Raw genomic sequence first — 57,671 nt, forward strand, 5'->3', positions numbered from 1 at the left:
GATGCCGCTGGCACCGTTGAGCAAATTGAACGGCAGGCGGGCGGGCAACTGCTGCGGCTCCTGGGTGGAGCCGTCGTAATTGGGCACGAAATCCACCGTGCCTTCGTCGATTTCGTCCAGCAACAGGCTGGTGATGCGCGCCAGGCGGGCCTCGGTGTAGCGCATGGCGGCGGCACCATCGCCGTCGCGGCTGCCGAAGTTGCCCTGGCCGTCGATCAGCGGGTAGCGCTGGCTGAAGTCCTGCGCCATGCGCACCAGGGCGTCGTAGGCCGCCTGGTCGCCGTGCGGGTGGAAGCGGCCCAGCACATCGCCGACCACGCGGGCACACTTGACCGGTTTGGCCCCGGTGGCCCCGTTGGCACCACCAAAGCCCAAACCCATGCGCGACATGGAATACAAAATGCGCCGCTGCACCGGCTTCTGCCCGTCGGTCACGTCGGGAATGGCGCGGCCCTTGACCACGCTCAGGGCGTATTCCAGGTAGGCGCGCTGGGCGTAGCTGGCCAGGCTCAGGCCGTCGTCGTCCATCGCGGGTTCAGGGGTGTCGTCCGGCGGCAGCAAGGGCGGATCTTCTGGCAAATCCAGTTCGGGTTGGTCGGTCATGGAGGGTAGAGAAAAAGAAAGACAGCGGCATGCAAGGCCGCAAGAGCGAAAAACCTCAGGGCAAACCGGCCACCGATGGCAGATTGCCCCGGCCCGCGGCACCGCCCGAAAGCTCCATACGGATACGCGAAGGCAGGCGGCGCTGTTCGGCCAAGGCTGCGGGTGGCTTGAGTCCGTTGTAGAGCTGGAGCACGGTTTTCACGTAGGCCTGGGTTTCCTTGTAGTTGGGAATGCGGTTGCCCGCCCTTTGCACCGCGCCCTCGCCTGCGTTGTACGAGGCCACCGCCAGGTCCAGCTGGCCGGGAAACATGCGGATCAGGTCGCTGAGGTAGCGTGCGCCAATACGGATGTTGGTTTTGGGGTCAAACAGCTTTTGCTCGATGCTGAGCTTGGCATCGCCCACCAGGCCATAGCGCTCGGCGGTGGCAGGCATGATCTGCATCAGCCCTACAGCGCCCTTGGGCGACACGGCGGTGCTGTTGAAGCCCGACTCGGCCACGATCAGCGCCTGCAACAACTCATAGTCCACGCTGAGCTTGCTGGAAGCCTCGCGCAGATGCTGTTTGACGAGCTTGTAGCTGGGCGAAATATCAAAAAAAGCCAACAGCTTGGGCGGCGCGGAGGGCACCTCCGCCGCCCCATCCACGCTGGCCGCCTTCAGGCCCTGGGTGGTGTCAAAGCTCTCGTTGCCCTTGTAGAACAGCTCGTAGCGGTCGTCCGTGCGCTCGGTGGCAAAGTGCGCCACGCCCTGCGGGTCGATATAGCCCCACACGTCTGCCAGGGCTACATGCTGCACTATTAATAGCAGAAAACCTATACAGGTTGAGCGGTAAAGGCCTTTTTTATTCATAAATTGATAAGACGTTGAGATTAAACGTCGAGTTCGACCGTATCGCCATGCAACTCCATGAGCTCGCGCCGCGATGCGGCTTCGCCCTTGCCCATGAGTTTGGTGATTAGGCTTTCGGTCTGGGCGAAGTTAACACTGCCCAACTGTACCGGCAAGAGGCGGCGGGTGTCGGGGTTGAGGGTGGTGTCCCACAACTGCTCGGCATTCATCTCGCCCAGGCCCTTGAAACGGCTGATGCTCCAGGCCCCTTCGCGCACGCCTTCCTTGCGCAATTTGTCCAGGATGGCGCTGCGTTCGCCTTCGTCCAGCGCGTAGGCTTTGGAGGCCGGCTTTTTGCCGCGGGCCGGCGCATCCACCCGGTACAGCGGTGGGCGGGCTACAAACACGTGGCCGGTTTCGATCAGTTTGGGGAAATGCCGGAAGAACAGCGTCAGCAGCAGCACCTGGATGTGGGAGCCGTCCACGTCCGCGTCGCTGAGGATGCAGATCTTGCCGTAGCGCAGGCCGCTGAGGTCGGGCGTGTCGTTGGGGCCGTGCGGGTCTACGCCGATGGCCACCGAGATGTCGTGGATTTCGGTGTTGGCGAACAGCCGGTCGCGCTCCACCTCCCAGGTGTTGAGTACCTTGCCGCGCAGGGGCAGTATGGCCTGGCTTTCCTTGTCGCGGCCCATTTTGGCGCTGCCCCCGGCGGAATCGCCCTCGACCAGAAACACCTCGTTTTGCGCCAGGTCCTTGCTTTCGCAGTCGGTGAGCTTACCGGGCAGGACGGCCACGCCGGAGCCCTTGCGTTTTTCGACCTTTTGCCCGGCCTTTTGGCGGTACTGGGCGGCCTTGATGGCCAGTTCGGCCAGCTTCTTGCCGTAGTCCACGTGCTGGTTCAGCCACAGCTCCAGAGTAGGCCGCACAAAGCTGGACACCAGGCGCACCGCGTCACGCGAGTTCAGGCGTTCCTTGATCTGGCCCTGGAACTGCGGGTCCAGCACCTTGGCGCTGAGCACAAAGCTGGCGCGGGCAAATACGTCTTCAGGCAGCAGCTTGACGCCCTTGGGCAGCAGGGAATGCAGCTCGATGAAACTTTTCACCGCCGTGAACAGACCGTCGCGCAGGCCGGATTCGTGGGTGCCGCCGACGCTGGTGGGGATCAGGTTGACGTAGCTCTCGCGCATGGGCGCGCCGTCTTCGGTAAAGGCCACGCACCACTGCGCGCCCTCGCCTTCGGCAAAGGTGTCGTGGCCGCTGTCGGCAAAGCCTTCGCCTTCAAACAGCGGAATCACCGGTTCGCCGTTCAGGGTTTGGGTCAGGTAGTCGCGCAGGCCGCCTTTGTAGGCCCAGGTCTGCACATCCTTGGTTTTCTCGATGGTCAGCGTGACCGTGACACCCGGCATGAGCACGGCTTTGCTGCGCAGCAGATGGGTCAGCTCGGCCATGGGCAGGGCGGCGGATTCGAAATATTTGGGGTCGGGCCAGACGCGCACGCTGGTGCCAGATTTGCGGTCGCCCGCCTCGGCCTTGCGCACCAGCAGGGGCTGCACCACGTCGCCCGCGGCAAACACCAGGTGGGCTACCGAACCCTCGCGGTACGAGGTGGCCTCCAGCCGCAGCGCCAGGGCGTTGGTCACGCTCACGCCCACGCCGTGCAGGCCGCCCGAGAAGCTGTAGGCCCCGCCTTTGCCCTTGTCGAACTTGCCGCCCGCATGCAGGCGGGTAAACACCAGCTCGATCACCGGGGCGTTTTCTTCCGGGTGCATGCCAAACGGGATGCCGCGGCCATCGTCTTCAATACCCACCGAGCCGTCGGCAAACAGCGTGACACGGATCTTCTTGCCGTGGCCCGCCAGCGCCTCGTCGGCCGCGTTGTCCAGCACTTCCTGGATGACGTGCAGGGGGTTGTCGGTGCGGGTGTACATGCCCGGTCGCTGCTTGACGGGCTCCAGGCCCTTGAGGACTCGGATTGAGCTTTCGGAATAGGCGGGGACAGCGGGGATTGCAGGATTTTGGGTGGCCATATTTTTTAGATTGTAGAGCACTGGATGCAACCACAGTTACGCCCAAGGTTTCGGCCAAACTGGGTACAGTCGTAGGATGAATGCACAGAAAAATCCTCTTTCACTCACCCAATTACTCATTTGTGGCGGTGCCATCGTCACCCTGTCCATGGGCATCCGCCACGGCTTTGGCCTGTGGTTGCAGCCCGTCACCCAGGCCCAGGGCTGGACCCGCGAAACCTTTGCCTTTGCCATCGCCATCCAGAACCTGACCTGGGGCATCAGCGGCGTGTTTGCAGGCATGCTGGCCGACAAGCTGGGTGCTTTCAAGGTGATGCTGGTGGGGTCCTTGTTGTACGCGCTGGGCCTGGTCGGCATGGCGCACGCGTCCACACCGCTGCTGTTCACACTGAGCGCGGGCGTTCTGCTGGGGATGGCCCAGGCGGGCACCACCTATGCCGTGGTGTACGGGGTGATCGGGCGCAACGTGGCCGCCAACAAGCGCTCCTGGGCCATGGGCATCGCGGCGGCGGCGGGTTCGTTTGGGCAGTTTTTGATGGTGCCCACCGAGGGGCTGCTGATCAGCCAGCTGGGTTGGCAGCAGGCATTGGTGGTGCTGGGCGGTGCGGCCTTGCTCATCATGCCCCTGGCCTGGGGCCTGCGCGAGCCCGGCTTTGGCGGCACCCACGCGGTGCCGCGCGACCAGACGATTGGCGAGGCGCTCAAGGAGGCCTTCAAATACCCCAGCTTCCAGTTGCTGATGGCGGGCTATTTTGTGTGCGGCTTCCAGGTGGTGTTCATCGGCGTGCACATGCCCAGCTATCTGCGCGACAAGGGCTTGTCGCCCCAGGTGGCCAGCTATGCGCTGGCGCTGATCGGTCTGTTCAACGTGTTTGGCACCTATGCGGCGGGAACGCTGGGTCAGCGCATGCAGAAGAAGACCATTCTGTCGTTCATCTACTTTGCGCGTGCGGTGGCCATCAGCATCTTCTTGCTGGCGCCGCTGTCGCCCGCCAGCGTCTACGTCTTTGCCGCCGTGATGGGCGTGCTGTGGCTGTCCACCGTGCCGCCGACCAACGCCGCGCTGGCGCAGATCTTTGGCATCCAACACATGTCGATGCTCAGCGGCTTTGTGTTTTTGAGCCACCAGATCGGCTCCTTCATGGGCGTGTGGCTAGGCGGCTTCCTGTACGACCGCAACGGCAACTACGACATGGTCTGGTACATCGCCATCGCCCTGGGCGTGTTTGCCGGGCTGGTGAACCTGCCGGTGAAAGAAGCCCCCATCCGCCGCGCCGGTGCGCTGGCGCAGGGGGCCTGACACCATGGCCAAGCCCCTGGTCTGGTGGTGCATCGCCCTGGCCGCGCTGGCCGGGGTGTTTGCGCTCTACACCCGCCCCGAGTTCCTGGTGGCGCTGGCCAACCAGCTCTGGGCCTGTTTCTGAATGAAATGGGCCTCTTGCGCTTATAGAACAAGCGCAAGCAGCTAGCAAATAAATAGCAAATCGTTTTTTCCAGCGGGCAAATCGCTTGACACACCCTCGTTAGAATGGCGATTTTCCCGTTTGAGACTGCGGATATGACACCCATTACTGGCAGCATCGTGGCACTGGTGACACCGATGCTTGAAGACGGCAGCGTGGACTACCCCACCCTGCGCAAACTGATCGACTGGCATGTTGCAGAGGGGACGGACTGCATCGGCGTGGTCGGCACCACCGGCGAATCGCCCACGGTCACCGTGGAAGAGCACTGCGAGATCATCCGCGTGTCGGTCGAGCAGGCCAAGGGCCGGGTGCCGATCATGGCGGGGTGTGGTGCCAATTCCACCGCAGAGGCCATCGAACTCACCCGCTTCGCCAAAAAGGTCGGTGCCGACTGCCATCTGCAGGTCGTGCCCTACTACAACAAGCCCACCCAGGAAGGCCAGTACCAGCACTTCAAGGCCATCGCCGAAGCGGTGGACCTGCCCATGGTGCTGTACAACGTGCCCGGCCGCTCGGTCGCCGATATGCAGCACGACACCGTCTTGCGCCTGGCCCAGGTGCCAGGCATTGTCGGCATCAAGGAAGCCACCGGCAACATCGAACGCGCCCAGTGGCTGATCCGCGACGTGCCCCAGGGCTTTGCCGTGTATTCGGGCGACGACCCCACCGCCGTGGCACTGATGCTGTGCGGTGGCCAGGGCAACATCAGCGTGACGGCCAACGTGGCGCCGCGGTTGATGCACGAACTGTGCGTGGCCGCCATGGCAGGGGACACCCGCCGCGCCATGGAGATCCAGCGCCTGCTCATGCCGGTGCACAAAAACCTGTTCGTCGAAGCCAACCCCATCCCCGTGAAATGGGCCATGGCCGAACTCGGCCTGTGCGGCCCTACGCTGCGCCTGCCCATGACGCCGTTGTCGGCCCCATTCCACACCACCGTCAAAGATGCCTTGCGCAGCGGCGGCTTGCTGTAAACCCCTTTAGGAACGCTACGTGAACCATATTGCCAAAGCCGGATTGAAAGTTGGAGTGTTGGGCCTGAGCCTGGCGCTGGGTGCCTGCTCGGTGCTGCAAAGCGAAAAAATCGACTACAAAAGCGCGGGTACCGTAGGCCCGGGCCTGGACGTGCCACCCGACCTGTCGCAGCTCAACCGCGACTCCCGTTACGTGGTGCCCGGTGCTGCCGTGACCGCCAGCAACTACAAAGTCGGCCAGGTGGCCGCTGCCGCCCCCACCGCCGCCACCTCGCTGGGCGACATCCGCGTCGAACGTGCAGGCACGCAGCGCTGGCTGGTGGTCAACCGCCCTGCCGACAAGCTGTGGGGGTCGGTGCGCGACTTCTGGCAGCAAAACGGTTTTCTGCTGACCGAAGACAACGCCGGCCTGGGCATCATGGAAACCGACTGGGCCGAAAACCGCGCCAAGCTGCCACAGGACATCATCCGCAGCACCATCGGCAAGGTGTTCGAGTCGCTGTACTCCACCGGTGAGCGCGACAAATACCGCACCCGCCTGGAGCGCACCGCCACCGGTGGCACCGAGATCTACATCAGCCACCGCGGCATGGTCGAGGTCTACACCAGCCAGGCCAAAGACCAGACCATCTGGCAGCCCCGGCCCACCGACCCCGAGCTGGAAGTCGAGTTCCTGCGCCGCCTGATGCTGAAACTGGGCGCCAACGACGCGCAGGTCAAGACCGCCCTGGAGCCCGAAATCGCCAAGGCCAACGCCCGCATCGCCACCATCAATAACCAGCCGGTCGTGCAACTGGACGACGGCTTTGACCGCGCCTGGCGCCGTGTCGGCCTGACCTTGGACCGCACCGGCTTCACCGTGGAAGACCGGGACCGCAGCAAAGGCACCTACTTCGTGCGCTACGTGCCCCCCAATGCCACCAAGATCCAGCCCGGCTTCTTCACCAAATTGTTCAGCAAGGACAATGGTTCCGCACCGCTGCAGTACCGCATCGCCGTGGTCACCGAAGGCACGGCCACCACCGTGTCGGTGCTGAACGCCGCCGGTGCACCGGAAGTGTCTGACAACGCCAAGAAGATCGTCCAGATCATTGCGGACGACCTGAAATAAGCACCTTACGTTTCAAAAGCCTGGGCAGCGGCAGTGCCGGCAACGGCACCATCGTCGAAGCCCGTAGCGGTGCCCATACGACCCGCGTGCTGGTGGACTGCGGCTTTGGCCAAAGGCAACTCGACCAGCGGCTGGCGCTGGCGGGCCTGCAGGCCGGGCAGATCGACGCGATCTTCATCACCCACGAGCACGGCGACCACGTGGGCTGCGCGCCGCAGTGGGCCGTGCGCCACCGCATCCCCGTGTGGATGAGTCACGGCACCCATGCCGCCATCAACTCCCCCGACCTGGACGGCCTGCTGCGCATTGCCCGCGACACGGAAACCATTGACCTGGGCAACCTGCAGCTCACGCCCTTCACCGTGCCGCACGATGCGCGCGAGCCCCTGCAACTGCGCTGCAGCCAGGGCGACGCACACCTGGGCGTCCTGACCGACCTGGGCCATGCCACGCCCCATGTGCTGGCGCAGCTGATGGGCTGCCAGGCCCTGCTGCTGGAATGCAACCACGACCCCGACCTGCTGGCCGCCTCGCGCTACCCGCCGTTTTTAAAGCAGCGCGTGGGCGGCCTCTACGGCCACCTGGCCAACCACGCCGCCGCCGAGATTGCCCAGGCCCTGTTCGCAGGCGGCCTGCGCCACATCATGGCCGCGCACCTGAGCGAACAGAACAACCGGCCCGAGCTGGCATTGGCCGCCCTGGCCGGGGCCGAAGGTTGCGCCAATGTCACACTGGGCGTGGCGCAGGCAGCTTTTGGCTGCGATTGGGTCACAGTCTGAGTGTTTACCCGGATTCGTCGGGTAAACTTGCGCCGTTCATTGGGGAGTAGCCGCCCACTCTTAGGTGGGGCTTGCGTCAACATACTTAGCCGTTCGGCTATGGTGCAAGCGGTTCGTTCTTGGCAAGACCTTTGACCATGCCACCTCGGTTTGGCCGGGAGGGGGTGTGGTCATCCGTCTCAGCTCTGGCCTAGAAAGAAACCCATGGAAGCCTTCCTCCTCTCCACAGGCATCGTCGCTCTCGCAGAAATCGGCGACAAGACCCAGTTGCTCGCCTTCATCCTGGCGGCCAAATTCAAAAAGCCTTGGCCCATCATTGCGGCCATCCTGGTCGCCACGGTGGCCAACCATGCATTTGCCGGTGCCATCGGCTCGTGGATCACCTCCCTGGTCGGCCCCGAAACCCTGCGCTGGATCCTCGGCATCTCGTTTATCGCCATGGCGGGCTGGACGCTGGTACCCGACAAGTTCGATGAAGAAGATGCCAAGCTGGCCCGCTTTGGCGTATTTGGCACCACACTGGTGGCTTTCTTTCTGGCCGAAATGGGCGACAAAACCCAGTTTGCCACCATCGCACTGGCAGCCAAGTACCACAACTTTGTGGCGGTGGTGTCCGGCACCACGCTGGGCATGATGCTGGCCAACGTGCCCGCCGTGCTGCTGGGCCACAAAATCGCCGAACGCATGCCGACCCGCATCGTCCACCGCATTGCAGCCGCCATTTTCCTGGTCATGGGCATATTGACCTTATTGGGCGTTGGCGCTGGTGTAGGCTTGTAAGATAGCTACATAATCAGGAGCATCCATGCGCAACCCGTTCCCCCCGGAAGACGAACACGACAGCGCCCAGCAAACGCTCCAGAAGGCCACGGCTGCCTCGAAGAGCACCTGGGTCAGCGTGGCGGTCAACATCTGTTTGAGCACGGTGCAGATCCTGGTGGGTGTATTTGCCAAGTCCCAGGGTCTGATCGCCGACGGGGTGCATTCGCTGTCCGACCTGGTGGCCGACTTTGCCGTGCTGCTGGCCAACCACCACAGCCGCAAGGATGCCGATACCGAGCACCCTTACGGCCACCAGCGCTTCGAGACCGGGGCCTCGCTGGCGCTGGGCCTGCTGTTGCTGGCGGTGGGCCTGGGCATGGTCTGGTCGGCGGTGGCCAAACTGGAGCAGCCCGACACCATCCCCAGCGTGCACCTGTCGGCGCTGTGGGTAGCGCTGGTGGCACTGGTGGCCAAGGAGTGCCTGTTTCGCTACATGCTGCGGGTGGCCACAGCGGTCAAGTCGGGCATGCTGGTGGCCAATGCCTGGCACGCCCGCTCGGACGCCGCCTCGTCCCTGGTGGTGGCTTGCGGCATCGTTGGCAACCTGCTGGGCTACCCGCTGCTGGACCCGATTGCGGCGCTGATCGTAGGCTGCATGGTGGGCAAGATGGGCTGGTCCTTCAGCTGGGATGCCCTGAACGACCTGATGGACCGGGGTGCCGACGAACAAGAGGTGGAGGCCATCCGGCGCACCATTGCCCAAACCCCCGGCGTGCTGGGCGTGCATGAACTGAAAACCCGCCGCATGGGCGACATGCTGGTGGCCGACGCGCACATTGTGGTGGCCGCCGACATTACCGTGGAAGCCGGGCACGGCATTGCGGTGGAAGCCCGCCGCCGGGTGCTGCAGCAACACCCGGTGCTGAACCTGATGACCCACGTGGACCCGGCAGACCGCCCCGACGGGGACCACACGGGCAGGCTGGCATAATTCAGCCTCTTTTACGCCTCTAGCGCATATTCTTAGAGCGCTGGCAGCTACTGTTTAAATAGCAAACACTCCAAGGAACACACATGGCTTTCACCACCACCGCCTCCGGCCTGCAGTTTGAAGACACCATCCAGGGCTCGGGCGATGTCGCCACCAAGGGCAAGAGCGTCACCGTGCACTACACCGGCTGGCTCTACAACGACGGCGTGCAAGGTGCCAAGTTCGACTCCAGCAAGGACCGCAAAGACCCCTTCGTGTTCTCGCTGGGCGCAGGCATGGTCATCAAGGGCTGGGACGAAGGCGTGGCCGGCATGCAAATCGGTGGTGCCCGCACCCTGATCATCCCCGCCGCACTGGGCTACGGCGCACGCGGTGCGGGCGGCGTGATCCCCCCTAACGCCACGCTGAAATTCGACGTGGAACTGCTGGCCATCAAGGGCTGAAACTTCCTTGGGCGGGGCTTCTGGCCCCGCCGTGCCAGCCCATTTTTTCTTCGCCGCCCCCTTGTAAAAGGCCGGGCAGGCACAAGTTTGCGTAACTGGTTCACTCCATTCACCCTCCAGAACATGTCTGACAACAACACCAATCCCGACCACCAGCCCCTGGACGGCATGGCCCCCTCCGAAGAGCAAGCCACCAGCGACGTGGAAGCGCTGGCCATGGCCCAGGCCGAGCTGGCCGCACTGAAGGCCAAGAGCGCCGATCTGGCCGACCAGTTCCTGCGCGCCAAGGCCGATGCCGAAAACGCCCGCCGCCGCGCCGAAGACGACATCGCCAAGGCCCGCAAGTTCAGCCTGGAAAGCTTTGCCGAAAGCCTGTTGCCCGTGGCCGACAGCCTGGAAGCCGGGCTGGCCATCAAGGACGGCACGCCTGCCCAGATCCGCGAAGGTGCCGAGGCCACCCTGCGCCAACTCAAAAGTGCGCTGGAACGCAACAAGGTCGTCGAGATCGCCCCCGCTGCCGGTACCAAGTTCGACCCGCACCAACACCAGGCCATCAGCGTGGTGCCTGCCGAGCAGGAAGCCAACACCGTGGTCAGCGTGCTGCAAAAGGGCTATTTGATCTCGGAGCGCGTGCTGCGCCCGGCCCTGGTCACCGTTACCGCACCTAAATAAACAAAAAACGGTAACCCCACTCTTGAAGTGGCAAAAGTGATCCGCACCTTGAACGCAACAGGGCTTTGATTGAAGCCCGCCCCCTTACACAAATCAAAGGACAAAATCATGGGAAGAATTATTGGCATTGACTTGGGCACCACCAACAGCTGCGTTTCCGTCATGGAAGGCAATGTGCCCCGCGTGATCGAAAACGCCGAAGGCGCCCGCACCACCCCCTCCATCGTGGCCTACCAGGAAGACGGCGAAGTGCTGGTCGGTGCATCCGCCAAGCGCCAGGCGGTCACCAACCCCAAGAACACGCTGTACGCCGTCAAGCGCCTGATCGGCCGCAAGTTCACCGAAAAAGAAGTCCAGAAAGACATCGATCTGATGCCTTACAAGATCGTGGCAGCCGACAACGGCGACGCCTGGGTCGAAGTGCGCGGCAACAAGATCTCGGCCCAGCAGGTCAGCGCCGACATTCTGCGCAAGATGAAGAAGACCGCCGAAGACTACCTGGGTGAAGCCGTCACCGAGGCCGTCATCACCGTGCCCGCCTACTTCAACGACGCACAGCGCCAAGCCACCAAGGACGCAGGCCGCATTGCCGGTCTGGACGTGAAGCGCATCATCAACGAACCCACCGCAGCTGCCCTGGCTTTTGGCCTGGACAAGCATGAAAAGGGCGACCGCAAGATTGCCGTGTATGACCTGGGCGGCGGTACCTTCGACATCTCCATCATCGAAATCGCCGATGTCGATGGCGAAAAGCAATTCGAAGTGCTGTCTACCAACGGCGACACCTTCCTGGGTGGCGAAGACTTTGACCAACGCATCATCGACTTCATCATTGCCGAGTTCAAGAAAGAGTCCGGCGTCGACCTGTCCAAGGACGTGCTGGCCCTGCAGCGCCTGAAGGAAGCCGCTGAAAAGGCCAAGATCGAACTGTCCAACAGCGCCTCGACCGACATCAACCTGCCCTACGTGACGGCCGATGCCTCTGGCCCCAAGCACCTGAACATCAAGCTCAGCCGCTCCAAGCTGGAAGCCCTGGTCGAAGAACTGATCGAGCGCACCATCGCCCCCTGCCGCACCGCCATCAAGGATGCCGGTGTGAGCGCGGCCGACATCCACGACGTTATCCTGGTCGGCGGCATGACCCGCATGCCCAAGGTGCAAGAGAAGGTGAAGGAATTCTTCGGCAAGGAACCCCGCAAGGACGTGAACCCTGACGAAGCCGTGGCCGTAGGCGCCGCCATCCAGGGCCAGGTGCTCTCCGGCGACCGCAAGGACGTGCTGCTGCTGGACGTGACCCCGCTGTCGCTGGGCATCGAAACCCTGGGCGGCGTGATGACCAAGATGATCGTCAAGAACACGACCATCCCCACCAAGTTTGCACAGACCTTCTCCACTGCCGACGACAACCAGCCTGCCGTGACCATCAAGGTGTTCCAGGGCGAACGCGAAATCGCCAGCGTCAACAAGCTGCTGGGCGAGTTCAACCTCGAAGGCATTCCGCCAGCAGCCCGTGGCACGCCGCAGATCGAAGTGTCGTTCGACATCGACGCCAACGGCATCCTGCACGTCGGCGCCAAAGACAAGGGCACCGGCAAGGAAAACAAGGTCACCATCAAGGCCAACTCGGGTCTGACGGAGGCCGAAATCCAGCAAATGGTGAAAGATGCCGAACTCAACGCGGCCGACGACAAGAAGAAGCTGGAACTGGTGCAGGCCCGTAACCAGGGCGAAGCCAGCGTGCACAGCGTCAAGAAGAGCCTGACCGAGTACGGCGACAAGATCGACGCCGCCGAAAAGGAAAGCATTGAAGCCGCCATCAAGTCGCTGGAAGAAGCGTTGAAGGGCGACGACAAAGCCGCCATCGACGAAAAGAACACTGCGTTGATGACCGTCAGCCAGAAGCTGGGCGAAAAGATGTACGCCGACATGCAAGCCAAGCAGGCTGCCGACGAAGCCGGTGCCCATGCAGGTGCCGCCCCTGAAGCCGAAGCCGCCAAAGCTGCCGACGACAACGTAGTCGATGCCGAAGTGAAAGAAGTCAAAAAGGGCTAACTGAGAAGCCGCTGGCTTTTCAACCCGCGCCGCGCCCGGATGGTCCCCTTGGGACCTTCGGCGCGGCTTTTTGCGTAGCGAGCTACCTGGTTCCCCCCTTAGCGCGGGTCTGGCTCAACCCCGATCGCCGTATTGAGAAAGTGATTGCAGCATGAGCAAAAGAGATTATTACGAAGCCCTCGGCGTTCCCAAAAATGCCTCCGAGGAAGAAATCAAAAAAGCCTATCGCAAGCTGGCGATGAAGCACCACCCGGACCGCAACCAGGGCGATTCGGCCAAGGGTTCCGAGGACAAGTTCAAGGAAATCAAGGAAGCCTACGAAATGCTGAGCGACGCGCAAAAACGCGCCGCCTACGACCAGCATGGCTTTGCCGGTGTCGACCCGAACATGCGCGGCGGCCCCGGGGCGGACGGCTTTGCGGGCGGTGGTTTCGCCGAGGCTTTTGGCGATATTTTTGGCGACATGTTCGGCCAAAGCCGCGGTGGCCGCGGCGGTGGCCGCCAGGTGTTCCGCGGTGCCGACCTCAGCTACGCCATGGAAGTCACGCTGGAAGAAGCCGCCCGCGGCAAGGAAGCGCAGATCCGTATCCCCACCTGGGAAGCCTGCGATACCTGCCACGGAAGCGGTGCCAAACCCGGCACCCAGGCCAAGACCTGCGGCACCTGCGCGGGCCAGGGCACGGTGCAGATGCGCCAGGGCTTCTTCAGCGTACAGCAAACCTGCCCCACCTGCCGCGGCGCGGGCAAGGTCATCCCCGACCCCTGCACCGTCTGCAGCGGCCAGGGCAAGGTCAAGAAGCAGAAAACGCTGGAAGTCAAAATTCCGGCCGGGATCGACGACGGCATGCGCATCCGCAGCGTGGGCAATGGCGAGCCGGGCTCCAACGGCGGCCCCTCGGGCGACCTGTACATCGAAATCCGCACCAAGAAGCACGACATCTTTGAGCGCGACGGCGGCGACCTGCACTGCTCGGTGCCGGTGAGCTTCATCACCGCCGCCCTGGGTGGCGAGATCGAAGTGCCCACCCTGTCCGGCAAGGCCGCCATCGACATCCCCGAAGGCACGCAAGCGGGCAAGCAGTTCCGCCTGCGCGGCAAGGGCATCAAGGGCGTGCGCGACAGCTCGCCGGGCGACCTGTACTGCCACATCACGGTGGAAACCCCGGTCAAGCTCACCGAGCACCAGCGCAAGCTGATGCGCGAGCTCGACGAGTCGTTCAAAAAGGGCGGCGGCAAGCACTCGCCCACCGGCGACAGCTGGACGGATAAGCTGAAAAAGTTCTTTGCATAGGTTTGCCCTGGCGTTGATTCAAAGCCCCCTGGCGCCTGCGCCAAGGGGCTTTTTTCATGGCTGGGGTCAAAACTTTTTTGCTATTTCTTTAGGAGCTGCTCACGCTCATTCCATCAGCGCGAGAGGCCTATTTCTTATAAAAATGCTGTAGCGCCTCGGTAGGGAACTGGCTGCGTCCGCTTATAGTTGAAGCTTTGCCAGCCGCAAGGATCTCGCCATGAAAACCAAAGCCGCCGTCGCCTGGAAAGCAGGCGCCCCCCTGACCATCGAAACCGTGGACCTGGACGGTCCCAAGTTCGGCGAAGTGCTGGTCGAGATCAAAGCCACCGGCATCTGCCACACCGACTACTACACCCTCAGCGGCGCCGACCCCGAAGGCATCTTCCCCGCCATCCTGGGCCACGAAGGTGCAGGCATCGTGGTCGATGTCGGCCCCGGTGTCACCACCCTCCAAAAGGGCGACCACGTCATCCCCCTCTACACCCCTGAATGCCGCCAGTGCAAGTTCTGCCTGAGCCGCAAGACCAACCTGTGCCAGCTCATCCGCGGCACCCAGGGCAAGGGCCTGATGCCCGACGCCACCAGCCGCTTCAGCCTGGATGGCCAACCCATCTTCCACTACATGGGCACCTCCACCTTCAGCAACTACACCGTGGCCCCCGAGATCAGCCTGGCCAAGATCCGCAAGGACGCACCGTTTGACAAGGTCTGCTACATCGGCTGCGGCGTCACCACCGGCATCGGCGCGGTGCTGTTCACCGCCAAGGTCGAAGCCGGTGCCAACGTGGTCGTCTTCGGCCTGGGCGGCATCGGCCTGAACGTCATCCAGGGCGCCAAGATGGTAGGGGCCGACAAGATCATCGGCGTGGACATCAACCCCGCACGCCAGGCCATGGCCCGCCAGTTCGGCATGACCCACTTCATCAACCCCAAAGAGGTCCCGAATGTCGTCGATGCCATCGTCCAGTTGACCGACGGCGGCGCCGACTACAGCTTCGAGTGCATCGGCAACACCCAGGTGATGCGCCAGGCGCTGGAATGCACCCACAAGGGCTGGGGCCGCAGCATCATCATCGGCGTGGCCGAAGCCGGGGCCGAGATCAGCACCCGGCCGTTCCAGCTGGTGACCGGGCGCAAATGGGAGGGCTCGGCCTTTGGCGGCGCGCGCGGGCGCACCGACGTGCCGAAGATCGTGGACTGGTACATGGAGGGCAAGATCAGCATCGACCCGCTGATCACCCACACCATGCCGTTGGAAGATATCAACAAGGGGTTTGACCTGATGAAAAGTGGTGAATCGATCCGTGGTGTGGTGCTGTTCTGATGGGCACGCTCACCACCCTCTCAGAGCATGCCTGCTTTGACGGCATCCAGACCTTCTACCAGCACGACTCTTCGGAGATCGGCCTGCCCATGCGCTTTGCGGTCTACATGCCGCCCGGAGCCTCCGGCCGGGTGCCCGCCCTGCTCTACCTGGCAGGCCTGACCTGCAATGAAGAAACCTTCATGACCAAGGCCGGGGCGCAGCAGTACGCCGCGCAACTGGGCATGGCCTTGATCGCCCCCGACACCGGACCGCGCGGTGCCAATGTGCCGGGCGAATCCGACAGCTGGGACTTTGGCCTGGCCGCCAGCTTCTATATCGATGCCACCGAGGCACCCTGGTCCACCCACTACCGCATGGAAAGCTACCTCGTCAAAGAGCTGCTGCCCATGTTGGTGGAAGAACTGTCCATCGACCCCGAGCGCATCGGCATCTTCGGCCATTCGATGGGCGGGCATGGCGCGTTGACGCTGGCGCTCAAGTACCCCGGCCTGTTCAAGTCGGTATCGGCCTTTGCGCCCATCTGCGCGCCCACCCAGTGCGCCTGGGGGCAAAAGGCATTCACTGGCTACCTGGGTGCAGACAACGCCTCCTGGCCCGCGCACGATGCCGTGTTTTTGATGGCAGCCAAAACCGAGGCGCCCTACCCCCACGGCATTCTGATCGACCAGGGCCTGGCCGATAAATTCCTGGCACCGCAGCTTAACCCGCATATCTTTGAAGCCGCCTGCCAGGCCGTCAACCAGCCATTGCTGCTGCGACGCCACACCGGCTACGACCACGGCTACTACTTCATCAGCAGCTTCATGGCGGACCACATGGCACACCATGCCAGCGCTCTTGGCCTGGCAGTCACGCCCTAACATTACCGACCCGATGCCCTGATGCCCTTGTATGACAGCGCCCGCACGGGCCGCACCCGCCACCCTGCTTGGCTGGTGCTGATTTTTAGCCTGTGGATTGCCACGGTCTGCAACATCCCCCTGTGGCGTGAATGGGCGCGCATGCCCGAGCTCCAAAACCTGCGCGGCCTGGCGGTCGGGGCGGGCTTTGCCGTGACGATTGCGGCCGCCATGGCGCTGCTGTTTAGCCTGCTGAACTGGCGCTGGACGCTCAAGCCCTTCATCACCTTGTCGTTGTTTGCGGCAGCGTTTGGGGCGCATTTCATGCTGTCGTACGGCGTGGTGATCGACACCACCATGCTGGTCAACGCGCTGGAAACCGATGTGCGCGAGACGCGCGACCTGGTGAACCTGCGGATGCTGGCCACGGTGCTGGTCATGGCCGTGTTGCCCAGCATCTGGTTGTGGCGGCAGCGCACCCCGCGCCGCTCGGCCCTGCGCCAGATCGGTGGCAACCTGCTGGGCGCGGCGCTGGCCCTGGGGGTGCTGGTGGGCAGCCTGTTGCTGATTTTTCAGGACTTCTCGTCGCTGATGCGCAACCACACCGAACAGCGCTACCTGATCAATCCGCTGAACGCGTTTTATGCGCTGGGCGACATTGCCGCCAAGCCCTTCAAGCGCGATGAGCGCACCATTTTGCCCATCGGGCAGGATGCGCAGCTGCGCCCTGCCCCCGGCAAGCCCCCCCTGCTCTTGCTGGTGGTGGGCGAAACCGGACGCGCTGGCCAGTTCACCCTGAACGGCTACGCCCGCCCCACCACCCCCGAGCTGGCCAAAGAGCACCTGGCCAGCTACCGCAACGCCTGGTCGTGTGGCACCAATACCGCTGCCTCGGTACCCTGCATGTTCTCGCACCTGGGCAAGCAGGGCTTTGAGGGCCGCAAAGCCAACTACGAGGGCCTGCTGGACGTGTTGCAGCGCAGCGGTCTGGGCGTGGTGTGGCTGGACAACCAGGCGGGCTGCAAAGGCGTGTGCGACCGCGTGCCCCATACCAGCACCGCCCAGGTCAAAGACAAGGACCTGTGCATCGACGGCGAGTGCTTTGATGAAATCATGTTGCGCCTGCTCGATGCCCGCATTGCCGAACTGCCCGCCGAGCGCCGCGCCAAGGGCGTAGTCGTGCTGATGCACCAGATGGGCAGCCACGGCCCGGCCTACTACAAGCGCACCCCGGCAGCCTTCAAGAGGTTCCTGCCCGAATGCACCAGCAACAACCTGCAGGACTGCAGCCAGACCCTGCTGGTCAATGCCTACGACAACACCATCGCCTATACCGACCACGTGCTGGCCAGCGCCATCCAGTGGCTGAAAAGCAAAGAGGCCGGCAACGCCACCGCCATGGTGTACGTGGCCGACCACGGTGAATCACTGGGCGAAAACAACATCTACCTGCACGGCCTGCCCTATGACATCGCCCCCGACGTGCAAAAGCATGTGCCCTGGATCACCTGGCTGTCCCCGGCTTACGAGCAGCGCAGCCATGTGGCCACCGCCTGCCTGCAAAAGCAGCAAGACGTGCGCATCAGCCACGACAACTACTTCCATTCGGTGCTGGGCCTGCTGGGCGTGGCCACCAGCGTCTACCAGCCCGCGCTGGATATCTTCCAGCCCTGCATAGGCGCCAAGTAGGTCCGGCCCAAGCAAGCAAGGTCAGGCGCTTTTCGTCTCGTCAAAGCCGTAACGCGTATGCGCCATCGCCATCACCTCGCGCGGCGGCGTGGCCTTGAGGCGGTGGTCGCTCCACACCTGGCGCCAGCGCCGCGCACCCGGCAGGCCGTGGCGCAGGCCCAGCATGTGGCGGGCAATGCTGTACCAGCCCGTGCCCTGCTCGGCGGCCATGCGCTCCATGTACACCACCATCTGTTCCTCGATGCTTTCGCGTGTGGCCTCACTGGGGGCCGCGCCAAAAAACGCCGCGTCCCAGCCGGCCAGAAACCAGGGGTTGTGGTAGGCCTCGCGCCCCACCATCACGCCGTCGAGCTGGGTCAACTGCTCGGCAATCTGGTCCTCGGTGGTGAAGCCGCCGTTGATGGAGAAAGTGAGCGCCGGAAAGTCGCGTTTGAGGCGGTGCACCAGCTCGTAGCGCAGCGGCGGGATTTCGCGATTTTCTTTGGGCGAAAGCCCTTTGAGCCAGGCATTGCGGGCGTGCACGATAAAGGTGGTGCAACCGCCTTCGGCCACCGTGCCCACAAAGTCGCGCACAAACTCATAGCTCTCGGTCTTGTCCACGCCAATGCGGTGCTTCACCGTGACCGGAACATCCACCGCGTCGCGCATGGCCCGCACGCAGTCGGCCACCAGCTGCGGCTCGGCCATCAGGCAGGCCCCAAACGCACCGCGCTGCACCCGCTCGCTTGGGCAGCCGCAGTTGATGTTGATCTCGTCGTAACCCCACTCTTCGCCCAACTGTGCGCAGCGGGCCAGGTCCGCCGGCTCGCTGCCGCCCAGTTGCAAGGCCACCGGATGCTCTTCGGCATTGAAACGCAAATGCCGCGGCACGTCGCCGTGCAGCAGCGCACCGGTGGTCACCATCTCGGTGTACAGCAAGGTATGGCGGGACAGCAGGCGGTGCAGATAGCGGCAATGGGCGTCAGTCCAGTCCATCATCGGGGCGACGGAGACGCGGTGGGCTTGAAAGGTCGTCATGGCTTGAAATGTCCGTTGAGCTGGTAGCGTGCCCCAGGATGTACCTGGCGGGCCAGGGTGATGGGCACGTCGGCGTTGGCGGTTTTGCGCACCACCACCAGGCAAGGGGCGCTGGGGTCGATGCATAAAAGTTCGGCTTCCTGCGCGGTGGGCAGGCTGGCTTCGACCGTGTACTGCGCCTCCCACAGCGGGGCCACGGTGCGCAGGTAATAGGTGGGCGAGAGCTGGGTGAAGTCGTTTTGCAGGTAGTCGGGTGCGCAGGCGGGGTTCACGTAGCGGTCTTCGCACTGCATGGGCACGTCGTTCTCAAAATGCACCAGCAGGGTGTGGAAGACCCGCGTGCTGGGGGCCAGGCGAAACGGCTGGGCGATCGCTTCGGGGCAGGGTTCTTCCTGCGCCAGGTGCACCACGGCGTGGTGGCGGTGGCCGCGGGCGGCGATTTCCTGTTGCAGGTCGTGGATGGTCAGATTGGACGACACCGAGCCCAGGTGCGCGGCGAAGGTGCCCACGCCCTGCAGGCGGGTGACCAGGCCCTCGGATTGCAACTCGCGCAGGGCCCGGCTGACCGTCATGCGGCTGACCTGGAACTGGGCCACCAGTTCGGGCTCGGACGGCATCAGGCTGCCCGGCGGCCAGCGGCCTTGCGACAACTCTTTTTTCAGATGCGCCTTGACCCGGGCGAACGGCGCCTGGTTGGCGGGTTCCGGGGGCGCCAGCGGCGATTGTCGTAAAAAAACCATACCTGGATTGTAGTTGTACGTGGTTGACTAGTCATGTCTACACAAGTACAGTCGCAGCCATTATTTGACGAAAGCGAGCCCCCCATGCTGATCACCCCCGGCCAACTCTCCCTGGCGCAACTCCAACACATCCACAGCAGTGTCACCCCGCTGGCGCTGGACCCCGCCTGCCGCGCTGGCATCCGCGCCAGTGCCGCGCTGGTGCAGGCCGCCGCCGATGGCGATGCGCCGGTGTACGGGGTCAACACCGGCTTTGGCAAGCTGGCCAACCAGCGCATCAGCAAGGCGCAGCTGGCCACGTTGCAGCTCAACCTGATCCGCTCGCACAGCGTGGGCGTGGGTGAGCCGCTGGCCGCGCCCATCGTGCGGCTGATGCTGGCCACCAAGGCCGCCAGCCTGGCGCGCGGCCACTCCGGCGTGCGCGAGGTGGTGGTGGACACCCTGCTGGCGGTGCACAACGCCGGGCTGGTGCCGCATGTGCCGTCGCAGGGTTCGGTGGGCGCCTCCGGCGACCTGGCCCCGCTGGCGCACATGACGCTGGCACTGCTGGGCGAAGGCGAAATGTGGGTCGATGGCCAGCGCATGGCCGCCGCAGATGCGCTGGCCCAGGCCGGTATCGCGCCGCTCACACTGGGCCCCAAGGAGGGCCTGGCGCTGATCAACGGCACCCAGACCTCGGCGGCGCTGGCGCTGCACGGCTTGTTCATCTTCGAGCCGGTACTGGAAGCGGCTTTGCTGATCGGGGCCCTGTCGGTCGAGGCCGCACGCGGCAGCGACGGCCCGTTCGACCCGCGCATCCACGCGCTGCGCGGCCAGCCCGGCCAGATCGACGTGGCCCGCTACTACCGCGCCCTGCTGGCGGGCAGCGCCATCCGCCAGTCGCACGCCAGCGGCGACGACCGGGTGCAAGACCCGTATTCGCTGCGCTGCCAGCCGCAGGTGGTGGGCGCCTGCCTGGACCAGCTGCGCCACGCCAGCCGCATCTTGCTGATCGAGGCCAACGCGGTTACCGACAACCCGCTGGTGTTTGCCGACGATGGAGTCATGGTTTCTGGCGGAAACTTCCACGCCGAGCCGGTCGCCCTGGCCGCTGATGGCATGGCCCTGGCGATTGCCGAGGTGGGCGCGATTGCCGAGCGCCGCATCGCCATGCTGATCGACAGCAGCGTCTCGCGCCTGCCACCCTTCCTGACGGCCGATGCCGGGCTGCACAGCGGCTTCATGATCATGCACGTCACCGCGGCGTCGCTGGCCTCGGAAAACAAGTCCCTGGCCCACCCCGCCAGCGTGGACAGCCTGCCCACCAGTGCCAACCAGGAAGACCATGTGTCCATGGCCACCTTCGCCGCGCGCCGCCTGCAGGCCATGGTGAGCAATACGGCGCACATTCTGGCCATCGAATGGCTGGCCGCCGCCCAGGGCATCGACTTCTTGCGGCCCCTGACCAGCTCGGCCCCGCTGGAGCTGCTGCACGCCGCGCTGCGCGACCAGATTCCCCGCATGGACCACGACCGCTACTTCGCGCCCGACATCGCCCACGCCACCGAGATGGTGCGCAGCGGGGCCATCAGCCGCATCTTCCGCACCTTGCCCGGCCTGCCTGCGCTGTGGAGCGCAATTTGAGCCGGCACGGACCAGGGCCCGGGTAACATGCCGGAACCCAAAGATGGAGGAGCATCCACACCATGGTTTCCAGCAATAGCCCACGGCTCCCCCGCGCGACCCCGGCGTGCGCCACACTCAGCCTGAAGCTGGTCAGCGCGGCAGCGGTCCTGGCACTGGTTGCCTGCGGATCGACACCGTTGCCGCCATGGCAACCGCCCGCCACGCCCGCAGTGGCCTCCCGGCCCGCGGCAGCACCCGCGAAACCCGCAGCGGCGAGCGTTGACCCGGTTGTCATCCAGCCGGTCACCCGGTCCGGCGATGCACCCGAGGCCCTCCCCCCGGACGGCGCGCCCTACGGCGCCGCCGTCGCCGCCCGCTTCCCGGACCCGTCCATCGCCTACAGCACGCCCGGCTTGCAAACCGGACGCACCAGTTTCAGCAGCAACACGGAAGTTTCCGCCTGGCTAGAGCAGCTCAGCAACCATCCCAGCCGCGGCGTCCATGCCAGCGTGCTGCGCTTGGGCCACTCGCAACAAGGCAAGCCCCTGGAAGCCCTGCTGCTGACCCGCGCCAGCAGCCCGGACGGGCCCACCATCATCGCCACCGGGCGGCCCACCGTATTGATCGTGGCCCAGCAGCACGGCAACGAACCCGCAGGCAGTGAAGCCGCGCTGGTGGTGGCCCGCGAGCTGGCCCAAGGCCTGCTGGAGCCGCTGCTGGACAAGATCAATGTGCTGATCGTGCCGCGGGCCAACCCCGACGGGGCCGCCACCGACCAGCGCGCCACCGCCAACGGCATCGACATGAACCGCGACCACCTGCTGCTCAACAGCCCCGAGGCCCGCGCCCTGGCCACGCTCACCCGCGACTACCAGCCCACGGTGGTGATGGACGCGCACGAGTACACCGTGGTGGGCCGCTACCTGCAGAAATTTGGCGCCATCCAGAAGTTTGATGCCCTGTTGCAATACGCCATGACGGCCAACCTGCCCGAGTTCCTGACCCGGGCATCCGAAGAGTGGTACCGGCGCCCGGCCGTGGCCGCGCTGAAGGTACAGAACCTGAGCAGCGAGTGGTACTACACCACCTCCACCGACATCGACGACCACGTGGTGTCCATGGGCGGCACCCAGCCCGACACCGGGCGCAACGTCAACGGCCTGAAAAACACCGTCAGCATGCTGCTGGAAACCCGCGGCGTGGGCATTGGCCGCATGCACATCCAGCGCCGCGTGCACACCCAGGTCACCGCCATGGTCAGCATGCTGCAAAGCACCGCCGCCCGGGCCGAGCAAATGGGCCAATTGCGCTCCTTCATCGACCGCGAGGTCAGCAGCCAGGCCTGCCGCAGCCAGGCGGTGGTCGAGGCCGGCCCCACCAGCGCCCAGTACGACCTGACCATGCTCAACCCCAGCACCGGGGCCGACAAAACGATTTCGGTGGACTGGAACTCGGCGCTGGAGTTGCAAACCCTGAAGGCGCGTCCCCGGCCCTGCGGCTACTGGCTGTCGGCGGCCGCCACCGCCGCCGTGGACCGGCTGCAACTGCTGGGCGTGCAGGTGATGCGGGTGGTGGATGCCGGATCGGTGCGGGGCGAGCTCTACCGCGCCACCGGCCACAGCACCGGCGCGCGGCAAGACGTGCGCGGCAGCATTGCCGATGCCCAGCCCGTCAACCGGGTAGAGGTAGAACTGGTGCGCAGCCTGGTGGATACCCCGCAAGGGAGTTATTACGTACCGCTGGGCCAACCCCTGGGCAACCTGGTGCTGGCCGCGCTGGAGCCGGACACGCAAAACAGCTACTTTGCCAACCACATCCTGGCCAACCTGAGCGACACCGCCCGGGTGATGGCCGAACCCACCGGCGCGCTCGAGAAGCTGCCGTAGGCAGTCTTGTGGTTTTAGGGCCTTTTTTCAGGCATTCAATGGGCAGCCCACGCTGATGGAATCAGCGTGACAAGCTCCTATTTTGATAGTAAATAATAGGAGCATTCATGCTCAAGGCGCGGGTTCTGGCAGCGGGGCTGCCTTGGCCTTGGTTCGGGCGGCATTGCGCTTGGCGAGATCGGCCTTGTGGTCCGCGGCTTCTTGCAGCTTTTTGGCGTAGCGGGCGGGTTCGTTGGCAGCGGCCGCATCGGCGGCACGGCGGGCGCGTACGGCTTCTTCCTCCTTGAACTTGCGGGCCTTGCTGTCGGCCGTGGCCTTGCGCGCGGCCTGGGCCTTGGTGGCATCGGCCGCGTCATAGGGTTTGCGCGGCTCGGTGGGCGCGTGGGTGCGGGGGGCGGCCGTGCTGCGCGGGGTGGCAGTGCCCACGGCCACCGGCGGCTCGTCTTTGGCGGCGGCGGCCTGTTCCATGCGCTGCAACTGCTCGGCGCCCTTGCGCTTGCGCTCGGCGTCGTTGAGCGAGATTTCCTGGCGGCGCAGATCGGCCATATCGGCCCGGCGGCGGGCGCGGCTGGCATCGCGGCAGTCGTTAACCGCAAACTTCTGGAAGCAGGCGGCTTCCTCGTAGGCAAAGCGCTTTTCGATCCGCTGGCGCTCGGCATCGATGCGGGCATGCTCGGCAGCGACTTCCAGGCCGCCGTCGGCAATTTGTGCCAGGACCGGGGTGCTCGCTAGCACGCACAACAGGCTTATCCAGTATTTATTCATGTCAGATGGGTGTCCACAATGCGCCTTTCCAAGGCCAGAAATTCTACCGACTGCATCTCGTTGAGGCGCGACACGGTGCGCGGAAACTCGTGTGACATCGGGCCTTCGGTGTACAACTCTTCGGGCGGCACGGCGGCCGACATGATCAGTTTGACCCGGCGGTCGTACAGCACGTCCACCAGCCAGGTGAAGCGCCGCGCGGGCGACGCCATGTTGACCCCCATCGCGGGCACATTGCTCAGCAGCACGGTGTGGAACTGGCTGGCGATCTCCAGGTAGTCGTTTTGCGAACGCGGCCCGCCGCACAGGGTGTTGAAGTCGAACCACACCACGCCACCGGCCTTGCGCCGGGCCTGGATTTCGCGGGCTTCGATGTGCAGCACCGGGTCTTCGTCCTGGGTTTCGGCCAGGCGGGTGAAGGCCTCGGCCATCTCCTTGTCGGCCTGCGGGCCCAGCGGCATGTGGTAGATCTTGACCTGCTCCAGCGTGCGGCTACGGTAATCGGTGCCGTTGTCTACGCTGAGCACTTCCAGCTTTTCATTCAGCAGCGCGATGGCGGGCAGGATGCGGTCGCGGTGCAGGCCGTTGGGGTAGAGGTCGTCGGGCTTGAAGTTGGAGGTGGTGACGAAACCCACGCCGTTGGCAAACAGCGCGTCCAGCAGCCGGTGCAGGATCATCGCGTCGGTGATGTCGGCCACGTGGAACTCATCGAAGCAGATCAGCTTGTAGCGCTTGGCTATGCGCGCGCCCAGTTCGTCCAGCGGGTTCACCGTGCCCTGCAGGTCGGCCAGCTCGCGGTGCACTTCGCGCATGAATTCATGGAAGTGCAGCCGGGTTTTGCGCTTCAGCGGCACGGCGTTGAAGAAGCAGTCCATCAAGAAGCTCTTGCCCCGCCCCACCCCGCCGTACATGTACACGCCGCGTGGAATCTCGGGCCGGAAAATCAGCTTCTTGAAGCCATTGGAGCGCTTTTCTTTGTACGCGGCCCACTCGGTGGCGCAACGCTCCAAGGCATCGACGGCGCGCAACTGCGCCGGGTCGGCGGTGTAACCGCGCTGGGCCAGTTCGGCCTCATAGGCTTGTTTGACGCTCAAAGGAAAGAACTCCGATTGCTATAAATGAAATAGCTGCTAGCGCCCATTGCACGGGCGCTAGCAGCCATTTTTATACCCAAGATCGTTTTAGAAATTGAGCGTGCGCTTGTCCACCGCCAAAGCGGCTTCCTTGGTGGACTCGCTCAGCGAAGGATGGGCATGGCAAATGCGGGCGATGTCCTCGGCGCTGGCGCGAAATTCCATCGCCATCACGCATTCGGCGATCAGCTCGCTGGCCTGCGGGCCCACGATGTGCACGCCCAGAATTTCGTCCGTGACCGCATCGGCCAGCATCTTCACCATGCCGGTGGTGTCACCCAAAGCCCGTGCCCGGCCATTGGCCAGGAACGGGAAGCTGCCCGCCTTGTAGGCCTTGCCTGCAGCCTTGAGCTGCTGCTCGGTCTGGCCGACCCAGGCGATTTCGGGGTTCGTGTAGATCACCCAGGGCACGGTGTTGAAGTTGACATGGCCATGCTGGCCAGCAATGCGCTCGGCGACCGCCACGCCTTCTTCCTCGGCCTTGTGCGCCAGCATGGGGCCGCGCACCACGTCGCCAATCGCCCAGATGTTGGCCAGGTTGGTTTTGCAGTCGCCGTCCACAATGATGGCACCGCGGTCGTCGAGCAGCAGGCCAACCACGTCGGCACCCAAACCAATGGTGTTGGGCACGCGGCCGATAGAGACGATGAGTTTGTCCACGTCCAGCGTCTGGGCTTCGCCCTTGGCATCGGTGTAGGCAATGCTCACGCCCTTCTTGGCCTTCTTGATCTCGCCGACCTTCACGCCCAGGTTGATCTTCAGGCCTTGCTTGTCGAAGGCTTTTTTGGCCTCCTTGGCGATCTGCTCGTCCACCGCACCCAGGAAAGTCGGCAGACCTTCCAGGATGGTGACTTCAGAACCCAGACGGCGCCAAACCGAGCCCATTTCCAGGCCGATCACGCCGGAGCCGATCAGGCCCAGCTTCTTGGGCACCGCACCCATGCGCAAAGCGCCGTCGTTGGACAGGATGGTTTCCTCGTCAAACGGTGTGCCGGGCAATGGACGGGCGTTGGAGCCGGTGGCGATCACGATGTGCTTGCCGACCAGTGATTCCTCGCCGACCTTGATGGCATAGCCGCCGTCCACCGCCGCCACGAACGAGCCGCGGCCGTGGAAGAAGGTGACCTTGTTCTTCTTGAACAGGTACTGGATGCCGTCGTTGTTCTGCTTGACCACGGTGTCCTTGCGGGCGACCATCTTGGCCAGATCCAGGCCCAGGCCTTTGACCTCGATACCGTGGTCGGCAAAGTGGTGACCTGCCTGGTCAAAGTGCTCGCTGGACTGCAGCAGCGCCTTGGAGGGAATACAGCCGACATTGGTGCAGGTGCCACCCAGTGCGGGGCCGCCCTTGGCGTTCTTCCACTCGTCGACACAGGCCACGTTGAAGCCCAGCTGGGCCGCGCGGATGGCGGCAATGTAGCCACCGGGGCCGCCGCCGATGACAATCACGTCAAATTGTTTGGACATGCTGCGTCTCCTTAGATGTCAAACAAGATACGTGCGGGATCTTCGAGAGCCTCTTTCATCGCCACCAGGCCCAGGACGGCTTCGCGGCCGTCGATGATGCGGTGGTCGTAGCTCATGGCGAAGTAGTTCATCGGGCGCACCACAACCTGGCCGTTTTCAACCACGGCGCGGTCCTTGGTGGCATGGATGCCCAGAATCGCCGATTGCGGTGGGTTGATGATGGGGGTGGACAACATCGAACCGAAGGTGCCGCCGTTGGAGATGGAGAAAGTGCCGCCGGTCATGTCGTCCATGCCCAGCTTGCCTTCGGCCGCCTTCTTGCCGAATTCGGCGATCTTCTTCTCGATGTCGGCAAAGCTCATCTGGTCGGCGTTGCGCAGAATCGGCACCACCAGGCCACGGGGCGAGCCCACGGCGATACCGATGTCGAAGTAGCCGTGGTAGACGATGTCGTTGCCGTCCACGCTGGCGTTGAGCACCGGGAACTTCTTCAGCGCGTGCACCGCGGCCTTGACGAAGAAGCTCATGAAGCCCAGCTTGCAGCCGTGTTCTTTCTCGAACTTTTCCTGGAAACGCTTGCGCATGTCCATCACCGGAGCCATGTTGATCTCGTTGAACGTGGTCAAGATGGCGTTGGTGGACTGCGATTGCAGCAGGCGCTCGGCCACGCGGGCACGCAGACGGCTCATGGGCACGCGCTGCTCAGGGCGGTCGCCCAGGTCCGGGGCCACGGTGGCCACCTGGGCCAGCGACTTGGTGGGCACGCCGGTGGGGATCACCGAGGCGGTCACCTTGGGAGCAGCCACAGCGGCCAGCACATCGCCCTTGGTGACGCGGCCATCTTTGCCGGAACCGGCGACAGACCCAGCCGCCAGGGCGTTGTCGGCCATCAGCTTGGCAGCAGCGGGCATGGGCACGCCGGCCATCGAGGTGCTGGCAACCGCAGGCGCGGGTGCGGGTGCAGTGGCCGCGGCCACGGTGGCAGCGGCAGCCGCCACAGAGCCGGGCACGGATGCCGCAGCACCGGCTTTGGCTTCGGTGTCGATGCGGGCAATCAGTTGCTCGGCCATCACGGTGCTACCGTCGCCCATCAACAATTCGGTGATCACGCCTGCAGCGGGTGCGGGCACTTCCAGCACGACCTTGTCGGTTTCCACTTCGATCAAAATTTCATCGATGGCCACTGCGTCGCCAACTTTTTTCTTCCACTGCAACAGGGTGGCTTCCGCCACGGACTCGGACAGTTGCGGAACCTTTACTTCTACGATAGCCATTTAATATTCTCCAAATCTTCCAACGGGGGACGGCACCGCCTGGCGGCGCGTCCTTCTATTTTTTGGGGCCAGATAGTTACCGCCCCGGACCACGGTCGAAACATCCCTTTTCAGGGATACCGCGGAACCGGCTTTTTCCGGACCGCTGGCACCATCCCCCGGCAAGGGGGTTGGTACAACGCAGCGTAGCCTGGGGGTAGGTAATTACTTGGTGAGGACAAAGCCTTTGAGCTTGCCGAACGCGCCGTCGACCAGCGACTTTTGCTGGTCCTGGTGCAGGTGCGAATAGCCCGCAGCCGGGGATGCAGAGGCCGCACGGCCCGAGTAACCCAGCTTCTGGCCTTCGACCATGTTTTCATGCAGGTAATGCTGCACGAAGAACCAGGCACCCTGGTTTTGCGGCTCGTCCTGGCACCAGACCATTTCGGTCACGTTGGGGTACTTCTTGACTTCGGCGGCAAAGGCCTTGTGCGGGAACGGATAGAGCTGTTCCACGCGCAGGATCACCACGTCGTCGGCGCCCTTTTCTTCGCGCTTCTTGGCCAGGTCGTAGTAGACCTTGCCCGAGCAGGCGACGATGCGCTTGACCTTGTCGGCCTTCAAGTCCTTGTTTTCCGGAATGACGGTCTGGAAAACGCCCTTGGTGAACTCGCTCAAAGGCGATGCCGCATCCTTGGCGCGCAGCAGCGACTTGGGCGTCATGATGACCAGCGGCTTGCGCAGATTGCGCACCATCTGGCGGCGCAACAGGTGGAAGATCTGGCTGGCGGTGGTGGGCTGTACCACTTGCATGTTGGTGTCGGCACTCAGTTGCATGAAGCGTTCCAGGCGGGCCGAGCTGTGCTCGGGACCCTGGCCTTCGTAGCCGTGCGGCAGCATCAGCGTGATGCCGTTGACGCGGCCCCACTTGACTTCGCCGGAAGCGATGAACTGGTCGATCACTACCTGGGCACCGTTAGCGAAATCGCCAAACTGGGCTTCCCAGATCACGAAGGTGTTCGGGTCGTTGGACGCGTAGCCGTATTCAAACGCCAGCACCGCCTCTTCGGACAGGATGGAGTCGATCACGGTAAACGGTGCCTGGCCGTCGGCCACGTTTTGCAACGGGGTGTAGGTGCCTTCGTCGAACTTTTCACGGTCCTGGTCATGGATGACGGCGTGGCGGTGGGTAAAGGTGCCACGGCCGCAGTCTTCACCGCTCAAACGCACCGGGTAGCCGCTGGCCACCAGGGACGCGAAAGCCATGTGCTCGCCCATGCCCCAATCCACCGGAATGTCGCCCCGGCCCATCGCGGCGCGGTCGTCGTAAACCTTCTTCACCAGAGGGTGGGGGGTGATGTTGGCGGGGATGGCCGTCATCTTCTCGGCCAGGCGCTTCCACTCGGCCAGGGGGATGGCGGTGTCGCCCGCATCGGTCCACTTGCGGTTCAGGTACGGCGACCAATCGACTGCGTACTTGCTCTTGAAGTTGGTGATGACCGGGTTGAAGGTATTGATACCGGCGTCGAGTGCTGCGCGCATGGCCTTGACCATGTCGTCGCCCAGCGTCTCGCCCATGCCCTGGGCTGCCAGCTTGTCGGCGTACAGCTTGCGGGTGCCGGGGTGCTTGGCAATCTTGCGGTACATCAGCGGCTGGGTCATGGCCGGGGTGTCCTGCTCGTTGTGGCCCAGCTTGCGGAAGCAGATGATGTCCACCACCACGTCGCGTTGGAACTCCATGCGGTAGTCCAGTGCGATCTGGGTGGCCAGCACCACGGCTTCAGGGTCGTCGCCATTCACGTGCAGCACCGGCGCTTCGATCATCTTGACGACGTCGGAGCAGTACAGCGTGGAGCGGCTGTCGCGCGGGTCGCTGGTGGTGAAGCCGATCTGGTTGTTGATCACGATGTGCACCGTGCCGCCCGTGAAGTAACCACGGGTTTCGGCCAGCGCCAGGGTTTCCATCACCACGCCTTGGCCGGCAAAGGCCGCGTCGCCGTGCACCAGCACCGGCAGCACTTGCTTGCCCAGCGGGTCGGCGCGGCGGTCCATGCGCGAGCGCACCGAGCCTTCGACCACGGGGTTGACGATTTCCAGGTGCGAGGGGTTGAAGGCCAGCGTCAAATGCACCGGGCCGCCAGGGGTGGAGACGTCGGAGCTGAAGCCCTGGTGGTATTTCACGTCGCCAGAAGGCAGGTCTTCGGGGGCGGTGTGGTCGAATTCGGCGAACAAATCAGCAGGCACCTTGCCCAGCGAGTTGACCAGCACGTTCAGGCGGCCACGGTGGGCCATGCCGATGACGATTTCTTGCAGACCCTTGCTGCCGCCGGTCTGGATCAGTTCGTCCATCGAGGCGATGAAGCTTTCGCCGCCTTCGAGCGAGAAGCGCTTTTGGCCGACGAACTTGGTGTGCAGGAAGCGCTCCAGGCCTTCGGCGGCGGTGATGCGGTCCAGGATGTGCAGCTTCTTCTCTTTGGAGAAGTTGGGCTTGCTGCGGATGCTTTCCAGCTTTTGTTGCCACCAGCGCTTTTTGTTCTGGTCGGTGGTGTACATGTATTCGGCGCCGATGGTGCCGCAATACGTTTCACGCAGGGCGTTCATCAGGTCGCGCAGCGACATGGTTTCTTTGCCGAAGAACGTGTTGCTGGTGTTGAACACGGTTTCCTGGTCGGCATCGGTGAAACCGTAGAACGCGGGGTCCAGCTCGGGGATGTTCTCGCGCTCGGTGCGTTTCAGGGGGTCCAGGTCGGCCCAGCGGGCACCCACGTTGCGGTAGGCAGCAATCAGCTGCTGCACGGCGGTGCGCTTGCGGCCCATTTCGGAGTCGGCGCTGGCAACGACCACCTTGGTCTGGCCTTTTTTGGCGCGCTCGGCAAAGGCATTGACCACCGGCAGATGCGGCACGTCTTTGGCGTTGCTGCCGTCCACGGCGGGCACATTCTGGAGCGCGTCAAAGTAGTCGCGCCAGTTGTCGGGCACGCTGCCGGGGTTGCTCAGGTAGTTTTCGTAAAGCTCTTCGACATAGGGCGCATTGCCGCCGAAGAGATAGGTGTTGCCCTGGTAGGCGCTGTACACCGTAGACACTGGATCACTCATATTCCGCTGACCTCCGTTTCCCTGAAGGAAACATTAGCTGGTTAAAGCTGGGTTTAATTAACCTTCCGCGACACGGCTGGACCGATTGGCGGATGCGACTGTGGCAGGAAGGGCCTAGTTCGGAGCGGATTATCACCGCAATGCACCCAGTAACCGCAGGGTTACAGGCAAAGAACAGGTAAACGCTCTGTTTTTAATAGCTGCTTGTGCCGATGGAATAAGCACAAGCGCCATTATTTATTTAAATTTGCGTGTGGTGCCGGTGAAACATTACTTCACCAAAGCCTGGATGGCCTTGAAATCCGCATGCTCGGCGGTGCGCAGCCACTCGAACAACACCATTTCGGTGGTCACCAGCTCGGCGCCGGCACCGGCCAGGCGGTCAAACGCCGCGTCGCGGTTGCGCTCGGTGCGCGAGCTGCAGGCATCGGTCACCACCCAGACCTCGAACTCGTCTTCCAGCAGGTCCAGTGCGGTCTGCAGCAGGCAGATGTGCGCCTCGCAGCCCGCGATGACGATGGTGTTGCGCTCTTCCCCGGCGCTGGACTTTTGCAGGTGCTTGGGCAGGCTGCGGGCATTGCCCTGCACCGGCTTGGCGGGCGGGCGCAGCCATTCGCCCAGGCCCTCTTCCACACCACTGAACTGCATCTTGCTCAGGGTGTTGCGGCACAGGGCACGCAACTCGGGCGGGTTTTCGCCCAGCTTGGAGGGGTTTTGTTCGGTGCCCCAGGCGGGCACGTCCAGCAGATCGGCGGCCTGCGCCAGCCGCAGGGCATTGGCCACCACCGCCGCGTTGTCGAAAATGGCGGGCAGCAGGCGGGTTTGGTAATCGACCAGCACCAGCTGGGATTCGGAGGCATCAAGCAACATGGATTTCCTAAGGAGAAGCAGCCCCCAATTAAACCGCAGTTAAGCCGCAGTTAAGCCGCAGTGGCTCCTTCTTCCTTGGGTGCCAACGCCCTCCCCGTCAACGAAGCCAGCAGCGCCAGCCCCAGCGGCCAGTCGCCGTGGCCAGAGGCGATGTTGATGTGCCCGGCATCCGGCATGCGCACCAGCTCGCTGCCCCAGGCGCGCGCATACGCACCGGCCAGCCGCACCGGGCAATACGGGTCGTTGCTGCTGGCTACCAGCACACTGCGGTACGGCAGCCGGGCGTAGGGCACGGGCGCGAAGTCGCTCAGCACCGCCCGGCGCTCCGGGTCGGCCGGGGCCACCAGCAAGGCCCCCTGGATGCGCTCCACCGCTTCGGGCGGCAAATGCGTGGTGGCGATGCAGCCCAGGCTGTGCGCCACCACCACCACCGGGCCACGGCGCGCCAGGATGGCATGGGAAATGGAGGCGGTCCAGGCGGCGCGGGACGGGGTGATCCAGTCGTCCTGGTCCACCCGCTCCACCCCGGCAAACTGCTCGGCCCACAGGCTCTGCCAATGGCCGGGGCCGGAATTGCGCCAGCCGGGGACGATAAGGATGCGGGGCGTTGTCATGGCCCGGATTGTGGGGAAGGTGGCGGCAGAAACAAACGACGCAATCGTGGTTTGCTTATGCGCATAAGCTCAGAACCCAAAAGATGGGCGCTGCCAAACGCTCCAACCGCGACAGCTTAAGCCCGCATCCGCCCCATCGTCCCCACAAACGCCTCAAACTCCGCCACCGCCAGCGGACGGCTGAACAAATAGCCCTGGTAGGCGTGGCAGCCCTGGTGGGCCAGAAACAGGCGTTGGGCCTCGGTTTCCACGCCTTCGGCCATCACGGAAAGCCCCAGGCTGTCGCCCAGGGCGATGACCATTTTGGCGATGGCGGCGTCGTTGGGGTCGGTCAGGATGTCGCGCACAAAGCCCTGGTCGATCTTGAGCTGGTCCAGCGGCAGCATCTTGAGGTGCGACAGCGACGAGTAGCCAGTGCCGAAGTCGTCGAGCGAAAAGCCCACGCCTACCGCCTTGAGCGCGTCCATCTTGGCCGCCACACCCTCGATATTGGCCACCAGCATGCCCTCGGTCAGCTCCAGCTTGAGGCGCTGCGGACGGGCACCGGTGCGCGCCAGCACGGCCAGCACCTGGTCCACGAAATCGCGCTGCTGGAACTGGCGCGGGCTGACGTTGACGGCCACCGTGAGGTGCGCAAATGCCGCTTGGGTGGCCCACTGCGCCAGCTGGGTGCAGGCGGTTTCCAGCACCCACAGGCCCAGCGGCAGGATCAGCCCGGTGTCTTCGGCCAGCGGGATGAACTCGGCCGGGGACACCATGCCGCGCTCGGGGTGCATCCAGCGCACCAGGGCCTCCACACCGGTCAGTTGCGCTTCGCCGACGATCTGCGGCTGGTAGTACAGCAGCAGTTGCTGGCCCGCCAGCGCCTCGCGCAGGCCCATTTCCAGCGCGGCACGGGCGGTGACCACGGCCTGCATGTGGGGGTCGAAAAACCGCAGGGTGTTGCGGCCTGCGCCCTTGGCCTGGTACATGGCCAGGTCGGCGCGTTTCAGGGGTTCCTCAATGCCTTCGTCGAGCTCGCCAAACAGGGTGATGCCGATGCTGGGCGTGCTGTGGTGCACCACCCCGGCGAGCACGAAGTTCTGGTTCAGTACGGCCAGCACCTTTTCGCCCACGGACTCGGCATGGGTGACGGCCTCCAGGGTCTGCTGGCCCAGGTCTTCCAGCATCACCACGAACTCGTCGCCGCCCAGGCGGGCCACCGTGTCGCCCTTGCGGATGCAGGTGGACAGGCGCCGCGCCACCTCTTGCAGCAGCAGGTCGCCCATGTGGTGGCCGTAGCTGTCGTTCAGGGTCTTGAAGTTGTCCAGGTCGACAAACAGCAGCGCGCCAAAGTGCTTGTCGCGCGAGTGGTTGGCCATGGTCAGTGCCAGCCGGTCCATCAGCAGACGGCGGTTGGGCAGGCCGGTCAGGGGGTCGAAGAAGGCCAGGTTTTGGATCTGGTCTTCGGCGGCCTTGCGGTCGGTGATGTCGGTGAAGGTGTCCACGTAATGGGTCACCTGGCCGTGCTCGTCCTTGATGGCGGTGAGGGCAAACCAACCGGGAAACAGCTCGCCGTTTTTGCGCTTGTCCCAGATTTCGCCCTGCCAGGAGCCGGTGCGTTCCAGGCAGCCCACCATCACCTCGAAAAACGCCGCATCGTGCAGGCCCGAGCGCAGCAGCTCCGACGGGGTCTGCCCCACGGCTTCGTGCGCCGCGTAGCCGGTGATGTCGGTAAACGCCTGGTTGACCCGCAGGATCCGCCAGTTGCCGTCGGTCACCAGCATGCCCTGCTGCGACTCGAACGCCGTGGCGGCAATGCGCAGCTCAAGCTCGGCCCGCTTGCGCCCGGTGATGTCGCTGAGCACGACGTGCACCGCCCTGGCCCCGTCAAACAGGATCGGTGTGCCCTGCACCTCCACGTCGATCAGCGTGCCGTCCAGCTTGAAAAAGCGCAGGGCCACCGCACCCACGCGCTGGCCGCTTTGGGCCACGTAGCGCGCCCGCTGGTGCGCCAGGGCCAGCGACTCGGGGTGCAGCAGATCGGCCATGCGCCGCCCCACCAGGTCCTGGGGCGCGCTGGCACCAAACAATTGCACCGCCGCCGGGTTGGCGTAGACGATGCAGTCGTCCACATGCACCACCACCGCCTCGGGCGACCATTCCACCAGGGTGCGAAAACGCTCTTCGCTGTCGCGCAAGGCCGCCTCGCGCTGGCCCAGCGTGGCCAGCAGGTGGTTGAGCCCGCCGATCAGCTCGCCCACCTCGTCGTCTTGCTGGATGGCCAGCGGCTGCAGGGGCAGTTCGCGCTGCGCCGGATCGGCCAGCCGGGCCAGGGTGTGCACCGCCTCCAGCATCGGGGCCAGCTGGCGGCGCAACATCCACCAGGTCAGCACACCGGCCAGCAGCGTCAGGCCCAGCGTGGCCAGCAGCATGCGCTGCTGCATGGTGCGGATGGGCGCAAACGCCACGTCGGTGGGCAGCTCGGCGGCCACCGTCCAGCCCGACTCGGAAATCTGCTTGCTGGACACCAGCACCTCTTTGGCCGCGCGGTTGCGCACCAGGCTGAAGCCCTCGTGGCCCTGCAGTATGTAGTCGGTGACCGGGTCGACACCGGTCTCGGGCAGGGTCTCCAGCATGCGGGACTTGTCGCTGGCCGTGACGATCTGCCGCGACAACGGCGCGTTAAACAGGATGGCACCGGTCTTGGCGTAGCGGTTGTCGGTGATGCGGTCCAGAAAATTGTGCCGCTGCAGGTTCGTCAGCCCCACCAGCACCCCCTCAACCCCGCCCTCGGCACCAATGATAGGCACCGCCACCGGAAACACCGGGGCCTGCAACGGAGGGTAGAAGCTAGGGTGGCCCACGTTGGACTCGCCGCGCTGGAACGCCGCCTGGATGGCATCGTCGCCCAGCGGCGGGCCGGGCACCCAGCCCACGGGCAAGCCATCGGCATGCTGGGGCGGGGTATCGCGCCGGTACACGATGAAGCCGCCGTTGAACAGGCTGGCCAGCACCGGGCGGGTATCCAGGTAGCTTTGCAACACCCCCCACTGCGCGGGCGGCGTGTGGGTCAGCATGGACGCCAGCGCTGCCAGGGAGCGCAGGCGCTGCTCCAGTTCGCTGTCGACCGCCACCGAGGCCGCGCTGACCGCCGCCACCTGCTGCTCGCCCAGCATGGCCGTCAGGTCGTCGCGCTGCACAGCACTGGCATAGAAAGCCAACGACCAAATACCCGACAGAAAGATCGCCAGGGTGCTCAGCGTGATGCGGGTCTTCAGCGATCGCCACGGAAACGCCCGGGGCGTGGCAACAGGTCTAGTCAACATTCCAATCCATGCAATACCTCTCCGGTGGGTGCGGTGAGTACCACGACTCAAAACCTCAGAAAGTTACGATTTGTATCGACGTACCCGAACTGTAACCGCACACTGTCGGCAAGCCCGGCCAGGAGCCCCACCGGCGCATCCGAAAGCCCCCAACTTTTTGAACGATTTTGGCCGCCTGTGCTTATTCCATCAGCACAAGCAGCTCCTAAAACTGAAGCACTTCGACGTCAACAGGCCACCGTGCGCAAAAAATCGGCCAGGGTGCGGCCCGCCTCGGGCCGGAACGGCGCCTCCAGTACCGCCACGGTGTGCATGCGGTCGACGCGAAAGCTGCGAAAGTCCTGCCGCACCTCGCACCAGGCCACCAGCGTCCAGGTGCGGCCCCAGTAAAAGCAGCCCAGTGGCTGCACGGTGCGCTGGCTGGTGGCCTCTTTCACATCGCTGTAGTCCAGCTGGATCTTGCGGCGCAGGCCGATGGCCTCGCGCAGGGTCTGCAAATGGGCGCGCACCGGCGCCGTCAAACCATTGAAACTGGCCGGCGGCGCGTACAGGGCCAGGCTCTCGGCGGCGGCGCGGGCGGCGGGTGGCAGGATGGACAGCATCTTGCCCAGGGCATCCTCCGCCGCCAGGGCCAGCGGCGCATCCAGCCAGGGCTGCGACAGCCGCACCGCCGCCACCAGCGCCTTGGCCTCCTCCTGGCTGAACATCAGCGGCGGCAGCTCGAAGCCTGCGCCAAAGCGGTAGCCCACGCCCGGCTCACCCTCGATGGGCACGCCCTGGCGCTGCAGATCGGCCACGTCGCGGTACACCGTGCGCTCGGAAATTTCCAGCCGCTCGGCCAGAAAGCTGGCGGTGGACAGGCGCCGCCCGCGCACCAGTTGCACCAGATGGAAAAGGCGGTCGGCACGGCGCATGTTTACAAGCCTTTTAGGCCTCTAGCGCTTATTCTATAAGCGTGACAAGCTACTAAAACCATAGTATTTTCAGCCCGCATCCAGCACGCCGATCGAGATGGCAATCCGCCCGTCCCCGCTGTACTCCTCAAAGTCGCAGTCATAGCGGCGCGCGGGGGCGGCGGGGTCCTGGAAGTGCAGCCACACGGCACCCCACAGCGCAATCACCGTGGCCGGCATGGGGCCCTGGGCCTCGAACACCAGGTAGGCCCCGGCGGGCACGGTCACGGCCTCCAGCCCCTCGGGCACCTCGGTGGCCAGCACAGCAGCGCTCACGTCAAACGCGCCCATGGCATCGGATGCATAACCGCTGTACACCCCGTACAAGGCCGATTGCGGCGTGTAGCCAGGCACCGACTGCGCCACCCGCTCCGCAAAAAACCGCTGCCACAGCGGCGCGATCTGGGCGGTGCCGGGCGAAAACTCGGCCGCGTTGGTGGTGCGGGTGCGGATGCCTGCCAGGTGCAGGGGCTGGTCGCGGTGAACGAGGTGGGGGGTCATGGTGTGGCCTTGTCAAAAAGTGGGGCTAAATGCAGCGCAGCCAGATCGGCCTGCATGGCCTGGGCGATCAAGCGCATGTCATGGTCGCTGATGGCGAACAGGCCGAAGCGGAACTTGTAGCCCCAGTGCTGCGGCGACTCGACAAACTCGAACTGCGGCACCAGGGGCAGGATGGAGGCTTCTTGCGCTGCCACGTACTGCACGTCCTTGCGGTACGGCACAAAGCCGCCGCCCATATCGAAGCTGTAGGCGTCGCCCGCCAGCACCAGGCCGATCGACACAAAGCACTGCAAGCGGTCCTTGCCGCCCATGGTCAATGTGGGCGCGTAGTAGGCCACCCGGTCGCCCGCCCGCACCTTCTTGAGCGGCGCGGCCTTGCCGTGGCAGACCTGCATATAGCCCGGCCCGTCGCTGGGCGCGCAGCCGCGCCGCGCGTGCTGGGCACTGGCGACGGCGATCCAGTTGTGGCGGGGTGCGGACATGGTGGCATTTTCAGGCCAGCGCATGCAGGCCCACGCGGTTGCCGTCCGGGTCCTGGAGGTGGGCGATGAAGCCCATGCCGGGCGGCAGTGCGGTTTTGGGTTTGAGCAGCTTGGCATCCAGGCTTTGGGCGCGGGCCAGTGCCGCGTCGATGCTGGGCGAGCAGTCCAGGTAGACCAGGGTGCCCTCGGTGCTGGGTGGGGGGGTGTCGGCCCCGCTTTGCAGGCAGCCTTTGACACCCTCGTCGGGCGCGGTGAAGATGGCCAGGGTGTAGCTTTGGCCGCCCATGGGGAAGACTTCGCGGTGCAGGGTTTGGGCCAGAACAGTTTCGTAGAAGTCCTGGGCGCGGGCGATGTCGGTGACGGGGATTTCGAACCAGCTGATGGCGTTCGGGTTGGCGTTGGGGTGGGACATGGTGAGAGGCCTTTCGGTGCAGTGGAAGAAGACCTGCATGGTGCCTGCCTGCTGCTGACAACGGGGTGTCAGTAGCCTCGCATATTTAAGCAAAAAGTGGCTATAGCGCTTATTCCATAAGCGTAACAAGCTATCAGAATGCGAGCAACAGCCCACGTCTCACTTGGGCAGGAACAGCAGCCAAAACACCAGCAACAGATTGAACAGCACCGACACCACCAGCCCCAGCTTCCACACCGAGGTGGGGTCGCGGTGCAGCAGGGGCGACGGGGCGGGGGCGGTCAGGGGGCGGGACGCGCCGCGCTCCAGGGCCAGCAGGAACTCTTCGCCGGTCTCAAAGCGCTGGCGCTTGTCGCGGGCCACGGCTTTTTGCACCACGTGGTCCAGCCAGATGGGGATTTCGGGGTTGTGGCGGCTGGGCGCGATGGGGTCGCGGTAGTAGCGGCCCACCTGGTAGGGCAGCACTTCGCCGTAGGGCAGTTTGTGGGTGAGCAGCTGGTACAGCGTGACGCCCAGGGCGAACAGGTCGCTCTGGCTGTTGGGCAGCTCTTCTACCGCGTCCGCACCGGCGGCGCTGAAGCCCCATTGCTCGGGGTTGACGTAGCTGGGCGTGCCTGCGTGCAGTTTGCGCATGGCCTCGGGCTCGCGGCCGGTGAGGGCCACGCCCAGGTCGAGCAGGCGCAGCACGCCGTCTTCGCCCTGGTGCAGGTTGGCGGGCTTGATGTCGCGGTGGATGACGTTTTGCTGGTGCAGCCGCCCCAGCGCCTGGGCCACCTGGCGGGCGGCGCTGACGGCCTGGTGCACCGTGAATTTGTTCTGCCGGTCCAGCATCTGCTGCAGGGTTTCGCCGCCGTGCCAGTCGTACAGCAGGTAGAAGGCGCTGGCGGGCTGGCCGGTGGTGCTGTTGACGGGATGGGTATCGTGCAGGGCCACCAGGTACTCGGCCGCGCGGCTGGAGCCCATGCGCTTGGCCAACCAGGCTTCGTGGGCCAGCATGGCGCGCTCTTGCGGGTCGTGGGCGCGGCTGGGGTGCAGGGTTTTGAGGGCGTACAGGGCCTGGGTGGTCGGGTGGCGCATTTGCACCACCACATTGATGCCGTTGTCGGCCACCGGGGCGGTGACGGTCAGGCCGTCGAGCGGGTCGCCCACGCGGAACGGGCCGGGGATGGGCAGCGCGCGGGCGGCGCGGTTTTCGTCCTCCAGCGTGGCATCGAGCAGGCCCAGCACCCGCGCCACGATGGCGGTGACGTTGTCGCGGCTGCCCGCCTTGAGGGCCGCCTGCACCAAGGTTTCGGCCGCAGTGGTGGCGTCATCCCCCTGGGCCAGCAGCGCCATCTGCGCGTCGTCGAGCACGCCGTGCACGCCGTCGGTGAGCAGCACAAACACGTCGCCCACCTGCAGGTCGCCCTGGAAATAGTCCACCACCAGCCGGTCGTCCACCCCCACCGAGCGCAGCAGCTGGTGGCGCAGGTCGGGGTGGTCGGGCACGTGGTCGTGGGTCAGCTGCGTACATTGGCCGCCGCGCAGCAGGTAGGCGCGCGAGTCGCCCACATGGGCCACCGTGTACGACTGGCCGCGCAGCACCACGGCGGTCAGCGTGGTCAGGCCCAGGGCCGGTTTGCGGCGGCGGTTGATGCCCGCCAGCCAGGCGTTTTGCGCACCGATGATGCGGTCCAGCGCCACCGTGGTGTCCCAGGTCTCGGGCGTGGAGTAGTAGTCGCGCACCAGGCTGGTCACCGTGGTCTGCGCGGCCTCCTTGCCCATGCCGCCGGTACTTACGCCATCGGCCAGCGCCACGATGCAGCCCATGTCCACCTGGCCCGCCTCGGGCAGCATGGCGGCGCAAAAGTCTTCGTTGACGGGCTTGGTGCCCGCCAGAGACGTGAAACCGATGTCAAGTTGGAATGCCATGTAGTGCCGTGTCCCGTGTGATGTGTCGTGTTTGCGCAAGGCTATCGGCGTGCAGTGCTAGGCGTGGGTCGCAGCCCAGGCACATGCCTGGGCAAGGACCGCAACGACGCAATGTGCGTCGAGAGCAAGTGCAAACCGGCAGATCATGCGGGACACGGCACTCAGCCCATCAGCATCTGCATGCTGGTTTCATACTGGTTGGACAGCTGCTCGTACACGTCCAGCAGCTCTTCGCTGGCCTGCGCCAGGCGCTCCAGGCCCGCGGGGCGCTGCAGCTCGGCGCTACCGGCCTGCAATTGCTGCCAACCCAGTGCGGCAGCCTCCAGCAGGCGGCGGATCTCGGGCGTGCCCAACGGGACTTGCTGCAGGTAGGTTTGCGCTTCGCCAAAGGCCGCTTGCGCCTCGGCCATGGCGGCCACGCCCGGGGGCCCCAGCAGCGCGCACTTGGCAAAGCGCTGGCACAGCATGCGCTGGCGGCCTGCGGTGTTGAGGATGTGCAGCGGGGGAGCACCACCCGAGGTCTCCAGCGCGGCGGTCAGGCGCTCGGCTTCTTGCAGCAACTGCTCGGCCAGCATATCGATGGCCTGGGTGCTGGCCGCCAGGGCCGGGGCCTGCAGGGCCTGTTTCAGGCGGGCCCAGGTCTGCCCTGCCCGCTCCACCAGGTCGCCAAAGGTGGCTTGCGACAGGCTTTTGCCCAGCAGCGCCAGGTTGGTATCGACGCGCTGGATCGACTCTTGCAGCAGCGTGCCGAGCCGCTGTGGAGGGCACCCGGCCAGCTGCAGCAGATACAGCTTGACCAGCCGCTGCGACAGCATGCGCAGCTGCCCGGCGCGGTTAACGCCGTCGGCAAACAGGGCCGAATGGACGATGCTTTGCGACACCTGGCCCAGGCGCTGGTTGGTGTGCATGGAGGCGGTGCGCAGGATGCGGAAGGCATCGTCGTCCGACAAATGCCGGGCGCGCATCAGGATGCCTTTGGCGCGGTCCACCACCTTACGCTCTTCAAAGCGGGTGGTGGCGTCCTGCAGCGCCTGGCGCAGGCCGCGCTCGTGCTGGAAGCGGGCCTGGGCCAGGTGCACCAGCGCACGCAGGCGCTGCGGGGCGTAGCCGTCGACGACGTAGGCGTGCACGCCGCTGGCCACGCCACTCTGGATGTGCTCGGCATCGGCGTCCGTGGTGATCAGTAGCACGGCGCAGGGGGCGGCGTCGGCCAGGGTCTGCATGAGTTTGAAGAAGGCCGCATCCGGACGGGCCAGCTCGCACAGCAGCACATCTGGTGCATGCCGAACCACGCCGTGCACCAACTTATGGCGTTCCGTGACCTCGCCCAACAGGTCTAGGCTGGCGGCCTGCAGGTGGGCGGCCTGCACCGCGCCAGCCCCCAGCTTCGCCCCGAAAAACAACACAGATGTCATGCAAATCAACCACTTAGAGAGGAATTAGGAGCCCTTGCTACGGCACGAGAGGCCCATTGGGGGCCATGCCAAAAGGCGGCCAATCATATGGCACAAGTTTTGCGTAGTTCACGGCGGGCGTAACGAAGCGCCCACCCGCAGCCAACGCGCCGCGGAGCCCGCACACAACGCCGTGTGCCTGCATGTGTTTTCCACGGATGTGCTTTTCAGCATGTCTGGTCCGATGCCCTCCGGCTTCGGCAAGTTCGTATTTTTCTCTCTTATTTTTTTATGCCACAGCGGCGGGGTCGGTTCTGGAGTTTTTCCGGGTCTGGCATACAGCTTGCGCTGGGCCCCCCCGTCTAGCACTGCAACTTCAACCGCGTTTCTGGAGTACCTTCGATGAAAAAATCCAAATTGGTGATGGTGGGTAACGGCATGGCCGGTGTGCGCACGATTGAAGAGCTGCTCAAGGTCGCCCCCGACCTGTACGACATCACGGTCTTCGGCGCCGAGCCGCACCCCAACTACAACCGCATCCTGCTGTCGCCGGTGCTGGCCGGTGAGCAGACGCTGGACGAGATCGTGCTGAATTCGTGGGAGTGGTACAGCGACAACCACATCACCCTGCACGCCGGCAAAAAGGTCACCGAGGTGGACCGCGTGAACCGCGTGGTGCGGGCGGTAGCCCCCGACGGCAGCGTGGTCGAGGCCGAATACGACCGCCTGCTGATGTGCACCGGCTCCAACCCCTTCATCCTGCCCATCCCCGGCAAGGACCTGAAGGGCGTGGTCGCCTACCGCGACATCGCCGATACCAACGAGATGATCGACACCGCCACCAAGTACAAGAACGCGGTGGTAATTGGCGGCGGCCTGCTGGGCCTGGAGGCGGCCAACGGCCTGATGCTGCGCGGCATGACCGTAACCGTGGTGCACGTCAACGAATGGCTGATGGAGCGCCAGCTCGACAAGGTGGCGGGCAAGCTGCTGCAAAAGTCGCTGGAAGACCGGGGTCTGCAGTTCCGCCTGGGCGCGCAGACCCAGGAGCTGGTGGGCGGCGCCGATGGACGCGTCACCGCCATCCGCTTCAAGGACGGCTCTGAGGTGGCCACCGACCTGGTGGTGATGGCCGTGGGCATCCGCCCCAACACCGACCTGGCCGCCAAGATGCGCCTGCACATCGACCGCGGCATTGTGGTCACCGACACCATGCAGACCATCACCGATGGCCGCATCTACTCGGTAGGCGAATGCGCAGCGCACCGCGGCATCGCCTACGGCCTGGTGGCCCCGCTGTTCGAGCAGGCCAAGGTGGCGGCCAACCACCTGGCCGAGTTCGGCATTGGCCGCTACATGGGCTCGCTGACCTCTACCAAGCTGAAAGTCACCGGCATCGATTTGTTCAGCGCGGGCAACTTCACCGGTGGCGAAGGCACGGAAGAAATCGTCATGAGCGACCCGTTTGGCGGCGTCTACAAAAAGCTGGTGCTCAAGGACGACAAGCTCATCGGCGCCTGCCTGTACGGCGACACGGTGGACGGCAGCTACTACTTCAAGCTGCTGCGCGATGGCCGCAGCATCGGCGAGGTGCGCGACAAGCTGATGTTTGGCGAATCCAACATCGGCGACACCGGCCACGAAGGCCACAGCAAGGCCGCCAGCATGCCCGACAGCGCCGAAGTCTGCGGCTGCAACGGGGTCAACAAGGGCACCATCTGCAAGGCCATCAAGGAAAAAGGCCTGTTCACCCTGGAAGAAGTGAAAAAGCACACCAAGGCCAGCGCCTCCTGCGGCTCGTGCACCGGCCTGGTCGAGCAGATTTTGATGTTCACCGCGGGCGGCGACTACTCGGCCACGCCCAAGACCAAGGCGATCTGCGCCTGCACCGAGCAGGGCCACCAGGCGGTGCGCGATGCGATTGTTCAGAGCAAATTCCTCACCGTCGATGCGGTGTTCAAGGGCATGGGCTGGAAGACCCCGAATGGCTGCGCGAGCTGCCGTCCGGCCATCAACTACTACCTGATTTCCAGCTGGCCCAAGGAAGCCAAAGACGATCCGCAAAGCCGCTTCATCAACGAACGCAGCCACGCGAATATCCAGAAAGACGGCACCTACTCGGTGATCCCGCGCATGTGGGGCGGCCACACCACCCCCGACGACCTGCGCCGCATCGCCGATGTGGCCGACAAGTACGCCATTCCCACCGTCAAGGTCACCGGCGGCCAGCGCATCGACATGCTGGGCGTGAAGAAGGAAGACCTGCAAAACGTCTGGAATGACCTGGGCATGCCCTCCGGCCTGGCCTACGCCAAGGCGCTGCGCACAGTCAAGACCTGCGTGGGCAGCGAGTGGTGCCGCTTTGGCACGCAGGACTCGACCCAGCTGGGCAAGGACCTGGAGCATGCGCTGTGGGCCATGTACGCGCCGCACAAGGTCAAACTGGCCGTCAGCGGCTGCCCGCGCAACTGCGCAGAGTCGGGCATCAAAGACGTGGGCATCATCGGGGTGGATTCGGGCTGGGAAATCTATGTCGGCGGCAATGGCGGCATCAAGACCGAAGTGGCCCATTTCCTGGTGAAGGTGAAGACCGCCGAAGAGGTGATGGAATACGCCGGCGCGTTTTTGCAGCTCTACCGCGAAGAGGGTTGGTACCTGGAGCGCACGGTCCACTACATCGCCCGCACCGGACTGGCCACGGTAAAGAAAAAAATTCTGGACGATGCCGCGCACCGCAAGCAGCTGTGGGAACGCCTGCAGTTCGCGCTGGACGGCGAGCCCGATCCCTGGTTCGACTCCAAGGACGCGCAGGTCGACACCCGCCAGTTCACCGCCCTGTCCGCCTGAATTTATAAAAAATCGGCCCCTAGCGCTTATTCAATAAGCGTGAGCAGCTACGAAAGGAATAGCAAAATGAGCGAATGGAAAATCATCTGCCGCGTCGATGACATCCCCGTACTCGGCGCCCGCCGCGTCAGCCGCGCCCAGGGCATGGATGTCGCCGTGTTCCGCAACGCCGAGGACGAAATCTTTGCCGTGCTCGACCGCTGCCCGCACAAGGGCGGCCCGCTGAGCCAGGGCATCGTCTTCGGCACCAGCGTGGCCTGCCCGCTGCACAACTGGAACATCAATCTGGCCGACGGCTGCGTGCGCGAGCCCGACGTGGGCTGCACCCAGAAGTTCAGCGTCAAGGTGGACAAGGGCAACGTGCACCTCATGCCCGAAGAGCTGGCCACGCTGGCGCTGGAATTTATGCCGCCTACCGCGGGTCCAAAACTTTTGCAATCTGCCTAACGGCCTAACGCGCTCGCTCCATGACCAGCCCCACAGAAACCAAGTCCACCTGCCCGTACTGCGGTGTCGGTTGCGGCGTGATCATCGAATCCACCGGCGCGCAGATCACCGGTGTGCGCGGCGACCCCGACCACCCGGCCAACTTTGGCCGCCTGTGCACCAAGGGCTCCACCCTGCACCACACCGCCACCGCGGCCGTGACGCTGCAAACCCGGCTGCTCCACCCGATGCAGCGGCTGCACCGCGGCCAAGCCCCGCAGCGCGTGTCGTGGGACCACGCCCTGGGCATGGCCACCCGCAAATTCGCCCAGGTGATCCAGGACCATGGCCCCGACGCAGTGGGTTTCTACATCTCGGGCCAGCTGCTCACCGAGGATTACTACGTCTTCAACAAGCTGGCCAAGGGCCTGATCGGCACCAACAACGTCGACACCAACTCGCGCCTGTGCATGAGCAGCGCGGTGGCCGGCTACAAAACCACGCTGGGCGCAGATTCCCCCCCGGCCTGCTACGACGACGTGAACCACACGCAGTGCATCTTCATTGTGGGCAGCAACACCGCCTGGGCCCACCCCATCCTGTTTCGCCGCATCGAAGACGCCAAGCGCGCCAACCCGGCAATGAAGATCATCCTGGCCGACCCGCGCCGCACCGACACCGCCGAAATCGCCGACCTGCACCTGCCGATCCAGCCCGGCACCGACGTGATGCTTTTCAACGGCATGCTGCACATCATGCTGTGGGAGGGCTGGACGGATGCCGCCTACATAGCGGCCCACACCAACGACTTCGAGGCCCTGAAAGCCACCGTGCGCGACTGCACGCCCGAGCTGGTGGCGCAGATCTGCGGCATCACCAAGGAAGCGCTGCACCAGGCCGCCCAGTGGTTTGCCACCAGCAAAGCCACGCTCAGCCTGTACTGCATGGGCATGAACCAGTCCAGCAGCGGCACGGCCAAGAACGCGGCGCTGATCAACCTGCACCTGGCCACCGCACAGATCGGCAAGCCCGGTGCGGGCCCGTTCTCGCTCACCGGCCAGCCCAATGCCATGGGCGGGCGCGAAGTGGGCGGCATGGCGAACCTGCTCAGCGGCCACCGCGACCTGGCCAACCCGGCGCACCGCGCCGAGGTGGCCGCGCTGTGGGGTGTGGCGGATGTACCGTCGAAGCCCGGCAAAACCGCCATCGAGATGTTCCAGGCCGCCGCCGACGGTGAAATCAAGGCCCTGTGGATCGCCTGCACCAACCCCGCCCAGAGCATGCCCGACCAGACCACCGTGCGCCGGGCCCTGGAGCGCGCCGAGCTGGTCATCGTGCAAGAGGCCTTCAGCACCACCACCACCTGCGAATACGCCGACCTGCTGCTGCCCGCCACCACCTGGGGCGAAAAGGTCGGCACCGTGACCAATTCCGAGCGCCGCATCAGCCGCGTGCGCCCCGCCGTGGCCGCGCCCGGCGAGACGCGCCACGACTGGTCGATCGCGGTGGAGTTTGCCCAGCGGCTGGAAAAAGAGCTGCCTCCACTCCCTCTCCCGCTTGCGGGAGAGGGCCGGGGTGAGGGGGATGTCCGCACCCTGTTCCCCTACCCCACCCCCGAATCCATCTGGAACGAGCACCGCGAATCCACCCGGGGCCGGGATCTGGACATCACCGGCATGAGCTACGCCATGCTGGACGCAGGTGCCCAGCAGTGGCCGCTGCGCACAGGCGAAACCACCGGCCAGGCGCGCCTGTACGAAAACGGCATCTTCCCCACGGCAGACGGCAAAGCTAAGTTTGCCAACACCGTCTACAAACCGGTAGCCGAGCCGCGCGAAGCCCGCTACCCGTTCTCGCTCACCACCGGCCGCCTGCGCGACCAGTGGCACGGCATGAGCCGCACCGGCACCCTGGGCCGCCTGTTCGGCCACGTGGCCGAGCCCAGCATCCAGATGCACCCGCAAGACATGGCGCGCCGCCAGCTGACCGACGGGGACCTGGTCCACGTGACCAGCAAGCGCGGCTCCATCCTGGTGCCGCTGGTGGCCAGCACCGAGGTGGCCATGGGCCAGACCTTCATCGCCATGCATTGGGGCGAAGAGTTCCTGAGCGGCGTGAGCGCCAACGGCGAGCGCCTGATGGGCGTGAACGCGCTGACCAATTCGGCGTTTTGCCCCACCTCCAAGCAACCCGAGCTCAAGCACACCGCCATCAAGATCCTAAAGGCCGAAATGCCCTGGTCGCTGCTGGGCGTGGCCTGGTTGCCCGAAGCGCAGGCGCTGGCCGCCCGCGAAAAGCTCAAGGGCCTGATGGCGCAATTCCCGTTTGCCAGCGTGGTGCCGTTTGGCCGCGAACGCACCGGCCTGCTGTTCCGCGCCGCCAGCCACGAGGCCGCACCCGACGAGGTTATCGCCCAGATCGAAGCCCTGCTGGGCCTGGGCGGCCTGGACGTGCTGCGCTACGCCGACAAAAAGAAGGGCCAGCGCCGTGCCGTCAAGCTGGAGCGCACGGCCGACAATGCAGAGCTCACCGGCTTCGTGCTGGCAGGCGACACCAGCGCCGAGGTCTGGATCAAAACCCTGCTGCAAGACCAGCTGCCCGCCCTGGCCTATGGCCGCCTGCTGCTGGTGCCCGGCAGCAAAGCCCCGGTGGCGGTGAAGGCCCGCGGCAAGCAGGTCTGCACCTGCTTCAACGTTACCGACGATGCCATCCGCGCCACACTGGTGGACTGCCGCGGCTTTGAAGACGAGCGCCTGGGCCAGTTGCAAACGGCGCTGAAGTGCGGCACCAACTGCGGCTCCTGCCTGCCCGAAGTGCGCAAAATGGTGCGTGCCAGCATGCCCACGGCGCAGGCTGCCTGAGCTGCGCCACCGTCATTCAGCAAATAACCCACCGTTATCAGCCATCCACGACAATCGCGCCATGGGAATCAGCCAATACATCAAAGAAATCGGCCGTGGCAAAGACGGCGCACGCGCCTTGTCACGCGCTCAAGCCGCCGACCTGTTCGGCCAGGTGCTGGACGGCACCGTCACCGACCTGGAAGTGGGCGGCTTCTGCCTGGCCATGCGCATCAAGGGCGAAACCGAGCAGGAAATGGCCGGTTTTCTGGACGCAACCTACGCCCGCCTCACCATGGTGCCCGCCTGCGACCGCCCGCTAGTCGTGCTGCCCAGCTACAACGGTGCCCGCAAGCTGCCGGTCCTCACGCCGCTGCTGGCTCTGCTTTTGGCGCGCGAAGGTCTGCCGGTGCTGGTCCACGGCACGGCCACCGAGTCCACCCGTATTTCTGCACAAAATGTGCTGCTAGCGCTAGGCACACCAGCACAAGCAGCTATCAAAAAAATAGCAAACGGCACCGTGGCTTTTGCCACCACCGAGCTGCTCTGCCCCGGCCTGAAGCGCCTGCTGGACGTGCGCCGCGCGGTCGGCCTGCGCAACCCGGCCCACAGCCTGGTCAAACTGATGGCCCCCTGCAATGGCCCGGCCCTGGTGGTCAGCAGCTACACGCACCCCGAGTACGCCGTGTCCATGGCCGCCACCTTCGCGCTGATGGAATCCAACGCCCTGCTGCTGCGCGGCACCGAAGGCGAAGTGGTGGCCGACGCCCGCCGCGCCCCGCAAATGACCGGCTACCTGCGCGGCCAGCCCCAGCTGATGCAGGAAGCCCAGTCCGGCCCGCTGGCGGCGGTGCCCGACCTGCCAAAAGAGATCGATGCCGACAGCACGGCCGCCTACATCCGCGACGTACTGGCCGGGCACAAACCCGTGCCCGCCCCCATCGCCCAGCAAGTGGCGCATATCTTGCGATTGACCCAGCAAGTGACACAACAAATAAACGAACCGGCCACCGTATGAAGCCCACCGACACATCCTTCCCCAGCAGCTTTGGCACCGTGAACCAGCTGACCCCCGCCAAAGCCGTGCACGGCGGCCAGTGCACCCTGGTCGGTGCCGGCCCGGGCGACCCCGAGCTGCTGACGCTCAAAGCCCTGAAAGCCATCCAGGCCGCCACCGTGCTGCTGGTGGACGACCTGGTGAGCGACGAGATCACCGCCTTTGCCTCGCCCACGGCGCGTATCGTCCACGTGGGCAAGCGCGGCGGCTGCAAGTCCACCCCCCAGGCCTTCATCGAAAAATTGATGATCATGGCCGCCCGCGAAGGCGAAAACGTGGTGCGCCTCAAGGGCGGCGACCCCTTCATCTTTGGCCGTGGCGGCGAAGAAGTCGAACACCTGCAGGCTGCAGGCATCCAGGTCAGCGTCATCAACGGCATCACCTCCGGCCTGGCCGCCGTCACCTCGCTGAACGTGCCCCTCACCCACCGCGAATACGCCCACGGCGTGGTCTTCGTCACCGGCCACGCCAAACCCAACGACGAAGGCACCGACTGGCAGGCCCTGGCCGCCACCGCCTTCAGCGCCAAGCTCACCCTGGTGATCTACATGGGCGTCAGCGGTGCCCGCCGGATCCAGGACGAACTGCTCACCGGCCTGCCCGCCAGCACGCCCGTGGCGGTGGTGCAAAACGTCTCGCTGGCGACCCAACGCCACGTCGTGACCACCCTGGGTGCCTTGTTTGACACCATCGTGCGCGAACAACTCGGCAGCCCGTCCATCATGGTGGTGGGCGACGTGGTGCGCGGCATCCAGGTGGCGGTAGACGGCGCACGGGCGCAGGCCGCCTGAAGGCCCGACGAGACAATGTTGGGGCGCAGCCATGCAGGCCCCAACCGCCTGGAAAGTGATGTCGGATTTTTTTACAATGCCGGGACTTTTTGCACACAAATTGAAAGTGGAAATCCGCGTAGGTCCTTTAAGCTGTTGAATTGCTTGCTTATTTTTTTATAATTTAAGTAAGGCACAATATTTGCTGCATTCAGGCTAACAACCCGAATTCAGCGGCCGCTCCAAGAACGCTCAGGACTACCTATGTCAAAGAATCCCCACACTTCAACGCCCGAAACCGAAACAGCCGACATGCAGAGCGGCACCTCCGGTCTTGCCTCCGATGCCATGGCCCGCCGTCGCATGCTGTTGAAGAGCCTGGGCAAAGGTTCTTCCGTGATTGCCGCCGCGGCCGTTCCCATGCACACCCTGGCAGCGACAGGCACACTGGCCAAAACCATCAATGGCACCCGTTGCACCATCTCCAGCATGGCCTCCGGCGTGCACTCCAAGGACACCACGACGGAACAGTGCATCGGCCTGAAGCCTTCCAAGTTCGCTGTCGCCCCAACCAATTGGCCCAACACGACCTTCGACGCGCCAACCGGTTCCTACATCGTGACGAGCGCGGGCATCACCAGCTTCAGAAATACTTCGCCGTTCAATACCGTGTTCGGCGGGAGCATCGCCACCCCCTTGTCCACCATCCTGTCCACCGCGCAAAATTCAGACGAAGCTGTGTGGGTTACCGCGCTGTTGAACGCCATCATTTGCGCCTCTGGCATCACCAGCACGGGGGTCAAGAACTTCCCCTACACCCCGGCGCAAGTGATCGGCCTGTATGCATCCAACCCCACCGCTGCGGTGGCGTTTTTCAGAGCCAACCTGCAAAGCTTCTAACGCGCAGGCATTCAAAAATTCCACACCACACCCGCTACAGCATCAATCCTGCCACCAGTTTGCACTGGGCTTCGTGGGATGATGCCTATGTCGTCTTTGACGAAGGGTCGGGTCAAACCCACCAAATGGATTCGGTCCGGGCCTTCGTGCTGGACCGGCTATGCGAAGGCGTGCAAAGCACGGACAAGCTGGCGGCAGAGCTTGCCAGCATTCCTGCGCTGGCCGATACTTCCGGCTTGGCTGCATTGGTTGAAACCATTTTGGATGAATTTTGTGGGCATGGATTGGCGGAAGTGGCTAGCGCGTGAAATTGGAAAAACTGTCGGCATCCGCCGTTCAAAATAAACTCAAAAGCAATGGGCTGATTCTGAAAATCGGCCCATTTTCATTTCGGATTATTTCGCCGATTGCGTCCGTCGCAGACGGTCTGGTCGCCCTGTACGCCAACCACGTGGTGCTGGACGACAGCCACTTCGTGGACTACACCGTCACGATCGCCTCTGCTTCCGGCTGGCGGCGCTGGACCCGACGCCAGGCGATTTTCCAATTCGACGGCATGGAACCCTTTATTCCTTTGCCCGAAGACCACGCCTTTCCCCTGCTGGAATGGTCAATGAACTGGTGCATCGCCATGCACGCCCACCACTACCTGCTGCTGCATTCCGCGGTGATCGAAAAAGAAGGCTGTGCCGTGGTCATGCCGGCCCCACCCGGCTCGGGCAAAAGCACCCTCTGTGCGGGCCTGGTACACCGTGGCTGGCGGCTGCTGTCGGATGAGCTGGCGCTGATTTCGCTCACTGGCACCGCCATTACGCCGCTGGGCCGCCCCATCAGTCTGAAAAACCAATCGATTGAAGTGATGCGCAGCTTCGTGCCCGGTGCCGTGTTCAGCAAGGAGGTACTCGATACCTCCAAAGGCCGGGTGTCTCTGATGAAAGTGCCCACGGCACATACCGAGCGGATCCAGGAAACCGCCCAGCCCCGCTGGGTGGTCTTCCCGAAATATGTGGCGGGCTCCTTGCCCCAGATGGTGCCACGCTCCAAGGCCAACAGCATGCTGGAACTGGGCCGCAACTCGTTCAACTACATGGTGCTGGGCCTCAAAGGCTTTGAGGTGCTCTCCAAGGTGATCGATGCCAGCGATTGCTACGACTTTCAGTACAGCCAGCTCGACGACGCGGTGGCCGCATTCGATGATCTGGTCGCCAGGAGAAACGATTGAGCACCCCGCTTTTAACGGCTGTCTGGGCCGAGCCCGGTTGGCGGCCTCAATTGTCGGTCCGCGAGTGGGAGGCCTTGTTCGGCCAGGCACGCCAATCCAGCCTGCTGGCACGCCTGGCCTACCTGCACGTGGACAAGGGGCTTCTGCCCGAGGTACCCGACGGTCCACGCCCCCACCTCGAAGGCGCCTTGCGGCTCGCGGACCGGCAGCAGCACGAGGTGCGCTGGGAGGTCGATTGCATCCGCCGGGCCTTGCGCGGTGTGGACACCCCCATCGTGCTGCTCAAGGGCGCGGCCTACCTGATGGCCGACCTGTCCACCGCGCGGGGCCGCTTGTTTTCCGACATCGACATCCTGGTACCCCACGACCGCATAGCAGACACCGAAAGCGCACTGTTCGGTGCGGGCTGGATCTCCGACGAGCGGGATGCCTACAACGAGCGCTACTACCGGGAATGGATGCACGAAATCCCCCCGCTGCGGCATATCCACCGCCAGTCGTATATCGACCTGCACCACACCATCACCCCGCCTACTTCGCGGTTCAAGGTGGATGGCCAGGAACTGCTGCGCAACATCCAGCCCCTGGCAGGCTACCCCGGGCTGTATGTGCTGGCCCCCGTGGACATGGTGCTGCACAGCGCGGTGCACCTTTTCCAGGAAGGTGAGTTCGGCCATGGCCTGCGCGACCTACTGGACCTGCACGACCTGTTCGCCGACTTCCAGGGCCGTCCCGGTTTTTGGGATGCCTTGCTGAACCGTGCCGACGGGCTGGGCCTGCAGATCCCCTTGTTTCACGCCACCTTCCATCTGCGACGTCTGTTCCAATTCAGCCCACCGCCCCAGTTCCTTGAGCGGCTGGAGAAGATGGGCCCCAACCCAGTATCCCGCACGCTGATGGCCTGGATGCTGGGCCTGGCGCTACGACCCGACCACCCCAGCTGCGACAGCCGCTGGACCGGGCTGGCGCGCTGGCTGCTGTACGTGCGCTCGCACGCACTGCGCATGCCCATGCGCCTGCTGGTACCGCACTTGCTGCGTAAATCCTGGATGCAGCGCTTTCCCCAAAAGCCCTAGAACGCAAAAAGCCCCTGCGCTGGCACGGCGCAGGGGCTTGGTCGGAAAGCGAATGGCTTACATGTTCGATCATTCTCTTTCGATCGGTCCAAAACCCGCATGTACAAACGATTCTTCGTTCTACATACTATCTCTATGGCTCCATTTATGGCTCCTTGAATTCAAAAGGGCCACTGTATTCAGCAGCCCTTTTTTCAACTGAATAGCAAGCTATTAGCCTCCCACGGAACTCGTAAGCCTCATTGAACCGACCGTACGAAATACAGGGATCACTCGCATTTCACCCAATATAGTGCAAAGGTTGTTGGTGAAATCATCTCCGACATAGCTCACTTCAACCGAGAAGTCATCAACAACCATGAGTTCAGCGTGCGCGCTATCAACCACCAAGGCTTTGCGAATTGGTATATTGGCACTGAGCACAACACGCAAACCACGGAGCATTGATGGTAGCAGCCCCAAATAAGACCCGGACAAATACTCATTTGTCGAAGACGTGGCAACGCATGCCCTCAGCCACTCCCGAGGATGCAAAACGACTACATCCGGATTGAAGCCTGCAAGCTGCATAGTTGCCACTTCATCACTAATCGCATCCACAAGCATATTGAAATCTGTGACGTAGTTAGGTGTGGCCAAGCTTATGAAGCCACCAACAAATCCCGTACCTCCCGTAGCTAAGGCCACATCCAAAGCGGCATTGACACTACGTGCCAAATTAATATCCACTGCGCGCTTCAGTTCGGCACTGTCGGACATTGCCTGGCGGCTGATTTTTGAAAAACCAGCTACCGTAATTGCACTCTGAGTAATCAGCGTGAAATCAGGCCGTACTGCGGCCTTTGCAGCGCCTTCAGCAGCCTGGATTGCAGCAGCCCCTTGCGTTCCAGTGAACCGGCTGTACTCAATCGCAGACGTGCCAGGCGCGGGCCGAACGGACAGAGCATTCTGGAGGCCGAGCAACCCACCAGTGGGTCCACCGACTCCACCAGAGACGACAGTGCGGCCATTTGCAGTAGTCAGCGCATCGCTGGCGGCCTTGATTTCAAGACGAACGCTGCGGGTTTTCGCAAACAACTCCTTGTTTGCATCAAATGCTTTCAAGAATTGGTCGCCCAGGCTAACGCTCTTCTGGATGTAGTCGCCCGTCAGAATTTCACCGCCTTTTTGCTCCAGTTGGAGCACCCGGTCTGCCAGCTCAGTCTGAATGGATTTGCTCTCACGCAGCCCAGTCTCGATCTTGTCGAGCGACTTCCCGATAAGCGTGAGATCCCCCACACACATCATGGAGAGACCAGCAAGCAGGTCAGTGTGCTGCATTGCGAAGCCGTGTAGATCTAAACCAAAGGCCTGAGCAGCGACGGACAGGGAAGCGATTGCCAGGCAGATAGCGAGGCGGGATAAGTTTGAAGTTTTCACGATGGATGCCTTAAAAAAGTGGTTGTTTGCCGCCTCAAAACCTAACAGCATCCCGCCGTTTTGATTTGTCAACACGTCACACCATCCCTTGCATCCCGCAAGCTAGCCAGCATCCCGCCGGTCGTGACCCGCGAAGATCTTTTTTCTCGCGGTGTGGTGCGAGTTTATCACACCACACCTAATTTCTAAAACTATTACGGAAAAAATCTCGCCCAATGAACGGCCCTGCGCCTGGACAACCCCAGCCACCGGTGAAGAAGCCGCTCCAGCTTTCGGCGGCGCATCAGGCGGAAATATTCAGCGTCGGTCATGAGGGGAACACCTTCGAGTGAAGGGCCACATAGCTACCGTCAGAGTCCACCAGGCGCAGCCCAATTGCAGGCGAAGGAGTGAACTGGATCAGCATCTCCAGGCCAGCGCCTGCAGCCAGGTGTGTGCGGGCTACAGCGCCGCCGTCTTGCATGGCATCGAGCCACCGGGCCATGACCTCAGTCGCCGAAGTCATCACCATCATTTCAAAATCTGCTTGTGTCAGTTGTTCCATGTCATTCCTGTTTAAACCCCCAGGGGGTAGTTTTCGTCCTTCATAAAAATTCAGGTAACCGTACGGTTTCCGGGGGGCAGCCTTGGACTTTTCACCCACCCCACCCAACCCAAGGCGGCCCCCTCCCCCACCCCTGTCGACAGACCGACAAAGTCGACAGACCCACAATCTACATGCTGTGCCAGCACCGTGGTTTGGACTGCCCGTTTTGAGTCTGTCGACTTTGTCGGTCTGTCGACAGGGGTATATGCCTTTGAGCGTAAGTCATTGAATTTAAATAAATAAATAGGTTAAAAATGATCTTTAGGACAGACCAGACAGGGTAGACAGTGATCCCAATAGCATTGGGTTAACCCTATAAGCAGCGCTTGGCGGTGCACCTTTGTTGTGCCGTTTGAACTCTTTGATGCAGTCCATGGCATCCAGTCTGTCGAGAGTCCGCTTGAGTTTGTCTACAGACCTGAACCGCCCTTCCATGGCCTTCTGTGCGTCACGGCGGGTGAACTCCTCGTAATCGTGGGCCCGCACCCAGCGCAGTACGGCCAGTGCATCCACGTCGGTGGAGTCAGTGCCCAGCAGGCCGAATGCCGCCTGGGCGTGGGGTATCAGTACCCTGGCCAGCCGGATAGCCCGGTCCATCGCGCACCAGCTCACGGCCTCGGCCTGTAGCCCCGCCTCGGCCAGCTCCAGCAGCGCGGCCACCCGCGCCACTGCCCCGGCCAGCTTTGAGGTCCAGTCGCGCAGGCTCTCGAACACACCGCCGTCACCCTGGTTGTCCTCGATGTACTGGCTGAAATCCAGCCACAGCTCTTTGGCAGAGTCGGACAGGGGCAGCACCCGCACCTTGGGCACTGTGCCCGGCTCGCACAGATAGCCCTCCAGCAGCCCCGTTACGCCCTGTTCGTAGGCGGCACGCACACCGGGGTCTATGCTGGTGTGCGCCCGCACGTCGCGCCTGCCCACGTTGGACGCGGGCACAGCGTACAGAAACCGGGCCAGCAAGCCGCTATCCCTGAATCCCTTGCTGCCCGCCACCTCGGACAACATGCCCGGCTGCACCATCAGGTTGAAGCTCAAGGCGGGTTTGTCCACGTGGGCCATCCGGCCCGCCCGGTCGATGCGCATGGCACTGCCTGCATGGCCCTGCAAGAACACGTCGAGGTTCTGCGCCCCGCCCGAGTACGCACCTGCCATGACCCGGAAAATGCCCGGCTCATCGCTGTGCACGGCCATGCGCTCCGAGTGCTCAAACAGCATGGCTTGCAGCCGCTCGGCGGTAGTGTCGCCCGTGAACAGCCGGGGCGCACGCACCTCTTCCGGCATACCCAGTTCCTCGTTTTCGATATCCTGGCGGATGGCCTGCAAGTCCTTGGGCTCTTTGCACTTGGCGGCTTGCTGGTTCAGCGCCTCGATACGCTTTTTGGCCGTGCTGCGGGCGGCGTTGGTGCGGGCAATCAGCACCCGATAGCGGTCGTATTGGAGTTTTTCCCACTTCACGATGGGCCCCATGAATGCCCCCAGCACCGCCGTTTTGCGCGTGCCGCTGGGGGATGCCGACAACACCCACAAGGCCAGCGGCTCGGTGTAGTCGTCGCCATGTGGTGCCACCTCAAACCGGCGCTGCAACAGCGTGGCCAGGACCCCCAGCACGCACATCACGCCCAGGGCGGGCGGGGTTTGCGTGCTGGCCGATACCGCCCTGGCCATATCGGCCCACACGCCCTGCAAAATGTCTTCCGGCATATCCGGTGTGCGCAGGGTGCCGGGAATCATGGGCTCAGGCCAGGCTGGCGGCTCCACGGCCGGGGTGGCCTGGTTGACGCTATCCGCCACGGCCGCCAACCCCTCTATGCCGGCCAGGTCGTTGAAGTCGGTCAAGTCGGGGAAGGTCTTCACGCCGTCAGCTCCCGCTTGAATCGGGGAACTGCCACATAGCCGCCCACCGCTTTGGCAGCCGCCCGCGCCGCCGTCACACCGGGGTTACCGGGGGTTTTGAAGTCATCGTCAGCACACAGCACCAGCCGCAACCCGGGGAACTTGCTGCGCAGGGCACGTGCGACCGCTTCCATGTTGCCGCAACTGAAACACGCGGCCACCGCCCGGCCCGTGGCCGCGTACAGCGTGCTTGCGGTGGCCATGCCCTCGGCCACCAGCAGCGAATCGGTAGGCCTGCCGATGGCGAAGTAACAGCCCGCGATGCGCCCGCCGGTTAAAAACCGCTTGCTGCCGTCGGCCATGATGAATTGCAAGGTGTGCAAAGTGCCTTGCAGGTCACGCGCCGGGACAAGCAGCATGTCGCGCAGCTGGCGCAAACCGTAGGACCGGATGCGCTTGCGCACCAGGTAAGGGTGCCCATTGCTCGCGGGGTGGGCACGCTCCCACAGCTTTTGCGCCTTGGTGCGGGCCGCGGCCTGCACCGCCGTCCGCTCTTGAGCGTGGGCCAGGCGCACCGCCCGCACCCGCTGCTGAATCTCGGCCCGCTCGGCGGGCGTGGGCGGCCTGCTCGATGCCGCACGCCACGCATGGGTTTCGCTGGTTTTCCAACTGCCGAACGCACCAAATGGCGCAGGGCCATCGTGCAGCACGGCCCAGCCGTTGCGGCTGCCGGGCTTGTCGCCCATGAGGCGAAAGCGCACCAACTTGCCGTCGGCGCACAGATCCAGGGCTTTGTGCGGGTGCAGCCCCGCCGATGCCATAGCATCATGGATGGTGTTGGCCATGGCTTAGGCCCTCCCAGCTACGTCGGCCAGAGTCAAGGTTCTGGCGGTCATTCTTCGCACTCCCCCAGCTTGAGGCGGATTTCAAAATTCGCCTCTGCCGCGATCTCAGCCATACCCCGCAGGCCGTCAATCTGACTAGCCAGTGAAAACAGCAGCTCAGAGACATCTTCTTTGCTTTGGAAGCTGCCCCCGGGTGCCATCAAAGGCGACAACGCAAGCCAAGCTTTCTACCCAGCCAGCCAGGTGCATGGTTTGCGTGGCCACGTGGTTGCTTGCGCCGTCGGCAAACCATTGCAGCGTGCGTACATCCATCGACGGGCGGGCCTGGTCCCAAAGCAGCGACAAGGCAGATGCAGGGCGAAAAATCTCAAATCGTTCGGAGTCTTTGGTGGTGCTCATACTGCCTCCCCGGTGCTTGGGAGAGCTTCGAGCTTGCGCAAGTTGACAAGGCGGTCCAAATACCTTTGCAGTCCGGCGTAAGCAGTTTCCAGTTCATCGTCTTGATTTCCTAGCTCTAACTTAGCCATCAGCAGAGCGGCCATGGAAATCAATACGCCGTCATAGACCAGGGACATATCCGGGGAGGTT

Annotated in this window: 49 protein-coding genes and 1 riboswitch (2 of these 50 cut by a window edge); of the genes, 24 read left to right on the forward strand and 25 right to left on the reverse strand. The window is 63.9% G+C overall.

What is annotated here, in order from left to right; all coding sequences use genetic code 11:
- The 3 genes from parC to AB3G31_RS14365 form a co-directional block, all read right to left on the reverse strand.
- On the reverse strand, positions 1-528 hold the beginning of the coding sequence (parC, locus tag AB3G31_RS14355; protein ID WP_367850354.1) for a DNA topoisomerase IV subunit A. The gene continues 1,803 nt to the left of window position 1, outside the view; only the first 528 of its 2,331 coding nucleotides appear in the window; it begins with the start codon at positions 526-528; its stop codon lies off the left edge, out of view.
- A 130-nt stretch (positions 529-658) separates the two neighbouring features.
- Positions 659-1,453 (reverse strand): lytic transglycosylase domain-containing protein, encoded by a 795-nt coding sequence (locus AB3G31_RS14360; protein WP_367846762.1) that lies wholly within the window; start codon positions 1,451-1,453, stop codon positions 659-661.
- Between the two features lie 20 nt (positions 1,454-1,473).
- Complete coding sequence (locus AB3G31_RS14365) at positions 1,474-3,459, reverse strand: DNA topoisomerase IV subunit B (RefSeq protein ID WP_367846763.1); 1,986 nt, start codon at positions 3,457-3,459, stop codon at positions 1,474-1,476.
- A 76-nt stretch (positions 3,460-3,535) separates the two neighbouring features.
- Here AB3G31_RS14365 and AB3G31_RS14370 point away from each other — a divergent pair, with 76 nt between their 5' ends.
- The 13 genes from AB3G31_RS14370 (at position 3,536) to AB3G31_RS14430 (ending at position 17,855) form a co-directional block, all read left to right on the forward strand.
- Entirely contained in the window at positions 3,536-4,759 is a 1,224-nt protein-coding gene (locus AB3G31_RS14370; protein WP_367846764.1) for an MFS transporter, read from the forward strand.
- Between the two features lie 258 nt (positions 4,760-5,017).
- A complete protein-coding gene (gene dapA / locus AB3G31_RS14375; protein WP_367846765.1) occupies positions 5,018-5,899 on the forward strand; it encodes a 4-hydroxy-tetrahydrodipicolinate synthase in 882 nt (293 codons plus the stop codon).
- Positions 5,900-5,918: 19 nt separating this feature from the next.
- On the forward strand, positions 5,919-7,010 hold the full coding sequence (gene bamC / locus AB3G31_RS14380) for an outer membrane protein assembly factor BamC (protein ID WP_367846766.1): 1,092 nt from the start codon (positions 5,919-5,921) through the stop codon (positions 7,008-7,010).
- A complete protein-coding gene (locus AB3G31_RS14385) occupies positions 7,007-7,789 on the forward strand; it encodes an MBL fold metallo-hydrolase (protein ID WP_367850355.1) in 783 nt (260 codons plus the stop codon). Before bamC ends, AB3G31_RS14385 begins: the two co-directional genes overlap by 4 nt.
- A 29-nt stretch (positions 7,790-7,818) precedes the next feature.
- Positions 7,819-7,992, forward strand: a riboswitch (yybP-ykoY riboswitch).
- Position 7,993: 1 nt separating this feature from the next.
- Positions 7,994-8,569: a TMEM165/GDT1 family protein gene (locus tag AB3G31_RS14390; protein WP_367846767.1), complete on the forward strand. Its 576-nt coding sequence runs from the start codon at positions 7,994-7,996 to the stop codon at positions 8,567-8,569.
- A 25-nt stretch (positions 8,570-8,594) separates the two neighbouring features.
- A complete protein-coding gene (locus AB3G31_RS14395; protein ID WP_367846768.1) occupies positions 8,595-9,542 on the forward strand; it encodes a cation diffusion facilitator family transporter in 948 nt (315 codons plus the stop codon).
- 83 nt (positions 9,543-9,625) lie between these two features.
- Entirely contained in the window at positions 9,626-9,985 is a 360-nt protein-coding gene (locus AB3G31_RS14400; RefSeq protein WP_092758500.1) for an FKBP-type peptidyl-prolyl cis-trans isomerase, read from the forward strand.
- 123 nt (positions 9,986-10,108) lie between these two features.
- A complete protein-coding gene (grpE, locus tag AB3G31_RS14405; RefSeq protein ID WP_367846769.1) occupies positions 10,109-10,657 on the forward strand; it encodes a nucleotide exchange factor GrpE in 549 nt (182 codons plus the stop codon).
- A gap of 108 nt (positions 10,658-10,765) precedes the next feature.
- Positions 10,766-12,709, forward strand: coding sequence for a molecular chaperone DnaK (gene dnaK / locus AB3G31_RS14410; RefSeq protein ID WP_367846770.1), 1,944 nt, complete (start codon positions 10,766-10,768; stop codon positions 12,707-12,709).
- A 151-nt stretch (positions 12,710-12,860) separates the two neighbouring features.
- The gene (gene dnaJ, locus AB3G31_RS14415; protein ID WP_367846771.1) at positions 12,861-14,000 is read left to right on the forward strand and encodes a molecular chaperone DnaJ; all 1,140 of its coding nucleotides are present in this window, start codon (positions 12,861-12,863) and stop codon (positions 13,998-14,000) included.
- Between the two features lie 217 nt (positions 14,001-14,217).
- A complete protein-coding gene (locus tag AB3G31_RS14420; protein WP_367846772.1) occupies positions 14,218-15,324 on the forward strand; it encodes an S-(hydroxymethyl)glutathione dehydrogenase/class III alcohol dehydrogenase in 1,107 nt (368 codons plus the stop codon).
- Entirely contained in the window at positions 15,324-16,187 is an 864-nt protein-coding gene (gene fghA / locus AB3G31_RS14425) for an S-formylglutathione hydrolase (RefSeq protein WP_367846773.1), read from the forward strand. Before AB3G31_RS14420 ends, fghA begins: the two co-directional genes overlap by 1 nt.
- Positions 16,188-16,208: 21 nt before the next feature.
- Positions 16,209-17,855: a phosphoethanolamine transferase gene (locus tag AB3G31_RS14430; RefSeq protein WP_367846774.1), complete on the forward strand. Its 1,647-nt coding sequence runs from the start codon at positions 16,209-16,211 to the stop codon at positions 17,853-17,855.
- Positions 17,856-17,876: 21 nt separating this feature from the next.
- Here AB3G31_RS14430 and dusA read toward each other — a convergent pair whose 3' ends face one another.
- Both dusA and hutC read right to left on the reverse strand, forming a co-directional pair.
- Positions 17,877-18,872: a tRNA dihydrouridine(20/20a) synthase DusA gene (dusA, locus tag AB3G31_RS14435; RefSeq protein WP_367846775.1), complete on the reverse strand. Its 996-nt coding sequence runs from the start codon at positions 18,870-18,872 to the stop codon at positions 17,877-17,879.
- Positions 18,869-19,612: a histidine utilization repressor gene (gene hutC / locus AB3G31_RS14440; protein ID WP_367846776.1), complete on the reverse strand. Its 744-nt coding sequence runs from the start codon at positions 19,610-19,612 to the stop codon at positions 18,869-18,871. The genes dusA and hutC overlap by 4 nt, the downstream gene beginning before the upstream one ends.
- 84 nt (positions 19,613-19,696) lie before the next feature.
- Here hutC and hutH point away from each other — a divergent pair, with 84 nt between their 5' ends.
- A complete protein-coding gene (gene hutH / locus AB3G31_RS14445; protein WP_367846777.1) occupies positions 19,697-21,235 on the forward strand; it encodes a histidine ammonia-lyase in 1,539 nt (512 codons plus the stop codon).
- A gap of 62 nt (positions 21,236-21,297) precedes the next feature.
- Entirely contained in the window at positions 21,298-23,103 is a 1,806-nt protein-coding gene (locus AB3G31_RS14450; protein WP_367846778.1) for a M14 family metallopeptidase, read from the forward strand.
- Between the two features lie 111 nt (positions 23,104-23,214).
- On the opposite strand, the gene AB3G31_RS14455 is transcribed toward AB3G31_RS14450, so the two are convergent.
- The 14 genes from AB3G31_RS14455 to AB3G31_RS14520 form a co-directional block, all read right to left on the reverse strand.
- Positions 23,215-23,868: a hypothetical protein gene (locus AB3G31_RS14455; protein WP_367846779.1), complete on the reverse strand. Its 654-nt coding sequence runs from the start codon at positions 23,866-23,868 to the stop codon at positions 23,215-23,217.
- The gene (gene zapE / locus AB3G31_RS14460) at positions 23,865-24,962 is read right to left on the reverse strand and encodes a cell division protein ZapE (protein WP_367846780.1); all 1,098 of its coding nucleotides are present in this window, start codon (positions 24,960-24,962) and stop codon (positions 23,865-23,867) included. The genes AB3G31_RS14455 and zapE overlap by 4 nt, the downstream gene beginning before the upstream one ends.
- Positions 24,963-25,049: 87 nt before the next feature.
- Positions 25,050-26,468 carry a dihydrolipoyl dehydrogenase gene (gene lpdA, locus AB3G31_RS14465; protein WP_367846781.1) on the reverse strand — a complete coding sequence of 473 codons (1,419 nt, stop codon included), beginning with the start codon at positions 26,466-26,468 and terminating at the stop codon, positions 25,050-25,052.
- A gap of 11 nt (positions 26,469-26,479) precedes the next feature.
- Complete coding sequence (gene odhB / locus AB3G31_RS14470; RefSeq protein ID WP_367846782.1) at positions 26,480-27,742, reverse strand: 2-oxoglutarate dehydrogenase complex dihydrolipoyllysine-residue succinyltransferase; 1,263 nt, start codon at positions 27,740-27,742, stop codon at positions 26,480-26,482.
- Positions 27,743-27,946: 204 nt separating this feature from the next.
- The gene (locus AB3G31_RS14475) at positions 27,947-30,817 is read right to left on the reverse strand and encodes a 2-oxoglutarate dehydrogenase E1 component (RefSeq protein ID WP_367846783.1); all 2,871 of its coding nucleotides are present in this window, start codon (positions 30,815-30,817) and stop codon (positions 27,947-27,949) included.
- 270 nt (positions 30,818-31,087) lie between these two features.
- Complete coding sequence (locus tag AB3G31_RS14480) at positions 31,088-31,687, reverse strand: isochorismatase family protein (RefSeq protein WP_367846784.1); 600 nt, start codon at positions 31,685-31,687, stop codon at positions 31,088-31,090.
- A 50-nt stretch (positions 31,688-31,737) separates the two neighbouring features.
- Complete coding sequence (locus AB3G31_RS14485; RefSeq protein WP_367846785.1) at positions 31,738-32,301, reverse strand: RBBP9/YdeN family alpha/beta hydrolase; 564 nt, start codon at positions 32,299-32,301, stop codon at positions 31,738-31,740.
- Between the two features lie 116 nt (positions 32,302-32,417).
- Positions 32,418-35,606, reverse strand: coding sequence for an EAL domain-containing protein (locus AB3G31_RS14490; RefSeq protein WP_367846786.1), 3,189 nt, complete (start codon positions 35,604-35,606; stop codon positions 32,418-32,420).
- Positions 35,607-35,836: 230 nt separating this feature from the next.
- Entirely contained in the window at positions 35,837-36,523 is a 687-nt protein-coding gene (locus AB3G31_RS14495) for a helix-turn-helix transcriptional regulator (RefSeq protein ID WP_367846787.1), read from the reverse strand.
- Positions 36,524-36,592: 69 nt separating this feature from the next.
- Positions 36,593-37,063: a GyrI-like domain-containing protein gene (locus tag AB3G31_RS14500; protein ID WP_367846788.1), complete on the reverse strand. Its 471-nt coding sequence runs from the start codon at positions 37,061-37,063 to the stop codon at positions 36,593-36,595.
- On the reverse strand, positions 37,060-37,545 hold the full coding sequence (locus AB3G31_RS14505) for an EVE domain-containing protein (RefSeq protein WP_367846789.1): 486 nt from the start codon (positions 37,543-37,545) through the stop codon (positions 37,060-37,062). Before AB3G31_RS14505 ends, AB3G31_RS14500 begins: the two co-directional genes overlap by 4 nt.
- Positions 37,546-37,555: 10 nt before the next feature.
- Positions 37,556-37,957 carry a VOC family protein gene (locus AB3G31_RS14510; RefSeq protein ID WP_367846790.1) on the reverse strand — a complete coding sequence of 134 codons (402 nt, stop codon included), beginning with the start codon at positions 37,955-37,957 and terminating at the stop codon, positions 37,556-37,558.
- A gap of 159 nt (positions 37,958-38,116) precedes the next feature.
- Positions 38,117-39,868 (reverse strand): protein kinase, encoded by a 1,752-nt coding sequence (locus AB3G31_RS14515; RefSeq protein ID WP_367846791.1) that lies wholly within the window; start codon positions 39,866-39,868, stop codon positions 38,117-38,119.
- Positions 39,869-40,029: 161 nt separating this feature from the next.
- Positions 40,030-41,283: an ANTAR domain-containing protein gene (locus AB3G31_RS14520; protein ID WP_367846792.1), complete on the reverse strand. Its 1,254-nt coding sequence runs from the start codon at positions 41,281-41,283 to the stop codon at positions 40,030-40,032.
- A gap of 381 nt (positions 41,284-41,664) precedes the next feature.
- Here AB3G31_RS14520 and nirB point away from each other — a divergent pair, with 381 nt between their 5' ends.
- From nirB to AB3G31_RS14565, 9 genes are all read left to right on the forward strand, one after another.
- Positions 41,665-44,109, forward strand: a complete 2,445-nt coding sequence (gene nirB / locus AB3G31_RS14525; protein ID WP_367846793.1) for a nitrite reductase large subunit NirB — start codon at positions 41,665-41,667, stop codon at positions 44,107-44,109.
- 66 nt (positions 44,110-44,175) lie between these two features.
- A complete protein-coding gene (gene nirD, locus AB3G31_RS14530; RefSeq protein WP_367846794.1) occupies positions 44,176-44,556 on the forward strand; it encodes a nitrite reductase small subunit NirD in 381 nt (126 codons plus the stop codon).
- Positions 44,557-44,576: 20 nt separating this feature from the next.
- Positions 44,577-47,396, forward strand: coding sequence for a molybdopterin-dependent oxidoreductase (locus AB3G31_RS14535; protein ID WP_367846795.1), 2,820 nt, complete (start codon positions 44,577-44,579; stop codon positions 47,394-47,396).
- Positions 47,397-47,457: 61 nt separating this feature from the next.
- Positions 47,458-48,393, forward strand: a complete 936-nt coding sequence (gene ybiB / locus AB3G31_RS14540; RefSeq protein ID WP_367846796.1) for a DNA-binding protein YbiB — start codon at positions 47,458-47,460, stop codon at positions 48,391-48,393.
- 65 nt (positions 48,394-48,458) lie between these two features.
- On the forward strand, positions 48,459-49,223 hold the full coding sequence (cobA, locus tag AB3G31_RS14545; protein ID WP_367850356.1) for a uroporphyrinogen-III C-methyltransferase: 765 nt from the start codon (positions 48,459-48,461) through the stop codon (positions 49,221-49,223).
- A gap of 243 nt (positions 49,224-49,466) precedes the next feature.
- A complete protein-coding gene (locus tag AB3G31_RS14550; RefSeq protein ID WP_367846797.1) occupies positions 49,467-50,102 on the forward strand; it encodes a hypothetical protein in 636 nt (211 codons plus the stop codon).
- A gap of 59 nt (positions 50,103-50,161) precedes the next feature.
- Positions 50,162-50,410: an HPr-rel-A system PqqD family peptide chaperone gene (locus tag AB3G31_RS14555; protein WP_367846798.1), complete on the forward strand. Its 249-nt coding sequence runs from the start codon at positions 50,162-50,164 to the stop codon at positions 50,408-50,410.
- Entirely contained in the window at positions 50,407-51,324 is a 918-nt protein-coding gene (locus tag AB3G31_RS14560) for an HprK-related kinase A (protein ID WP_367846799.1), read from the forward strand. The genes AB3G31_RS14555 and AB3G31_RS14560 overlap by 4 nt, the downstream gene beginning before the upstream one ends.
- Positions 51,321-52,400, forward strand: a complete 1,080-nt coding sequence (locus AB3G31_RS14565) for a nucleotidyltransferase family protein (protein WP_367846800.1) — start codon at positions 51,321-51,323, stop codon at positions 52,398-52,400. Before AB3G31_RS14560 ends, AB3G31_RS14565 begins: the two co-directional genes overlap by 4 nt.
- Positions 52,401-52,613: 213 nt before the next feature.
- Here AB3G31_RS14565 and AB3G31_RS14570 read toward each other — a convergent pair whose 3' ends face one another.
- The 6 genes from AB3G31_RS14570 to AB3G31_RS14595 all read right to left on the reverse strand — a co-directional run.
- Positions 52,614-53,891: a phage major capsid protein gene (locus tag AB3G31_RS14570; RefSeq protein WP_367846801.1), complete on the reverse strand. Its 1,278-nt coding sequence runs from the start codon at positions 53,889-53,891 to the stop codon at positions 52,614-52,616.
- Between the two features lie 235 nt (positions 53,892-54,126).
- Positions 54,127-54,363 carry a hypothetical protein gene (locus AB3G31_RS14575; protein WP_367846802.1) on the reverse strand — a complete coding sequence of 79 codons (237 nt, stop codon included), beginning with the start codon at positions 54,361-54,363 and terminating at the stop codon, positions 54,127-54,129.
- Positions 54,364-54,666: 303 nt separating this feature from the next.
- Positions 54,667-56,259 carry a YfjI family protein gene (locus AB3G31_RS14580; RefSeq protein WP_367846803.1) on the reverse strand — a complete coding sequence of 531 codons (1,593 nt, stop codon included), beginning with the start codon at positions 56,257-56,259 and terminating at the stop codon, positions 54,667-54,669.
- Positions 56,256-57,083: a toprim domain-containing protein gene (locus AB3G31_RS14585; RefSeq protein WP_367846804.1), complete on the reverse strand. Its 828-nt coding sequence runs from the start codon at positions 57,081-57,083 to the stop codon at positions 56,256-56,258. Before AB3G31_RS14585 ends, AB3G31_RS14580 begins: the two co-directional genes overlap by 4 nt.
- A 156-nt stretch (positions 57,084-57,239) precedes the next feature.
- The gene (locus AB3G31_RS14590) at positions 57,240-57,482 is read right to left on the reverse strand and encodes a hypothetical protein (protein ID WP_367846805.1); all 243 of its coding nucleotides are present in this window, start codon (positions 57,480-57,482) and stop codon (positions 57,240-57,242) included.
- Positions 57,479-57,671, reverse strand: the 3' portion of a protein-coding gene (locus tag AB3G31_RS14595; RefSeq protein ID WP_367846806.1) for a hypothetical protein. It continues 20 nt past the right edge of the window; the window shows 193 of its 213 coding nt (coding positions 21-213); its start codon lies off the right edge, out of view — the gene reads right to left on this strand; its stop codon occupies positions 57,479-57,481. The genes AB3G31_RS14590 and AB3G31_RS14595 overlap by 4 nt, the downstream gene beginning before the upstream one ends.

It is taken from the genome of Rhodoferax sp. WC2427, from assembly GCF_040822085.1.
In the GTDB taxonomy this organism is placed as follows: domain Bacteria; phylum Pseudomonadota; class Gammaproteobacteria; order Burkholderiales; family Burkholderiaceae_C; genus Rhodoferax_B.

What these genes read in the sequence shown, in the direction of transcription:
- AB3G31_RS14360 (WP_367846762.1), bottom strand. Translation starts at nt 1,453, where the DNA reads ATGAATAAAAAAGGCCTTTACCGCTCAACCTGTATAGGTTTTCTGCTA.
- AB3G31_RS14365 (WP_367846763.1), bottom strand. Translation starts at nt 3,459, where the DNA reads ATGGCCACCCAAAATCCTGCAATCCCCGCTGTCCCCGCCTATTCCGAA.
- AB3G31_RS14370 (WP_367846764.1), top strand. Translation starts at nt 3,536, where the DNA reads ATGAATGCACAGAAAAATCCTCTTTCACTCACCCAATTACTCATTTGT.
- dapA (WP_367846765.1), top strand. Translation starts at nt 5,018, where the DNA reads ATGACACCCATTACTGGCAGCATCGTGGCACTGGTGACACCGATGCTT.
- AB3G31_RS14390 (WP_367846767.1), top strand. Translation starts at nt 7,994, where the DNA reads ATGGAAGCCTTCCTCCTCTCCACAGGCATCGTCGCTCTCGCAGAAATC.
- AB3G31_RS14395 (WP_367846768.1), top strand. Translation starts at nt 8,595, where the DNA reads ATGCGCAACCCGTTCCCCCCGGAAGACGAACACGACAGCGCCCAGCAA.
- AB3G31_RS14400 (WP_092758500.1), top strand. Translation starts at nt 9,626, where the DNA reads ATGGCTTTCACCACCACCGCCTCCGGCCTGCAGTTTGAAGACACCATC.
- grpE (WP_367846769.1), top strand. Translation starts at nt 10,109, where the DNA reads ATGTCTGACAACAACACCAATCCCGACCACCAGCCCCTGGACGGCATG.
- dnaK (WP_367846770.1), top strand. Translation starts at nt 10,766, where the DNA reads ATGGGAAGAATTATTGGCATTGACTTGGGCACCACCAACAGCTGCGTT.
- dnaJ (WP_367846771.1), top strand. Translation starts at nt 12,861, where the DNA reads ATGAGCAAAAGAGATTATTACGAAGCCCTCGGCGTTCCCAAAAATGCC.
- AB3G31_RS14420 (WP_367846772.1), top strand. Translation starts at nt 14,218, where the DNA reads ATGAAAACCAAAGCCGCCGTCGCCTGGAAAGCAGGCGCCCCCCTGACC.
- fghA (WP_367846773.1), top strand. Translation starts at nt 15,324, where the DNA reads ATGGGCACGCTCACCACCCTCTCAGAGCATGCCTGCTTTGACGGCATC.
- AB3G31_RS14430 (WP_367846774.1), top strand. Translation starts at nt 16,209, where the DNA reads ATGCCCTTGTATGACAGCGCCCGCACGGGCCGCACCCGCCACCCTGCT.
- dusA (WP_367846775.1), bottom strand. Translation starts at nt 18,872, where the DNA reads ATGACGACCTTTCAAGCCCACCGCGTCTCCGTCGCCCCGATGATGGAC.
- hutC (WP_367846776.1), bottom strand. Translation starts at nt 19,612, where the DNA reads ATGGTTTTTTTACGACAATCGCCGCTGGCGCCCCCGGAACCCGCCAAC.
- hutH (WP_367846777.1), top strand. Translation starts at nt 19,697, where the DNA reads ATGCTGATCACCCCCGGCCAACTCTCCCTGGCGCAACTCCAACACATC.
- AB3G31_RS14450 (WP_367846778.1), top strand. Translation starts at nt 21,298, where the DNA reads ATGGTTTCCAGCAATAGCCCACGGCTCCCCCGCGCGACCCCGGCGTGC.
- AB3G31_RS14455 (WP_367846779.1), bottom strand. Translation starts at nt 23,868, where the DNA reads ATGAATAAATACTGGATAAGCCTGTTGTGCGTGCTAGCGAGCACCCCG.
- lpdA (WP_367846781.1), bottom strand. Translation starts at nt 26,468, where the DNA reads ATGTCCAAACAATTTGACGTGATTGTCATCGGCGGCGGCCCCGGTGGC.
- odhB (WP_367846782.1), bottom strand. Translation starts at nt 27,742, where the DNA reads ATGGCTATCGTAGAAGTAAAGGTTCCGCAACTGTCCGAGTCCGTGGCG.
- AB3G31_RS14475 (WP_367846783.1), bottom strand. Translation starts at nt 30,817, where the DNA reads ATGAGTGATCCAGTGTCTACGGTGTACAGCGCCTACCAGGGCAACACC.
- AB3G31_RS14480 (WP_367846784.1), bottom strand. Translation starts at nt 31,687, where the DNA reads ATGTTGCTTGATGCCTCCGAATCCCAGCTGGTGCTGGTCGATTACCAA.
- AB3G31_RS14485 (WP_367846785.1), bottom strand. Translation starts at nt 32,301, where the DNA reads ATGACAACGCCCCGCATCCTTATCGTCCCCGGCTGGCGCAATTCCGGC.
- AB3G31_RS14495 (WP_367846787.1), bottom strand. Translation starts at nt 36,523, where the DNA reads ATGCGCCGTGCCGACCGCCTTTTCCATCTGGTGCAACTGGTGCGCGGG.
- AB3G31_RS14500 (WP_367846788.1), bottom strand. Translation starts at nt 37,063, where the DNA reads ATGACCCCCCACCTCGTTCACCGCGACCAGCCCCTGCACCTGGCAGGC.
- AB3G31_RS14505 (WP_367846789.1), bottom strand. Translation starts at nt 37,545, where the DNA reads ATGTCCGCACCCCGCCACAACTGGATCGCCGTCGCCAGTGCCCAGCAC.
- AB3G31_RS14510 (WP_367846790.1), bottom strand. Translation starts at nt 37,957, where the DNA reads ATGTCCCACCCCAACGCCAACCCGAACGCCATCAGCTGGTTCGAAATC.
- AB3G31_RS14515 (WP_367846791.1), bottom strand. Translation starts at nt 39,868, where the DNA reads ATGGCATTCCAACTTGACATCGGTTTCACGTCTCTGGCGGGCACCAAG.
- AB3G31_RS14520 (WP_367846792.1), bottom strand. Translation starts at nt 41,283, where the DNA reads ATGACATCTGTGTTGTTTTTCGGGGCGAAGCTGGGGGCTGGCGCGGTG.
- nirB (WP_367846793.1), top strand. Translation starts at nt 41,665, where the DNA reads ATGAAAAAATCCAAATTGGTGATGGTGGGTAACGGCATGGCCGGTGTG.
- nirD (WP_367846794.1), top strand. Translation starts at nt 44,176, where the DNA reads ATGAGCGAATGGAAAATCATCTGCCGCGTCGATGACATCCCCGTACTC.
- AB3G31_RS14535 (WP_367846795.1), top strand. Translation starts at nt 44,577, where the DNA reads ATGACCAGCCCCACAGAAACCAAGTCCACCTGCCCGTACTGCGGTGTC.
- ybiB (WP_367846796.1), top strand. Translation starts at nt 47,458, where the DNA reads ATGGGAATCAGCCAATACATCAAAGAAATCGGCCGTGGCAAAGACGGC.
- AB3G31_RS14550 (WP_367846797.1), top strand. Translation starts at nt 49,467, where the DNA reads ATGTCAAAGAATCCCCACACTTCAACGCCCGAAACCGAAACAGCCGAC.
- AB3G31_RS14575 (WP_367846802.1), bottom strand. Translation starts at nt 54,363, where the DNA reads ATGGAACAACTGACACAAGCAGATTTTGAAATGATGGTGATGACTTCG.
- AB3G31_RS14585 (WP_367846804.1), bottom strand. Translation starts at nt 57,083, where the DNA reads ATGGCCAACACCATCCATGATGCTATGGCATCGGCGGGGCTGCACCCG.
- AB3G31_RS14590 (WP_367846805.1), bottom strand. Translation starts at nt 57,482, where the DNA reads ATGAGCACCACCAAAGACTCCGAACGATTTGAGATTTTTCGCCCTGCA.